The following is a 57,671-nucleotide window of genomic DNA, read 5'->3' on the forward strand; positions in this document are numbered from 1 at the left end:
GTTGCGACGGTTTCTTTGCCGTTGTTTTCTGTTCAAGCTGCGCGGGGTGATTTTTCAGAAATGCGAAGTGCACTGGCGTCAACGCTTCGTCTGGTTCTCTTTATCGCTATTCCGGCTTCAGTAGGATTGATCATTTTTGGAGATCCCATTGTGCGTTTGATTTTTGAACGCCGTGCTTTTACATCGCAAATGACACAAATGGTCAGTTGGGCATTAATCTGGTATGGCGCCGGTCTGGTTGGACATTGTATCGTTGAGGTGGTTTCTCGTGCTTTTTATGCAATGCAGGACACAAAAACACCGGTCATAATCCTCTTTTGTGCGATGGTTTTGAATATGGGGATGAGTATCGGACTGGCATCTGTTTTTCAATCATTCGGCTGGCAGCAACATGGCGGTTTAGCTCTGGCAAATTCCATTGCTACAGCGCTTGAGATGACAGCATTATTATATTTTATGCGGCGTAAGCTCCACGGGTTAGAGGGAAAGAAAATCTGGCATGCAGCTCTGTTGAATATAATCGCCGCTGCCATCATGGGCGGAATCATGAAAATTTGGCTCAATTTCAGCCGAAATCTGCCTTTGATTGTTGTGGTTTTTGCAGGTGTGGTGATCGCAGTTGTTGTTTATGGTTTCATCGGTTGGATAATGAAACTGGAAGAAATTTCGTTGATCAGAAAATTGTTCCGGAGAGGGAAAATTTCGTAAAAATAAAAAAAGCTGAATGAGTTCAACTTTTTTCTCTCTCTTGTTCGACTGGTCATAACAAATTTCAAACAGTTGATCATTATTTCAGCAATTCGAAACATGGATTGCCTTTTCGAATTGCTGTCATTGTTTCTCTGCGGTTTCATGATAGACTTTTTCCGTATTAATTTGCCAGATATTTTCTTTTGAATTGACGTTATTCAGAATATTTTTAACGGCTTCAAAAGCAGTCGCCATGGAATGGTCTGAGTTATTATAGCGGTGCTGCCCGTTTCGTCCGATGCAATATAAATTATCGATCGTATTTAGCCAGGTTATTAATTGATCAATCTCCTGATACGTATCGAAATATGCGGGATATGCTTTTTCCACATGCTCAATATGGGAATCAAGGACATCTTTTTCATCGATGATATCCATCGTTACCAATTCATGAATGGCATTTTGAATGAATTGATCATCCGGCATGGTCCATAATTCGTCCCCTTCCGAGCAAAAATACTCCAGTCCAAGACTGATGTTATTTTCAAAATCCTTGACCAGATAAGGAGACCAGTTGTTAAAAATTTGGATTCTACCCATTTTGACATCCGGTTCCTGAACATAGATCCAGCAATCCGGAATTCTCTGATATGGTGTGGCAATCTTAGTGTGATTCTTCAATCGAATCGCCGACAATTGCAGGCCTACGGTAATAAAATTCCGGTAGGGCAGACCATTCGCAATTCTTCGAATTTGCTGCGGAACTGTACCTTCCATTCCGTTGACCAGGTCCTTTAATGGCATACTGGAGATAAAAAGATCCGCTTCCAACTCCTTTTTCATATTGTTTTCAAGGTATGAAAGGGATTGTATTTTGCCATTGATTAATTTCAGGTTGGTCACTTTACAATTTTTGCAAATTGTTCCACCCATCTCGATAATATCTGCCGCGACCAGTTCCCAGAGCTGTCCTGGTCCCAGTTTTGGATACCAGAATTGTTCAATTAATGAGGTCTCCACTGCCCTTTTAGCTTTTATTGAGTTGGGAAGCAATTTAGAAAGCATGTCCAGAAGGATTTTACTGATGGATAATCCTTTAACTCTTTGTGCACCCCAATCTGCAGAAATTTTAGACGGATGCCTTCCCCACACTTTTTCAGTGTAATTTTCAAAAAACATTGCGTATAGTTTTTTTCCAAACCGGTTGATATAGAAATTTTCCAGAGAGTCTTCCGGGATTTTTTTGATTATGGATGAAAAATAACTGAAACCGGAAAGAATCGTGTTTTTTAAACCCATGTTGATAAAAGTTTGGAGTTTGAGAGATATCGGGTAGTCAAAAAAACGACGCAAATAATAAATACGGGAAATTCGGTTGCGAAAGAGCATGACACGGTCTGTCGATTCCGGATCCGGTCCGCCGTCAAAAAGCGGTTTTTGTGTGTTCGTCAGAATATCGTCTTTGGAAGGTTTCCCTTGAAGCGGCATGCGATCGAGCCACCAATTCATTACGTTCTGGTCTTTGGAAAAGAAGCGATGACCACCCAGATCCATGCGATTTCCGTGATAGCGAACGGTACGGGAAATACCGCCATACTCATCCAGTGCTTCTAAAACAATAACATGATATTTCCCGTTGCTTTGTTTCAGCAATTCAAACGCTGCAGTCAGACCTGCAGGTCCGGCACCAATAACAACAATCGTCGTTTCTTTGTCTTTCAAGATGATCCCTTATCTATTTTGATATTTAATTTCTACATTACGATAAAAATACTGCAAACATCAAATAACAGGATGGTTATTCTGAATGCAGAAACAATTATATGCTTGAAACGGTTTTTTGTTTCAACATATGCTTTCATTAACAATCCGAGAAAACAGATTCCGATGATCAATGTGATCACGATATATCGGAAATCTTGCGTACAGGTGTGTGGATATCGAAAACAAAAAAATAAGAAGGAGAATACTTGTATGCAATAGACAATGTACAAGAAAGGGATCATCAGATTCTTTTCTTTCAGCGTGTCGATCTTTTTCAACATCGCAAAAATTGATCCGAGGATTAACAAGAGGTTAGAGAAAATCAGAATGAAAGCGATTCCTTTTCTTTCAAATTCCCATCCGCCGAAAATGGAAGATTTGATGATTGAAATGGGAATACTGAAATCGGCAAATTGCTTGTTATCAAACCGAACGAAAAGTGATTGAAAATGTGCCGGATCCAATGAAAATAACCTTTGGACGAACGAATAATTGCCGATATATTGCGGGGAAGCTTCGCCCTGATAATAGATCGAATTGATCGGAATGGATAAAACCGTTTGACAACGTATCACCCACCAGCCGGCGGCTAATGAAAAAACTGCGATGAAAATAATGCTGTCGATCAGAAACGACGGGAATTTTTTTTCCAGCAGGCACTTTTTAATAAAGATCAATAAGAGAATTGCAGGAAGAAGCAGGACTCCCGAAGTTTTTGTGACCATTGCCAGACCAGTGAAAAGGGCGGCAAACAGTAAATACTTTTTTGATGAAAATTCGCTCCATCGGATTGCACAATAAAGTCCGGCAAGCGTGAATAATAACAACAATTCATCGTTGTTTAATGAACCTGAAAGGAAGATCAACTGCGGATGAAAACATAGAACGCTAAACGAATAGATGAGACTGCTGTTTTTGATACCCAAAACTCGCAGCAATTTCAGCGAAAGTATTAAGATCAGAATGCCATAAAAAAGGGTTAGAAACTGCAGTTGTTCAAAAGGTTCTGTGGATAGCAATCCTAAAAAAGCGAGGATTTTCAGATAAACTGCCCCCAACAGATGATGCAGCGGAGGGTGAATGAATTGCCATGGGTCGGCTGAATTTGGCAATGCTGAATGGGTGAAGATATTAAGAATGTAGCCCAGATGCCCTTCACTGATGTGGTGCCCGATAACATCATGCTGGTGAACCTGCCATGGAGACGAAAGGACGTATATGGTCCGGACGATCATACCAAGTCCGAAAAGTATACAGATCAGAATGTTTTCATTGGTATGATTTTGCCTGATAAGGATGAAAAGGTTGAAAACAAGCAAGGCAATGCTGACGATTAGAAACACAAAAAAAAACGGGCGTTCTGTTCGATCGAGAAGAAACTGGATACCTGCAATGCAAACGATGCAGAAAAGAATCCTTTTCCAGTTCGTTTTGCAGAATAAATATAGACCTGCCAGCAGACAAAACTTTCGACATAGAAAAATATATGAAAGATAAAACAGAAGCGCGAAAAAGCAAATTCGATAGAAATTGATCTTGAAAGGAATCTCCTGGTTCAGAATGATGCTTTTGATTTGAAGGTAGCTTTCATAGATTGCATTGCCAAAATAGAGCGTAATTTCTTGCCCCGGTTTGTCATTTCGAAACCGGAAAATCGGGTTTCCATCATAGTATGGCAGAATAAATTGCTCTCCAAAATAAAGAACTGCCGGATCGATTTTCTCTTGGGTAATTGTGATGCCAAAAGCTAAATTTTCTTTGGAATTTTCTCCTGTAACAATTCGTATATTCCGAACATCCGCAATATTTGGATTAAAGACCAGACTGTTTTCCTTAATTGCAAAGGCCGTTTTTGTGTTTTTAATAATGCCATCTGTCTCAGACAACGGGCGATTAAGATAGATGACCGTATCGAGAGGGACGTCAATATTTTTTTCATCCGTTGAAATCAACTCAAAGTGGCGAAAGTTGAAGACAAAAATTTCCAGAATGATTGAAACAAGGAAACAGAGAACAATTGCGTTGGCCATCCCGAATTTCTTTTTGTACTTTGGATAAATCGACCGGAAGAATAACAATGTTGATAAGAAAACCGCAATCCACACAGAAAGAAAGGATAGTTTCAGGTTTGTCGAATCAATTTTCCAGGAAAGCAAATCCCAGTCCGGTAGGGAAAGTGTCTGGATAATTTTAAGGAGGATCAAGAAAAGGATGGAAAGGATAACATTTACGATGAACATTCGAAAAAAGTATGTCCAAGGCTGTTTTAAGGCTGCAACACGCAGGTGAAAAAAATATTGAAATGCAGAAAAAAGAATCGCTAATCCGCAGATAATAAAAAGCAGTTTCATTGGACACCTGATTGTTTATTTTTTAAATTGATCAACAGCAATTTCGAATTTGCAACAGTTTCTCAAACAAAGCGATTAATTCGCACTATTTTATCCTTTTGCGTATGGTAAAAACAATCAGCGATTCGAAATTTGGAAACACCTTTTGCAAAAAGAGAGAAAACTTGTTGTTGTGTTATTCTTGCTCGGAGCGCAAGAATAACACAACAACAAATAATTCTTTTCAAATTTTGAATTGCTGTTACAAACTGTTTGAAATATCGATGAATCACATTTAGTTTACTTCATATTCTATCCACAAATCACCGATTCTTCGTTCTCCGAGTCCAAATACCTCTCCATCAGGATTAGCGATTTTAAATCCGATGCGTGTTTTTCCCTGACCCTGAACCGGAAAAGTGATGCTGACTTCAGCTTCTTTCCCGGGTTCAATCCTGGTGTTGAAATCGAACATTTTCTGCGGATTGTTCAGATTGGAATCTGTCCACAGAATTTTATAATTCTCATGGATAGGACAAGTGCCTATATTTTTCAAAACCCATGTTTTTGTCACAATCTGTCCTTTTTGCAGAACAGTTCCGTCAGGAATCGTAATATCCGTAACATATCCGATTTTTTCGATGCAGTCTTTCGGTGAAGTCGGGTAGTTCAAATCAGCAGCAAGTGAAGCTTTCTTTTGGATGGCAGTTACGTTCGGATTGGAAATTTCCGAATCGCTTACTGCACAGCGGAATCCGATTCGATCGGTACTTTCCGGATCTTCGCCTCGCCTGCGGAATACAAAATTACTACTTTCCGGGTCAGTCTCCCATATATTGCCACCTTTGACCGTTCGATTTGTCCCTGAAAGAGGTCCAACCGGATTTCTTGATTCGGCAGCAATAGTCCAGTTTTCCAGGAAAAAGTCGTTGACCCATTCACTGACGTTGTTGCCCATATCGAACAAGCCATAGGGGCTGATATCTTTAATATTTTGACCTGCTGGTTTGAGCTGATCCTGAATGATCAGGTTTTCTGCTGAGGAGAGATCGGGACTTTGATTTCCCCAGGGGTATAATCGGTGGTCTGTTCCACGGGCTGCTTTTTCCCATTCCGCTTCACTTGGAAGTCGTTTTCCTGCCCATTTGCAATAATCATAGGCATTTTGCCAGGAAGCCCCGATGACAGGATAATCCGGATTGATCAGACTCTCTTCCAAAACAACCACTTTCTTACAAGATCCTTCCTGTACACAAGCATCATATTGTTTTTGCGTTACTTCGGTTTGATCGATCCAGAACGCGTCCAGATAAACGTCGTGGAGCGGAAGCAGGTTATTTATGTTATAAAGAAAAGTCTGATTCATTCCCATTTGAAAGTTACCTTCAGGAACATAGACCATAATGGAACTGTCGTGATTCCATTGAACCGCTGAACCAATCAAGTGACTAATTGGAATACTTGTCGAAGTCGGGGTTAACGAAGGCGTCAATGTCGGTTCTGGCGAGCTTGTAGGTGTCCAGGCTGCAATAATTGCCTGATCTGTGGCTTTTTGAGATAAAGATGTCTGGGTTATATGCAACTGATCGAGTGTCTGAAGATAATCGTTTCTTTTTTTTCTGATTTCAGCATTTTTTGAAATGTTAAAAAAAACCAGGAAACTGCCAATAATCATCAGCGCAGCCATAAACAATGGAATGGTTTTCAGCAAAAGCTGTTTTATATTGATTTTCTGTCTGGATTGAGTGGATGAGATCTTTTTAATTTTTCGTGGTGCGGTGTCAAGCAGTTTTTCAAAATTTGCAGGCTGCGGTTCTTCAGGTTTAGGTATGGTAGGCGAAGCGATTGGATGCGTGCCATTTTCGGCTTTTTCCTCTAAAACAGTGTCGATTTCTTTTCGGATATCTAAAAACAGATCAATGCAGCTTTTATACGGCGGGAAAGGATCAATGCACAAACATCTCTTGATGATGGAAATAAGGTTCGATGGGAGTTCATCCGAAAGCTGATCTAATCCCTGTTGATAGTAATCTGCAGTTCGAAGTCGTTTAGGTTCACGATTGGAATCGTCAGGGTCAATCAAAATAATATTGGTGAAAAGCTCTACAAGAATAATACCCGCAGCATAAAGATCATCTGAAAAATCTGCTTTGTGGTCAGGAGCCTTATCCGGCTTTTGATAAAGCGAATTTCTTGAATCAAAATCAGTCGGTAGTGATAAAAAAGAGAGGAGAAGGTTCCCCGCATCACTTAACAGAATATGTGAAGTGTCTAAATTTTCAAAGACGATGTCTTGATCATGCAATGCGGCCAAAACTGCTGTTAATGAATCAGTAAGGATCAATGCCTGATCGAACGGCAGAGGTCTTCCTGCTTCTTTCAATAAAACTGACAATGAAATACCGGAAATAAAATTCTGACGCAGTAATAAACCGTCTTCTGTGATTTCTGGAAGATATAACGGAATTGCATTGGAATGCGAAAATTTTGAAAATTGCGCAGATCGATATTGAATTGTATGGAAGAGTCGGGTATCGACTTGATGTTGATCAATTTGAATTCTTTTAATCAGAAAATCCTGATTATCGGCTGTTGAATGAACTTTCAACAGTTGACCGTTACTATCTTCACCGATTTTTTCTATGAGTTGAAATTTCTGCTGATTCATCGCTTTTTAACCGTTTTCAGTTTCTATGTATGCTGTTATTCGGATCAGGATCATTGGTTTTTTCGGCTGGATTATAAAACGCTTTGATTTGACAAGGGAACCATTTTATTCCAACAATTCGAAATTTGGAAAAGCCTTTTGAGAAAAAAGCGAAAACTTTTTGTACACAACAAAAAATAATCCCTCTCATAATTCGAATCGCTGATTTTATTCACAGCCACTTCGTTTTTGCATAGAATTATAGTTGATTATTGAAACAGTTTTATATCCTTTCGGTTTGTCAGCCATTCGAAATATGGATTGATTTTTCGAATAAAGAAAGAAAATTTGTTGTACTTATGGTTTTACGGCAAGCGCAAAACCATAAGTACAACAATGAATTCTTTTTATATTCCGAATTGCTGGGTTTTTGTCCAGTGAAAAGAAATTTTAGAAGAGAATTTTGTCATTGGTTTTTTTTATGCAAAGTGCTGAAATAACGCAACAACGAAAAAAGCTGCCAATATTTCGAGTTGTTGAATAATCAGGAGAATTGATGCTTTTACTGGAAGATATTCATAAACGATTTGGGGACCGGATCATATTGAAAAATGTCAGTTTCCATATTCAACCAGGAGAACGCGCAGCTATCCTTGGCGGCAATGGAAGCGGAAAGTCAACATTGTTCAAGATCATCATTGGCGAAGAAATGGCGGATCAAGGAAAGATCCGCTTTTTTCCATCCGATTTGAATTGGTTCTATATGCCTCAAAACCGAGACTTGTCTGATTCGGATACGATTGATGATTTTCTGTTAAATCAGCATGAATCGATTGAAACCTTACAAAGGAAACTGGAACTGTTATCGATGAAAATGGAAGAAATGCCAGACAATCCAGATTTGCATATCTCTTATGATGCAGTGTTAATGGAGCTATCCCGTGCATCTACCAGACAAAAAAATCCTGAACCTCTGTTGGATCTCTTTGGATTGAGCCGGTTTAATCTGCAGACTCCGATCCAGTTGCTGAGCGGTGGTCAAAGAACCAGACTATTCTTAGCTGCAGCCTATCAATCACAAGCACGCCTCCTTCTGCTCGATGAGCCTACCAATGATTTGGACGAGCAAATGTTGAGCTGGCTGGAGAAATACTTTTGTTCATTTTCTGGCGCCATATTATACGTTTCTCATGACAGAGCTTTTATCAATCAAACTGCAACGAAAATACTGGAACTGGATGCTATAAACCATACCATTAAAGAATATATGGGAAACTATGAGGATTGGCTGGCAAAGAAAAAGTTCGAAAGGGAATCCGAATTGGCTGCATGGAATCGACAGCAAACAGAAATTTCACAGTTAAAAGATGCTGCGTTACGAATTCGAAGCTCTACAAAAATGCACCGGGGAGGGAAAACCGACAGTGGCGACAAATTAGCTGCAGGTTTTTTCATGAATCGCAGCAGAAAAACCATTAAAAGAGCTGTTCAGATTGAAAATCGGTTGAATCAGTTGATGACTGAAGATAAAAAAGAGAAGCCTGTACAGCGATGGAAGATGAAGATCGATTTTTTGAATCCTGGATATTCCGGGGACATGGTTTTGTCCCTGCAAAACATGTCCGTCGGTTACGATGGAGTACCTTTGATTTCAGACATCAATCTGGATCTGACAAGAGGCCAAACTTGTGTTTTGATTGGTCCCAACGGATGCGGGAAGACAACATTACTCAAGACAATCACGGGTGAGCTACAGCCAATCAGCGGTATCCTTAAACTGGGCGTAAATATGCGCATAGGTAAAATAGCACAGATATTGGACAGATCTCTATTTCAAAGCAATGCGTTAGAGTCGATTCAGAAACTTTCAAAGTTGAATGAGACGGAAGTTCGGAGATTTCTTTCCTATTATCTGTTTTTTGGAGATGATGTCTATATACCTTCTGAAAGATTATCAAATGGGCAATGCGCCCGGTTAGCTCTGGCTTCATTTGCCGTTCAGGGGAAAAATTTCCTGGTCATGGATGAGCCATTAAATCATCTCGATATTGAATCAAGAGAACAATTTGGAGAGGCATTGCTACAATTTCAGGGAACTGTGCTGGCTGTAGTCCATGACCGATATTTTTCAGATCAGGTTGCAGATATTATCTGGGAAATAAAAGATCATAAAATTTTGGTTTCATAAACTGATAATCGTTGAAACGAAACAGACCTTTTTTCGTATATGAGGTGTATCTATTTTGAAAGGAATGTCACATGAATATTGAAACCATCATTTCGAAGATTAAGAATGCACTGGGTGAAGGGGTGGACAAGGTGTCCGATGAAGTTGAAAAAAGTCAGGTTTTCGAAAAATTCGAAGATTCTGATGACAAGGTCGCGAAAATTCTGGATGATGCAGGGAAAGCTTTGACCAGCCTGTTTGATACAATCGCGGACAAAGCTGAGCCGATGATCAAAAAGACGAAAGCAAAGATCTATGAAGGGATCTTTGAGGAGTATCGAAAGGATGGCAGCCCTTATGGAGAAACCCATGAAGGGTTCATGCAATGGGTGGATGAGCATGAGACTGAGATCCGGGAAAAAGTTGATGATGGCATTACCAAAACGCGTGAAACGATTCTTTCCGGTGTGAAAAAGACTCAGGAATATATCAATCGCGAAGTTTCGAAAAAGGAAAAGCCGTCCGATTCAGTTGTTGATGGATCCTCTGTGACTGACCAGAAATCATCCGATAAAGAATAAAATAATTCGGTTCCTCGAATAAAACGAGAGCTTTCATTATTATGAATAATCTGCGGTTTACATCAGAAAGTAAACGGCAGATTTTTTTTTGGATTTCTTGTGACCTGAGTAAATGAAGTAAAACAAGAAAAGGAGGTAAATTCTTTCAAAGATTTAAAGAATATTTTATATTTCCTAAATGTTTTCTCTGGATTATTACAGACCAGATGGTTTATCAAAAAACTGATTCTATGACAGCCATTCGAAATTCAAGCCCATATTTCAAATTGATGATAAAAACACCAAGAAGAATCGTTATAATTGTGCTCAATTAAGATCATTTGATTTATTATAAATTTTTGATAGTTGCGGTATATCCGGCTTTTATTCTCTTCACTGAACGATAACACTGCAAATCCTTACTATTGCAACGGGAAAAAAGTGCAGATTTTCAGTTTCGGAAAAATCGATGTCGATGTAAAATTTACTGGCAACTTTTTCGTTCGCATCAGCAAATCTGCAATTGTTTGAAGAGATTTTTTTATTGTACATTCGAGATGTTCAATTTATGATGTATCATCTGTAATATTTCGGTTTCAGAACTCTTTGGGAGCGATATACAATGACTTGTGTTGCAAAGCGAAGTGATAAGGTTTTCTTTTTCCTATTTCCAATCAGTATTTATATAATTATCAATTTGATTTTAATAAAAATTCATGAACCTTGGCGTGATGAGGCACTTCAATGGCTGATCGCAGAAAAACTTTCGCCAATTGAAATTATCAGCGAAATGAAATATCAGGGACATCCTGCTTTATGGTATTTGTTGATTTTTCCGTTGAATCGGTTGGGCTTTCCATATTATTCTGCCAACTTGCTTAGTTTGGGATTCATGGTGGTTGGTGTATTTATTTTCTTAATGTACTCACCTTTTCCGATTTATGTAAGGATTATTGGCATTTTTAGTCCAATTTTTCTCTACTTTTATCCAGTTATCTCTCGCAGTTATTGTTTGATTCCTTCAATTTTATTTTTGATTGCATCCACATATCCGAATCGACATACAAAGACGTTCATCTATGGTTTGTTGATTGCGTTATTAATTCAAACGCACATTCTGATGTTGGGTATGGCAGTTTTATTAGTGTTATTTTGGATTATTGAATCTATCAGGAATTATTTACAAACACAGAATCGGGAAATGTTTTTTTCCCAATGGAAGGGATTATTCCTTCCATTGTTGAGTTTTATTTTTTTATTAATCCAACTATCTGGCGTTAAATCGAGCAGTTGGTATCATCCTCAAAACAATTCACTCATCAATCTTCTTAATGTGTTATATGTAAAAATAAATGTGATTTTCGATACGATATTTGGTATCGGAAAAAATAATGCCTGGTTTCTTCTTTATTGGTTTGTGGTTTTCCTCGTTATTACAGTTGTGGTTGAAAAGAAAAGAAGCATACCAGTTTCATTATTAATTATTATCGGATCACTGTTTTATCAGTTTTTTGTTTATGCATTTGTTTATGTAGAATCAATTCAGAAAATTATTACCTGTATATTTATACTTCTTTGGGGACTTTGGGTGGAGTGGGATCGAATTCAAGATAGAATTATCCACTGGCTTTATAGTTCTGTAATCATATTCCTGTCCCTGATGATGATGGCAAAATTGAACCCGGATATTGTTCTCGATTATAAGAATTTGTATTCAGATTCAAGAAACATAGCAAATTACATCAATCGAAATGTTCCTGAAGATTCCTTGTTGATAACAAATTCTGATCCTGCAGCGAGTGCATTATTGCCATACTTAGATAAACACACGATCATGAATCCAGTAACTGGCGAAAAATTGTCCTATATTCAATGGAATCAAGATCGATTACGGATCATTAATGATCAGCAATTATCCGAATGGATCAAAACAAATTTTCCTGAAAAGAGGGAGGTTTATCTCATTTTTCTGGATACGATCCGTAACGAAAACCATAACGATGGGATTGAACAATTTATTGGAAGCAATAAGCCGATTTATCAAACAAAAGGAATCACGATTACTGACGAAGCTTACGATCTATATAAAATTGATGTGAATTGGTGAATGCTTTTAGCAAAATTCATTTCATTTAAAAAGTATCGTTGTCATTAAATCATTTACACGCGTTATGGCCGCTGAAATTTTTTGGATTTATCGACTAAGATCGATATCCATCAAAAATTTAACGACAGTAAAAAAAGAATCAAAAACAAGAAACCGGACAATATATTATTTGATCCATACATATGAAGCAACAATACCAATTCTCGATGTGTGATTCGAGAAATGCATGTAGCCGATGAATAATTCACTTCATAAAAAAGAGTAATGTGCTCATTCGCAGCATGTAAAGACAAAGGGCAATATCTATAGAACACTAAGGAAGGTGTTATGGGTGTAAAAACCGAAAAACTTGGAGTTATTTTCACTGTATTGTTTTTCCTCCTTTTTTTTATCGTTGGAATAATGATTTATGATGATTATGGAGTCAGTGTTGATGAGCTGGTTGAACGTAATACCGGGATAGTCACTTTGAAATATATTCTTCATGAAAAATTGAGACTTGAATCCTTGCCTGATGAAATTTTACAGGCTGATGATCTCTTATCGTATAAGGATAAAAATTATGGTGTTGTTTTACAGCTTCCAGTAGTTTTATTTGAATATTTTAATGATTTCCGTTTTGACCTGAGCACAGTTGTAAAAATTCGACATCTTTGGGTTTTTTTGAACTTTTATATCGCGGCTATATTTTTCTATTTGCTAATTTATGAACGATTTCAACATTGGCTCTACTCGCTGATAGCTGTCGCTTTCCTAGTTCTATCCCCCAGAATATTTGGAGAAGCTTTTATAAATATAAAAGATTTGTTGTTCTTATCCTGGTTTATTATTTCATTGTATTTTTTTATTCGTTTTGTTTTTTCTCCTAATATCAAAAATGACATCTTCTTGGGAATTACGATAGCACTATCTTCGAATGCTCGAATTATTGGATTCGTTGTGCTGTTCCTTTTCTGCTTATTTCTTTTGATCAAATTAATTCGAAAAGAGATAACATCGAAACGAGTCTTCTTATTAGTAAGTATTCAATTTTTATTAACAGGATTTCTATGGATCCTTTTTTTGCCGGCATCATGGAATAATCCCATTATTTTTTTGATTGGCGTGATTAAGCTTTTTTCTCATTATGTAATGATCCTATCCGAGTTGTATATGGGAAATTATGTTTTCAGCAATCAATTGCCTTGGCATTATTTATTGGTATGGATAGGAATCTCGACACCAATCTTATATATTTTGTTTTTTCTTTTTGGTCTTACAAATATTATCAATAACGATAAGAAAAAATTTTCAGAAAAATGTTTTATCGATTTTTCCATGATATTCCTTTTTTTGATACCTATCATAATGTCAATAGTATTGCACTCTACTTTGTATAATGGATGGCGGCATTTTTATTTTATTTATATTCCATTTTTATATATCGCTGTTTATGGTTTTGTTTGGATCCAAAACTCGAAAATTCATATTCTAAAGATGCTAATTCGTTTTTCAACTATTTTTTCATTGGCAACGACTCTTGTATGGATGATAATGAATCACCCTTATCAATATGTATATTTTAATATTTTTTCAAGCGGATATGTCTCTAAGAATTTTGAGAAAGACTATTGGCGATTATCATCGAAAGAATGCTTGGAATATATCCTTAATCGGGATGAAAACTTACGGATATCGATAAATGATTATCAATCATATTTAAGGGTTGGAAAATTAGCGTTCCATATGAAAGATAGTGATCGGATAATAACTTCTTCCTACGTATGGCCGGCGAATTATCTCATCGCAAATTATACCAATATAACTGGGAATGAATTGAAATTTCCATTCTATACACCAATCCATCATGTGAAAGTCGATGATATGAAAATTGCTTCTGTCTATCAACGCGATCATCAACAAGATTTATGGGGACAGGAAGTTGTGGAAAAAATAAACACAAATGTCAATTCTCATTTAACAGCCAACATGTTTGATGGTGACTTAAATTCAAACTGGATGACAGGGAAACTTCAGAACAGCTCCGATTATCTGGACATCGAATTCAAATATCCACTGTTGTTAAATGGACTTACAACGTATATCGGCGAGAATGAAAACGAACGGCCATGGTCTTTACAGATTCTTTCATCCGAAGATGGACTCAACTGGGAACCAGTCGAGATTGTCAATCAGAATTTTATCGATTATGAAATAAAAGAAGTGAAAACGAAATATCTGAGGATAAAAAATTCTGAACCCTCAGAAAAATATACGTGGGCTGTTTATGAATTATTGTTTCATGGAACGAAATTGGAAGATGGCTAATTTTTTTTTCACAGTTCGAACCTTTAAAGACTCGAGAGCCTCATTCTTTTCCTGAATTATCATTAGTTTCGATCTGGTTTTTCCGAAATTCTTCGGCAGCTTTCACATAACAGTCCCATAATGCCTGCTTTTCCGGATCCAAATTGATTTTCAAATGAAGCCGTTTTTCTCTGGCATCGACCATTTGTAAAATGGAGATCGCTAATTCTTTAGCAACCTCGATCGGCATAAACAAATAGACTTCGTCAACAGTCTTTTTCTCATCCAGAACAGTACCAAAATTTGATTTCTCGATATTCGGAGCTACGGTTTTTGCATCCAAAATACAAGTCAGATTTTGAATGCTGAATGCGAAATTGTTCATGTAGGCTGATTTGTTATTCATGATTCAACTTTCCTGCGATTGCTGATGCTCACACGTTCCTAAGTTCAGATTTGTACCGCATATTGCGCAGAGACCTTTGCATTCAGGTTTACAGATCGGGCATATCGGAATTTCGATCAACAAATATTCTCTGATTAATGGGAGTATGTCCATCACTCCATTTTCCGGAAGATATAAATCCGCATCGGTATTCTGGCGCAAATGGAAGGCGAATAATTCGTCAAAATTCGATTCGATTTTTTGCGGAAAAGATTCCAAACATCGTACGCATTCCATTTGAGTTTCGGCAGTGATATGAATGGATGCTAAAATTCCTTGCTGAACGCGATTGACTCGAACAAGACAATGCACATCTTCAACTTCAAAATCGTCTTCCAGTTTGAGTGAAGGCGCATCAATATTAAATTCACGATAGGCTCCAACAGCTTCATGAATAAGAAATCCGACATTAATACGAAAAAGATTGTTCCATTTCATGATTCACCTCTTGCAAAGGAGATTATAACGCAATTCATAATCGGAACTTAAATTACCGCAATTCGAAATATGGACAAGTTTTCTCGATTGATTCGAAAGGTTTGTAAATATTTCGAATTGCTGGTTAGTGAATTTATTATTCTGAAAATCTGAAGCGTGTTATAAATATCAGCATGAATGATCATTCGTCAAACATCAGAAGTCAATCCGAAAAAAGAACTGATAAAGCACAAATAATTTTATTATTCCTCATAATTCTGGAAGGTTTTTTTGCTTTATATACCCTGTTTCGTATTCCATCAGAAACGGAGAACGCGATATTTTTTGGCTTTTCGAAAAGCCGATTGCTGTTGATCGTTATAAATATTACGGTTCTTCTGATTCTGATTGGATTATCAATTTCTTTTTTTATCCCAACAATGAAAAAAATCCGGGATGGTGCAAATGCCTGGATCAAGAATCGAAATCTTTCGTTTTCCCTTTTTGTAATTTTTTGGATTGTTTTTTGGGTCGGATTGTGGCTTTTCGTTCTTCGGTTTTCGCCAGCTAATCGCTATGACAGTACCGTCGGTTCCATTGTTGATCGTGTCTGGGGACTTCTTTTGTGGGGTATGCTGAGCAGCTTGCAGATGATGATATTTATCTATGTGAAGAATCAGCAAAATATGAACGGAATTTCATTACTGCAGATAGCGATTTTATTCACACTTTTCTTATTTTCCTATTATGGCTTTGCTTCCTATTATGATCAGGTAGACTGGTCATTAAGGATGAATGGTCTGTTCATGATGGTGTTCATTCCTTCGTCGCTTGCATTGATCTGGTCAGTTGGTTATCGTTTTTACAGATCCTCAAAATGGTCATCCGCCATTAATAAAGTCTTCCTCTGTTTATTGATCGGCTCAGTGGTTTATCTGGTATACCGATCTACCGGGCAATGGATGGGACGATGGAATACCCCTTCAAAAGCCTATTGGGATCTTCTGGCTGAATCGTTTCTGAATGGAAGATTGAATATTATTAATCCTCCAACCACACATGATTTGACTTTATTTCATGGAAAATGGTATGTCCCGAATCCTCCACTGCCCGCGGTGCTGTTAATGCCTTTTGTACATTGGTATGGTGTCGAAGGAATCAACATGACGGTCGTTTCAGCCTTACTGGGAGCATTTAATGCGGTTCTGGTTTTTCTTGTTCTCCAGAGGGCTTCTGATCATTCCATGACAAATTGCAGTTTAAATGCGAATCTTTGGATCACGGCGCTGTTTGCAATAGGGACAAACCATTATTGGTTGTCCACGATTGGGCAGATGTGGTTTGTCAGTCAGTTGGTCACGATCTTATTTGTTGCCTTCGCATGTCTTTCTGTGATTGAAGGGTGGACAGGATGGATCAGTGGTTTCTTGCTGGGATTGGCAATCCTTTCCCGCCCCAACGTGTTTCCGATGGCGATTTTTTTGGCAGGCATTTTTCTGTGGAGAAATGCCGCCTTCCCAAAAGTTCCCTGGAAGAGGTTTCTCCTTTGGGGAGTCAGTGCAGGAATTCCGGTAATTTTTTCAGGCGGATTACTGCTTTTCTACAATTATCTTCGATTTGACGACTGGACCGATTTCGGATATGTGACGATTCATGGCGCTGATTGGATTCTTGAAGCCGTGCAAAAATACGGTATGTTTAATTTCCATTTTTTTGAAAACAATCTGGATGTGATGATTTTTCGGAGACCCAGACTGGATTTTTCCGGGGAACGATTCTTCTTTCAGCCGGGAATTTCCGGCTACAGCATATTGATTATGACACCTCCATTAATATATCTCTTTCGAAGGTTACAGAAAAACTGGTGGATGATCGGTGCATGGTTTTCCATTCTCCTGACTGTCGGATTGTTGCTTTGTTACCATAATACCGGCGCTGAACAGATTGGATATCGCTACTTGATGGATGCAATTTTGCCGATAATGTTAATTATTGGAGTCGGAGCAGGCAAAAAACCAGGCGTTTTCTTTAAGACTTCGACGATACTCGGTGTCTTTGTAAATTTCTTATCAATTTACTGGTGGTATCTTGGAAGAGTGTAATCTTACTGATTGGATTTATTCCATTCGATTATTCAAATTCGACAAATACATATAGATAAGTAATTTATATAGAAAAACTATTTTCTAATTTAAACCAATTTCAAAAATCGTATCCTCGTATGTTAGAAATAAACACGCTAGAAATAGATAGTAATGAAAAGCAACAATCTGATAGAAAATGATCGTTCCAGCGATAAAAAAAATCCGACTGTCATTCGTGTTGTTTTGAATGTTCCAACTAATGACGGTCTTTTTGATTATGAAGTTCCGGAGGAGCTCCAACAAAAAGCGCTGCCTGGCTGTTTGGCTGCAGTCCCTTTTCAAAATGAGTTAATGCAAGGGATTATCTGGAAAGTGGACGTAATACCCGAAACAGCTTCGCTACGAAAGATAATTCAAGTCATCGATGAAATACCGGTTCTGACAAAACCACAGATGATGCTGGCTGAGATTTTATCGGAGCGCTGTCTGGCTCCGCTTTTTGAGTGTGTCAATCTATTGTTGACCGAAAAAATTCGAAAATTATCGCAAACACAATTTACACTCATAAAACAAAATCCGCAGATTCCTGGTGCACAACCCACTTTTCTTTCGGAAGCCAAAAAGAGTACAGTTCGTGATCAAGTACTGGCTGCATTTCCGGATTTAAATGAACCGATTACACCGTTGAAGTTGGATCAGACAGTTGGTAAAAATCGGTGGCGCTATGCAATAAACAACCTGATCTCAGAGGGCTTTGTCAGGAAAGAAACCGTATTCCATATTTCTGATTACAAACCGAAAATGGTTCGTGCTGCAAAAATAATCAGCGATCCAAATGGAAACGAATGGATAAAGCTTTCAAACAGTCCTGAAAGGAATGAAAAAAGAAAAAAAGTTTTGCGTTTGCTTCAGGAACATTCATCAGCAATCCCTCTTCAGAAACTCTACGAAGAAGCTGAAGCAGAACGATCCGACCTTCTTTATTTGGAGAAAAAGGGACTGATTTCACTCATGGAGATTGAGGTTTGGCGTGATTATGAGTCCAACCTCGAAGAAAATTATCCTTCGGAACAAATTTCTCTCAATTCTGAACAGATACATGCCTTGAATATCATTGAAGCCGGACTCCAAAATACAAAAGAAAAGAAGCCGATTCTGTTGCATGGAGTAACCGGTTCCGGGAAAACAGAACTCTATTTACAAGCTGCGGAGAGAACCATCGCAGCAGGAAAGCAAGTATTGGTGCTTGTTCCGGAAATTTCCTTAACTCCTCAAATATTGAACCGTTTTCAAAAAAGATTTCCGGAACGAACAGGGATTTATCATTCTCGTCTGAGCACAGGTGAACGATACGATACCTGGCGTCGCGCTCGCAATGGACAGTTTCAAATCGTCATTGGTCCCAGAAGCGTCCTTTCCATTCCGCTTCAAAATATCGGTTTAATCATCGTAGATGAATGTCATGATGATTCTTATTACCAGACAGAAGGATTACCCTATTTTTCGGCAGTTCAGGCTGCGGCGGATTATGCAAAATTATGTCATGCGCAATTAATTTTAGGGAGCGCAACACCAACAACAGCGCAAATGTATAAAGCCGAGCAAAGCAATTGGAAAATTGTCAAACTTTTCAACCGTGCGACAGGCGTTCAGCAGCCGATTATCCGGTTGGTGGATATGCGGCAAGAGTTAAAAGCGGGAAATCAGTCTGTTTTCAGCAGACAGCTATCGCAAGAACTGGAGACAACACTTTCTCTCAAAAAGCAAAGCATTCTTTTCCTCAATCGGCGCGGATCAGCAAGTTATGTCTTTTGTCATTTTTGCGGTTATGAGTTTCGTTGTCCGAAATGTGAAATTCCGATGACTTCTCATGCACAGAATTCTCAACTGGTCTGTCATTTCTGCGGTTATTCACAGCTTCAACCGGAACGATGTCCCGCTTGCGGTCATGCAGAAATTCGTCATTTTGGAACCGGCGTCGAAGAGATCGAACGGATTCTTACTGTTCAATACCCGGATGCGCGTTTAATTCGAATGGATGCGGAAACGACCACAAGAAAAGGTCAACATGAGCAGATGCTGACCGCTTTTGCCAGACATGAAGCGGATATATTAATTGGCACGCAAATGGTGGCGAAGGGCTTGGACTTTCCCGATGTCCGACTGGTTGGGATGATTCTTGCCGATGTTGGGACAAATTTTCATGACTACCGGGCTGATGAACACGCCTTTCAAATGCTAACGCAAGTCGCAGGCCGTGCCGGACGTGCACAGGAACAAGGTTTGGCAATTTTACAGACATTCCAACCGGCCAGATACTCTATTCGTGCTGTCGTTAAGGGAGATTTTTATGATTTTTATCGTCACGAACTTAAATTTCGTAAGGAAATCGGCTATCCGCCATTTTCGCGCATGATCCGTCTCGAAATTGCTGATCCGGTTTTAGAAAAAGCGGAATCGAGAGCTTTTCAACTGGCTTCCGATCTGAAAAAATGGATCGATTCTGAAGAGCATCACGCAACAAGAATGATTGGTCCGGCGCCCTGTTTTTTCCCTCGAATCAATGGGAAGTATCGCTGGCATGTTATTTTACGTGGTCCTGATCCTTTGCCAATTGTCCAAAAAATCAACACAGAAAAAATCCGAGTGGAAGTAGATCCTCCATCATTATTATGAAAAAACCGTTCTTTTCCTGCAGCGGCAGTAATTTTCACTAATATATCAGCGATTCGAAATATGGAGGGAATTATTTATTGTTGCGTTGTTTTTGCGCGGAGCGCAAAAACAACGCAACAATAAGTTTTCTCGATTGATTCGAAAGGTTGGTTCATATTTCGAATTACTGCTACTATATTGAATCGCTTGTTTGAATGATAAAGTTAATACATATTCGTAATACCAGATTAACCATTCTTTGTTCGTAAGGGAAGGTATGTAATGAAACGAACCATTTTCCTTTTTTTATTGATCCTGACAGTTTTGATCTCACCTGTTTCTGCACAGGAAACAGCGGAAAATTTGGAAACTGATTGGAGGATTCTTTTTCAATCCGATTTTTCTGATCCGAATCAGACTCTTTGGCCAACAGGCTCTGATGTCAGTGATACGACGACGATTGACCGTTCTATTTCCGATTCAACATACCAGTGGAGTATTCAGTCTGCTGGCGGACAATTTTCTTGGTTGAGTTTCCCTGCGGTTGAAAGGACAGCCGGGTATCAAATTGCTTTCTCAGTGTCCATTCAACTGCCGTCTTATACCCCGTATGCTTGCGCAGGATTGATGTTAAACAAGCAGGAGGATTCATTCTATTCCTTTCTTCTCTGTAACGACAGCAGCTATGGATTATTACAGTATCATGAGGGCACATGGGATCAAAAAATACCGTTTTCACCCCTACAATCATATGAACAGGATCAGAGCTCAACTATTCGGGTTGAAATCAGCAATGGCTGGGCTGATTTTTATCTGAACGGATTATTGTTGGATACTTATCCAATGAATGATCAAAATGGAATCAATGGAATCATTGTCCAGCCATTAACTTCTGATGTAACTGCAATTTCTTTTCGTGATATCCGTCTGGAAGAAGCGCCTGCAAAAGCCCAGGAGACTGTTTTTGCAGATAATGTGCCGGATTCGATTTCCAGAATTCTGAAAATGTTGAAAAACAAGGATCGCATTGATGATATTGCCGGTTCGTTCAGTTCCTTTCCGGATCAGGAATTGTCTTTGGCACAAATGGGTTATTCAGAGAAAATGGATCTCGGTATCAGTGGACAAGATTATCTGCTTCAATCTGACATTTCCTGGAAATCGGCTTATGAAAAACCGGATTTTACGAACTCGGGCTGTGGATTCATTTTCCGGAATGAAAACGAATATACTTTTCAGCGCGTTTATCTTAGCCTTGACGGGAATATCTACTTGAGCGCTTTCCGAAATGGCACAGAGATTCCGATCATGACCTACAATTATGGAACGTGGAGTCTGCAAGGTGAAGGAACGCTTACACTGGTTGCTGATCAGGCAAAAATATCCATTTTATACAATGAAAATTTGCTTGGCACAATTCATAATGCTTCCTGGATGGCTGATGGAAGTACCGGATTGGTTGTGCAGTCAGGAACTAATTTCGATTTTGGAACTTCCTGTACCTTTAAGAATAATCAAATGTATGTATTGAATTAGGTGGTTTGATATCATTCGAAATCCAGCGAGGATTTTTCATTTTGGTGTTTTTTTTGCTGAGCACAAAAAGAAATTTACCTCAAATAATCAATTCCAAATTTCGAATCGCAGATTTTTGGCTATTGTCATACAAATATTCATTTATAATAGAATAACGATAGCGAAATGATACATGCGGAGAATTCAATCTTGGTTCAGTGGTTTGTTAATTTTGAAACCAATACAAATTCTCAGTCGTAAATGTATCAAAAATATCTGATGTCCATTTTCAATCGTAAAAGGCGAAAGCCTTTTGGAGGTCCCTATGACAGTATTTTATCGACCGGACACAATCAAGAAGACTCTTAAAATTTTAGGAAACCCTGACCAGAATTGTGTTCCTCTGTATTATCCCCCGAGAGCGAAACATATTTCTCAATGGGAAGGCGATGCCTTGATTGATCTATCCGCATTGGATTTAAACATCATCAATGTTCGAAAATCTGAGATTTTAATCGGTTCGATGGTTTCTTTGGAGACGCTCGCCAAATCTGATGAAATAAAAAGCCGATGGGATGGCGTTTTGTCAGAGGCAGCCAGAATCAGTACGACGATGGCAATGCGCAATTTGTCTTCCATAGGCGGTGTCTTGATGAATCCGTTATTTCCTGCAGAAGTTGTCCTGGTCCTTTTAGCATTGGATGCGCAAGTCGTTCTGCTGCAAAATAACGGGATGGAAACTCGAATTCCTGTGGAAGAATTTTTACTGGATGGTCATCCGATCCTGCAAAAAGGATGCCTGATCAAAGAAGTAAGTATTCCTCTGAATTCTCGTACACATTGTGTATTCAATCGCGTTGCCTGTACGAAAAGTAATGCCAGCATCGTCTCGGTTGTGGTTCGCGGGGACTTAACACGGACGAAAGCACACCATTTGCGAATCGCAGTGTTTGGAGCGAATTCATTTCCTAAACGCTATCATCAGGCAGAGTTGGCGCTTGTAAACGATTTGATCACGATGGAAGGAATCCAACAGTGCTGTACAAAAATATCTGAAGAAACTGCTCCAGTCAGTGATTTCCGAGCTGGAGCTGAATATCGGACGGCAATGGCTGAAGTGCTCATTCGAAGATCACTGATCGCTTTGCGTAAAATCGCTGTTGGATAAGAATATCGGAGGCACGAATGGATATAAATTTTACATTAAATGGGAAAAAGATTACCTGTGAAGCCGAGCCGTCTGACACACTGCTGGATGTTTTGCGCTATCAGGGCTGTTTCAGCGTAAAACGTTCATGTTATACCGGAGAATGCGGCAACTGCGCGATCCTGATGGACGGGAAATTGCTGCCTTCCTGTGTGCTTCCGGCACCGCAGGCTGAGGGTCATCAAATTCTGACAGTCGAAGGGCTCTCCGAAGGACAGGATCTTCATCCGATTCAAAAAGCTTTTGTTGAAACAGGTGCAGTGCAATGCGGTTTTTGTACACCCGGTATGATTCTCGCTACAAAAGCTTTGTTGGATCGCACAAAATATCCTTCATTGGATGATGCAAAGGATGCGTTAGGCGCGATTTTATGTCGTTGTACTGGTTATTACCAACCGCTCGAAGCGGTGATGCGGGCTGCTGCATATTTACGTGGTGAGGCGGTTCCTCCCTATACGCGGCCTGAAGAATCAGTGATCGTGAATCCAAAGGATGCCGACCGTTTCCATTGGGTTGGAAAATCTGTTGACAAGCTGGATGCGCCTAAAATGGCGAAAGGCAAACCGGTTTATGTGGATGATATCGAGTTGCCAGGTATGCTGCATGGCATGCTCATGACCAGCCCTTATGCACATGCACGAATTCGGGATATTGATACATCTGAAGCTGAAGCGCTTCCAGGTGTGCATTGTGTGCTGACCTATAAGAATGTTAAACGCCAAATTTACGCTTCCGGAGGTCAAACTTATCCCAATCCAAAGCCATGGGATCAGGTATGTTTAGATAATAAAGTGCGTTTTGTCGGCGATCGTGTGGCAGCCGTTGCTGCTGACAGTGTTGACCTCTGCATGAAGGCGATCGATTTAATAAAAGTTGACTGGGAAGTACTTCCGGCTGTTTTTGATATGGAAGAAACCATGAAAGATGGCGCTCCTATAATTCATGACGAACCGGATGCGTATGGTGTTGCCGATGCTGCCCATAATAAAGCTTTCGTGATCGATGCCGCCTATGGCAATCTGCAAGATGATTTTGCATCGTCTGATCTGGTCGTCGAGCGTGTATATCACACACAGCAGGTCCAACAAACACCTTTGGAACCGCATATCGTCATCACCTGGCTTGATGAGAACGATCGTCTGGTTGTGCGCACCAGCACACAGGTTCCGTTTCATGTGCGCAGAATCATATCGCCATTAATCGATGTCCCTGTGAAAAATATTCGTGTCATTAAACCTCGGATTGGCGGTGGTTTTGGAGCAAAACAGGAAGTTTTACTGGAAGATTTATGTTCCTTGTTGACGATACGGACAGGCCGTCCCGTCCGGTTTTATTTCAGCCGGAAAGAAGAATTTCAATCCTCCCGTTCACGGCATTCGGACAGAATCCGGTTTAAAGTGGGTGTGATGAAATCTGGCCGCATTAAAGCAATTGAAATGGATATGATCGAGAACACCGGCGCTTATGGTGTGCATGGTTTCACGGTGTGCAATGTGACGGGAACTCGAGGACTTTCTACCTATCGGGCGGACAGTATGCGGTTTCATGCGGATATCGTTTATACGAACTTGCCGGTTCCAGGCGCATTCCGCGGATATGGCGGACCCCAGGGTATCTATGCTGTAGAAAGTATCATGGATGAAGTTGCCGAAAAATTGAATATGGATCCGATTAAATTCCGCATGAAAAATGTCGTTCGACCTGGTGAATCCATCAAAATCATGGATAAACTTGCCGAGTTCGATCCGGTTCCGCAAAAAGTAAATAGTTTTGGATTGGAAGAGTGTATCGAGCAGGGCAAAAAGGCGATCAATTGGGATCGGAAACGACTCAAACGATTTCATATGGATCCTTTGCGTCCCAATATTCGAAGAGGCATAGGCATGGCGATCATGATGCACGGTTCTGGAATTGCCGGAATTGATATGGGCGCAGCTTCTATGAAAATCAATGACGATGGCTCCTTCAATTTACAGATGGGAGCGACAGATTTGGGAACTGGTTCCGATACAATTCTGGCTCAGATTGCTGCGGAAGTCCTTCAAATTCCTGTTAATAAAATTATTGTCTATTCCTCCGATACCGATTTTACGCCATTTGATGTTGGAGCATATGCGTCCAGCACTACGTATATTTCAGGAATGGCAGTAAAAAAATGCGCTGAAAAAATTAAAGAGCAGGTGCTGGAACGCGCATCTGCAATGCTCAAACAGCCAATTGATGTTCTTGTTTTGAGGGACGAAAAAGTCTTTGCGCCGGATGGTTCTTCGGTCACGATGGAAGACATCGCGCTGAATAGTTTGCATCGTACCAACCAGCAGCAAATCGCCGCAACAGCATCTCATTTTTCTCCGGAATGTCCGCCGGTATTTGCGGTGGAATTTGCCGAAGTCGAAGTGGATGTGGAAACAGGGCAGTTGAATGTTGAAAAACTGGTGATGGCTGTCAATCCTGGTACGGTGATAAATCCGGTAACCGCTATCGGACAACTGGAAGGCGGACAGGCAACCGCTTTGGGGTATGCGGTATGTGAGGAAATGTGTTATGACGGAAAAGGCGACATGCTGAATCCAAGATTCGGCGATTATCACATTTTGCAAGCTGATGAAATGCCGGAAATGGTTTCCATTATCATTCCGCAAGGTGAACCAACGGGACCATTTGGTGCCAAAGCATTGGCTGAGATTCCAACGGATGGTGTAGCTCCGGCAGTTGCGAATGCGGTTGCGGATGCGATCGGGGTCAGAATCTCTTCTTTACCGATTGTGCCGGAAAAAGTCTGGAAAGCGCTGCAAGAGAAAAAATAGACAACGGCTACACAATGAACTTGATTGGAGGAGGGGGTTTTTTATGAAACCCCTTCCTCTGATTTATTAATTCTTTAGATTTTTCCTGTAATTTCAAAAAATTAATTAAATAGTAATGCTATTTTGCTTCTTTATAAAATTGTCAAATTCATCCACCTGAGTCTCTCACTTTTTGAAAAAAAATCCAATTTTACGCTCAAATTTGGTAATTTCAGGACACTAATTCGAGATACTCAGGGGTACGCACATGACAAATTGTCATTGCGAGGAAGGCGCCAGCCTGACGAAGCAATCTTTTTTTGTTTGGTACCCTTTACATAATGGGGAAAGGAGATTGCCACGCCTCTACGAGGCTCGCAATGACAGGATACACACAGTCATTGCGAGGAAGGCGCCAGCCTGACGAAGCAATCTTTTTTTGTTTGGTACCCTTTACATAATGGGGAAAGGAGATTGCCACGCCTCTACGAGGCTCGCAATGACAGGATACACACAGTCATTGCGAGGAAGGCGCCCCAGCCTGACGAAGCAATCTCTTTTCGTGTGGCAATCTTTACATAATTGGAGCAGATAGATTCCAGGACACTAATTTGAGAAAAACAGGTTCTATTTTGCTTCTTCATATATCTTGTCAAATTCATCCAGAAATGCGTCAACGATTTCTTTGTTTTGAACAATCAGTATTTGTTCATCATTTTTCGTATCAGCTGAACGCGTGAAGTTATAAGAACCTGCGGATACGACGGATTCATCAAAAATGAAAACTTTTTCATGCATCAGACTGTCGTCTGATCCATCCATGAAAATCGGGACACCTGCCTTCTCCAAATATCTGGCTTCTCCCCCACTGTCTGAAAATGCTTTTTCTCCTTCAAAAATGACTTTAATATCCAATCCGTCGTCGTATCGGTCAATCAAGGCATTGCCGAGATCATTGGACGCGAAGGAGTATGCTAAAACATAGATACTCTTTTTCGATGCCTGGATCAGGGAAAGCAGCGAATTACTGATGTTGTCTTCAGGAGCAAACCGAATTAATATTTTTGTTCCATCTTCTAAAGTTATTGTCGGAGAGGATTTTGTCTTAGGACTGTTTGAGCCAAATTTTTTGCTGATGAACATTTCGTTGAATTCGTTCAGAAAGATAGAATTCATCTCGGAAGAAACTATTCGAAACATGAAATTATTGTCATAAAAGAAGCTTCCTGGGGTCATATTGGCTGATCCGCTGATTGTCAGGTCATAATCAATCACAATGAATTTCGCGTGCATTAATCCATCAGAATTCGATTTCTGAATTTTTATTCCCGATCGAGCCAGGTCTTTCATGACATCGCTGTCGGAATTTTCAGCGTGAATCACAATGCGAACTTCGACACCGCGTTTGAATGCCTGAATCAGTGCCTGAGCTGTTTTCGTGTCTGTAAAGTTGTATGTTGCTACATATATCCGGCTTTCCGCATTTTCAATTTCTTCGAGAATCATACTTTGCAGTGTGTCGTCGCGATGTTGTTCGTAAGGGTTATTAAAAAAAACCTCAATCGAACTTTCTGTTCTGTCGGATATCGCAATAACATGCAGCATATTGTTCCCAAAAAGACTGATCAACACGGCAGCAAATAAACCAATTTTTCGCATGGATGAAATCTTCCTTTTCCGTCATCATTATTGGTATTGAATTGTATCCGAAACCATGATAAATCTCTATGAACCGCAGCACTTCGAAATATTGGAATTAGGCGAACCGAATAAAAATTGTCCAAAAAAATTAAGACTTATACCTTAATAAGTGATGTTATCTATGAAATTATTCAATCACAAGTCAAATGGAAGAGATAAAACTGTCATAGTGGCGAAGCGATCTCCTGGCAAATGCGAGAATAGATTGCATCGAAGGACTGACGCTCTTCTCACAATGACAGATTCATCCATGAGTTATTCATTTTTGTTAAGGATTGGCTTCATCCTCTGCCTGGGAATTACATCGATATAACTGATAAGCGCCACTTTCGGGCGTTTGGAAAAGCTTGCACTGCTCGTGATATATTCCGGATAAGGAATTATCTTTCTCCCCATTCAATTTCGTTCGGATGAGAAAATAGGGCTCACCTGAATGGATTATCTTCTTTCCTTCAGGTCCGAGAAAATCGCAGGAACATTGCATTTGATAACAGTCGCAGAGATGATAAAAATAAAAGTCTGCCGGCCAACGAATTATTACAGGTATGTTTTGTCCGTTGATCTTTTTTACGGAATTGAGAAACGAATCCGAATTGAGTTTTTTTGAAAGGAAATACGGCTGGGCAAGTGAGTTAATTCTTGTAAGATCTGCATTAGGCATCGCCGAATGAATCTTGACGATGCTCAACCCAAATGAAATATTCAATCCGATGAAAAATAAAATTCCTGTAAGGATCATTCCAAGATGGTGCGATGAAAAGAAGTCGAATTTGATATTTGATCTCTTGATTTTTGCTTCCAATTTTTGCATTCGGATATGGATCCACTCGATTTGAAAAAACACTTGAATAATTTCTGAAAGCAGCAGCGCACTGGAAAAAGCGAGTGCCGGTATCAGCGGCAGAAAGTTTCGATTGAATGGAGAATATCTGAGAATTCCGCAGAGGATAAACGGAATAACGATGATAAATAATGAAAGAACAAGCGGATCATGAGCTTTCTGGCTGAACTTTCTGTACCAAAGCAGCAGGATCGAACCGATCATCAGAAAGATGAACAAGAAAACTCTGCCGGAGAAAAAACTGGATAATAATTCAGAAAAATTGTGGATTACTGTCAGGCTGAAACCGCTTTGCGGTGAATAGGTACCCTCGGATAAATACGTATCCAGAAGTTGATCGTAAACTGGAAAATAGAATGCAATTGCGAGGAAGACTCCAAATATTAAAGCAAAACACAAATTCATCTGAGGATGACGAATCAGCGCTCCGAATTTGTATCTTCGAGGAAGTTTCGCATGAAAAATTTTGCGGCAGCTCCACAGAGAATGTAAGAATGTGGCGATCGCCGTTGCTCCGACAAAAAGTCCATTAAACGGAATTGTATAAATTATCAGTGCGGCTGCCAATGCCGCTGCAGGCAGCAGCCAATGACAATCCGGCTTTTCTTGATAGGCGATCATAATATAAATCAAAATACTGATGAATAAAAAACTCGGACTGTATCCGCGTATCTGCGTAGTCCAGGCATAAAATGGAACGGTTGTCGTCAGAATCACACCGGCAAGAACTCCGGCAAAAGAGCTGATCTTTCCAGCAGCCAACATGGTGAAGAGGATAGTAAAAAATGAAAAAGCAACAGGGATACTTCTTGCGATCCAAGGCTGCAATGCAATTTGGCAGAAACTGGAAATTTGAATCATCCTGAAGTAAATCGAGAGTATTAAGTTTAGGAGAATATGATTATTCGGATAGTTGTAAATCGTGGCAGGGAAGAAAGGATTTTTATCAAAACAATAATTCAACAATGTGAAAATCTCATCTGCCCATAGCGGCTGACGGATCATCAATCGAAACAATACGATTGAAAATGGAAGGATAGCCGCAATTCCGACAACGAAAATTTTCTTTTTATTCCATATTTTTCTTAAAATTAATCGAGTGACCTTATAAAAAACAGGGAAATTGATCAGCAAATACAAACTTATCAGGATGAATGAGATGGCAAATAAATAACGGGCGATTCGGCTTCCGATTATCACAGGGTATTCAATATGATATTTTTTTCCTAAGGGATCGCTGTTATCGGTTGAAGAGAAGCAGATTGTACCATCATCCCAAATGACAAAGCTGCCTGCACCTTCTTCACGCACAATCTGTGTCGTATCGGAAAAATTTCTGCGAATTTCAATATCATTCTCAAATAGCGTTATAGGAAGTTTTCCGATTGTAATATCGGAATCTCCAATATTAGCCAGATAAGCATATCCTTGATCATGTCGGATCGATTCAAGATCTCGATTTTGATACAAGATATTGAATTTTCCGGTTCGGTTGAGGAAGAACAAATAGGAGAATACAATACAAACAACACTGATCCATTTCATTAAAGTTTGAATTTTTTTCATCGTTTCTCTCTAATTTGGATTCGTCCCAAACGGTCAAGGTCGTTTTCCGAATTATATCATCAGGGATTTTTCATCAGCGATTTGAAATAGGATCGGGGTCATATATACGTGTTGTTTTTATGTGGAGCGCAAAACCATACGAACAGCAACGATACTTTTCAAATTTCAAATTACTGCAACAGAGAGCTTTTTATTTCTTTCTGGCAATGTATAATGGGTAAAAACGTGTTTCACATGAATAATTCGGGACAAAAATGAAATCATTTTTTCGACGTTTAATTGATAAAATCCGTGGTGAACAAGATCTGGCAGCTCTGGTTCGAAATGGATTGAAAATTGGGAAGAACTTGAATATTCAGAGACGCTGTCTGATCGATCAATCTTTTTGCTGGCTTATTTCTATTGGTGATAATGTGAATATCGGTAACAATGTACATATCATAGCGCATGATGTTTCCACAAAAAGGAGCTTGGGTTTTTCAAAAATCGGTCTGGTAACAATTGGAAATGATACTTTTATCGGGCAAAATTCAACAATTCTTCCTAATGTAAAAATCGGAAAGAATTGTATTATTGGTGCAGGAAGTGTTGTCACAAAAGATATTCCGGATGATACAGTTTATGCCGAAAATCCAGCTCATTTGATCTGCAATGTTCATGCCTACCTGCAGAAAAACCTTGAACTGATGAAAAACCGACCGGTTTATGATTTGAACTGGACACATCAAAAGTCGATTTCAGACGATCAGAAGAAACAAATCATAGAAAGTCTGAAAGATGGAATTGGATTTTTTGAATGATCAATTTCAGGCTTTGTTCCATTTTCTCCCCTTTTTCGATAGGTCATCCAAATTATTAATTTTGCAATTCGAAAAATGAACATATTTATGGAATAGAGGGTGAAAATTTATCGTTGTGATGTTTTTGCGACTCACGCAAAAACATCACAACGATAAAGAATCCTTCCTGTATTTCGAATCGCTGAAATGATATTTTTTGTTTGGTAAAATTATGCATTGAATGTCGATTGGATTGAAAAAAAATCCAAATATATTCAGAGGAAACAACTCTGTTTTCCAAACCTGATTAAAGAGTATAAGGCGGTAAGATGGAAAGTGAAACCATATCTGTTGAGATGTTTAATGAATTTGTGCAGGTTGCTGAATTGGAACTGACACCGGAAGAATCAAAATCAATTCGTGAAAAAATGAATGAACAATTACGAGTAATCCATGAATTGGAATCCATCCCTTTGGATGAACAGTTAACCCCTGTTATTCACGGCAATCCTTATCCACGGGATATTCAGGCACCATTAAGAGAGGATATCTGGAAACCGTTTGAAAATACACAAGGAATTATCGATCAAGCGCCTCGTTCTCAGGACGGGTATATTGTTTCTCCGGATGTTCCGCATCAGAAATTGGGGTAAGTATGACAGAATTAATTGAACTTTCTGCAGTTGAACAGGCTGCATTAATACGCGAAAAGAAAATTTCTTCGGTTGAACTGCTGGAAGCCACACTGGCTCAGGTTGAAAAAGTGGATGGCAGATCCGGATCACTTGAACCATACGTTGAACAGCCGGAGGATTTGGAAAAAGTGCATGCTTTCCTGTTAATTGTTCGAGATCATGCGATGGCGAAGGCAAAAGAGGTGGATCGAAAAATTGCAGCTGGCGAACCAGTCGGAGCGTTAGCCGGTGTTCCATATTCTGCTAAAGATGTCTATTGCACAAAAGGAATTCGAACAACCGCTGCATCCCGAATTCTTGAGGGGTGGAAACCACCGTATAGCTCAACAGTCATCGAAAAGATGGATCAAGCTGATGCAGTACTGTTTGGAAAAGTAAACCTGGATGAATTCACATTTGGCGGCACAACTGAAACGACCGCGTTTAAGCCAACCGTTCGGAATCCATGGGCGCTCGACAGAGTTCCAGGCGGTTCCTCAGGTGGATCTGCGGCAGCAGTATCAGCCTGTGAAGGCGCCATATCCTTAGGGACCGATACCGGCGGATCGATTCGAGAACCAGCCGCATTTACTGGAATTGTCGGTCTCAAACCGACATACGGACGCGTATCACGTTATGGCGTCATTCCATTTGCTTCATCGATGGACACGATGGGTCCATTAACAAGGACGGTTTCCGATTCGGCATTTGTGCTAAAAGAAATTGCAGGCTTTGATCCGCGCGATAATACTACCGTCAGAGTTCCTGTGGACGATTATCTGGCTGATCTTCAAAAAGGCATCAAAGGGCTGAGAATCGGAATATCGCCGGATTACTTAAAGATTACCTATCTGGATGATCAGGGTAACTATGCCTCTGCGCCTGTAGATCCAGAAATTGAGGCGAGTGTCTGGAAAGCTGCCGATCTGTTTCGTGATCTGGGCGCAGAAATTATTGAAGATGTACCAATGTCCAATACGAAGTATTCTGTACCTGCATATTTTGTGATCAGCCGAATTGAAGCGTATTCCAACCTTCAACGATTTGATGGCTTGAAATACGGTCACACAACGCAGCAATCGGTGAAAGATATGTATGACCTTTATTATAAAAGCAGGGGGGAAGGTTTTGGGTATCAGGCAAAACTCCGTTTGCTGACTGGTATGTTTGCGAGTCAGGAAAAATTCTACGAAAAATATTATCGTCGGGCTCAACGGGCTCGTGCCTTGATGCGCAGAGACTTCGATGAGGCTTTTAATCCTCAAGGGAAATACCGGATCGATGCAATTTTGACACCATCCACACCTTCACCGGCATTTCGATTTGGAGACGCCGTTGCATCCGACTCATTATTGATTCAATTTGCAGACCAATTTACAACGCCGATGAATTTTGCCGGAACTCCAGGGATCAGCTTCCCCTGCGGATTAAGCTCAAGTGGATTGCCTATCGGATTGCAGATTACCGGATACGATTATTGTGAATCAAAAATATTGAGAGCTGCTTTTGCATATGAACAGGCAACACTGGATGCAGACTGGCGGAAAATAAAGCCTGTTGTTTTACGATGATGGGGGAATGATCATGACACAAGAATACATTGCAACAATCGGGCTCGAAACTCATATCCAATTGAATACCAATACAAAAGCTTTCTGCAGTTGTAAAGCTGACTCCTGGGGTGATGCTCCAAATACAAATATTTGTCCAATTTGCACGGGTCAACCGGGAGCTCTGCCCAGTACCAATCAAGCCATGGTAGAAAAAGCATTAATGCTTTGCCTTGCGATGAACTCTGATATCAACATGGATTCTTTTTTTGACCGAAAAAATTACTTGTATGCAGACCTTCCGGGTGGATATCAGGTGACCCAGAATGACCGCTCGATAGGACGCGGTGGTTATTTCGATTTTCTGATGGATGACGGCAGAGAAGTGCGCTGTCATATTCATAATTTGCATATGGAAGAAGATGCCGGGAAGACAAAGAATGAAGGCAATATCCGCTTAATTGATATGAATCGCTGCGGTGTCCCGCTGGTCGAGATGGTTACTATGCCGGATCTGCATTCGGCTGATGAAGCTGCCACCTATCTGACACGGCTGCGGCAGTTGCTGCGCTGGTTGGGCATTTCCGAAGCGAATATGGAAAAGGCACATTTACGCTGCGATGCCAACGTTTCCATTGCCCCGAAAGGATCAACCGAACTGGGGAAAAAATGCGAGATCAAGAATATAAATTCCATTGAAGCGGTGCGCATGGCAATCAATTATGAAATTGAACGCCAGATTCGCGAAATCAACGCTGGAAATAAAATCGAACAATGGACCATTGAATGGGACAATGATACGCAGGAATTACGGAAAATGCGCTCTAAAGAGACTGCTGCGGATTATCGTTATTTTCGCGAGCCCAACCTGATGCCAGTTCACATCAGTGAAGAATTCTTAGAATCTATTAAGAACAAAATGCCGGAATTGCCCATTCAAAGAAGGGAACGTTTCATCAGTGAAATGGGACTTCCTTCTTACGACGCAACGGTGCTGACTGCGGATCGTGATACTTCGGATTTCTTTGAAGCTGTTTGCAATATCTATGATGGTGACAACAAACGGGTGTCCAATTGGATGATGAATGAGGTCTTGAGAATTACGAATGAGACAGGCTGCGCGGTATCCGAATTAAAGATTACTGCTCAGGACTTAGCGGACATTATTCATATGGTGGACCAGAAAACGATTAACACAACAACGGGCAAAAATTTAGTCGACATGGTTCAAAGTTCTGGAAAACGTCCGCAACTGCTTGTTGAAGAACATGGACTTGGCCTTGTCAGCGATGATTCTGCAATTCGAGCGATGTGTACGAAGATTGTATCGGATAATCCGAAAGAAGCAGCTTCTTATCGAAACGGAAAAGAATCTTTGATCGGGTGGTTTGTCGGTCAGGTGATGCGCGAGATGAGAGGAAAAGCTGATCCGGAAAAAGCAAAAGCGATTTTATTAGAGCTGCTAAAAGCGGATTAATCTGCAAACACGAAGAGTTAACCGGATTTTTCAGGTGGGTGTCCTGCAATTGGAAACTTAGACTGTTTTTTAAATAAGGGGTGTAACGATATTGTTATCCTGTTTTCGAGCTTCTCGCGAAAACAGGATAACAATAAAAACTCTTCTTCATATTTTAAAATGCGGATGGCTGACAGAGCAAGATTCGTTGTTTATCAGTCCTTGAAGAACTCTTTTAAAAACAATTCCTGATATTCAGAAAAGATTTTTTCAGCAGAAAAGCGCTTCGCTCTTTCCATCAGTTTTTCTTTTGATGGCAATGATTCCGGGTGATCAATTGCAGCAATAATTGCATCGACCATTCCATCCCGATCGCCAGGAGGAATGAGTTGTCCATATGTGCCGTTATCGAGGATTTCTGCCGGCCCGTAGGGGCAATTCATGGATATAACGGGTGTACCGCATGCCAGGGATTCTGCCAGCGTGATATTAAAACCTTCATATTTTGATGTACACACCAATATATCTGCGTTTGAAATATAAGGATACGGGTTTGTTTTGATGCCGGGGAGTTTTACTTCATTTTCAATTCCATAGGCAATCATTTGTTGTTCCAACATCTGACGTTCCGACCCTTCCCCTAAGATCAGCAAGCGTGCTTTTCGCTTTTTAATCAGGGTTTGAAATACATCCATTAAAAATGAAAAATTCTTTTGCTGTTCCAATCTCCCAACCGCAATCAAAACCGGAATGGATTTTTCAGTCAGCCAGGATTCATTAATTTGTTCTTTAGCCAAGAGATGGATATGATCAATATCGATCGGATTGTAGATATTTTGTACTTTATTGGGATTAATTCTGATTGCATCGATGAGATTCTGAGCAGCACCCTCTGAGACCACAACTGTTTTATCTGCAAGCGGATAAAGGAATTTTGATAGAAACACTAGGATGCTTTCTTTCCCCCCATTTTCCAGATTATTGGCTGTAATTGTGTTATGTTCTGTAATAATAATTTTTGAGCAGGTTCCGGAAAAAATCTTTGCGATTATCGTAACAATATTCAGGTGGGTAAGATTGCTGATAAAGACGTCTGGTTTTGATTTTTTGAAATATCGTATGAGAGGGAACAGAGATTGGCTGACATGTTCTTTCTTCAGAGATATGAGGTTCACTCTTGGATCGATGTCAGTGAGAAAAGCGCCTGTTTTTTTTACTAAAACGAGATCTATGGAATAACCGGCGTTGATGAACCATGGCAGTAATGTCAGGATCATTTTCTCAGCGCCGCCTACCCGCATATCGTATGAAAAGAAAGCAATTTTTCTTTGCTTGATCATATTTTTCCGCAATATTTTTGGACGGGACGCAACGATATTTCTCCGGCGAGGTAACTTTTCCTTTGTCCTTTTCGATCTTCGACCAGAAGATTTCCCTGTGGATCCAGCCCGATCAGGGTGCAGACTTCCGGTTCCTGATTGATGGCCGATAGGATGATTTGCTGATTTTTATATGCCAGAAATCGTTCCCAGTTCAGCAAAAATTCGCGCTTAATGACGGTAGGACGCAGCATGATGATTTTTTCAATAATCTCATGAATATGCTGGTTTGCATCCAGGTTTACACATCCGGCTGTCTCCAATGAACCGGCAGGGAAATTCTGGTTTTCAATCGGAGGAATCGCCTCTTTGCGTAGGTTGATACCGATTCCTATAACCATTCCTTCCAAAACCGATCCATTCCAAGCGCTTTCACAGAGAATTCCACAGACCTTTTTCCCGTCAATAAGAATATCGTTCGGCCATTTCATGCAAGGTTCTAATTGATGATTTTGCTGCAACGATTCCGCAACTGCCAAACCCGACAATGGAGAAAAGAGATGAAGAACCGAGCGTTCTGCTTCTGTGGGACGAATGATCAGCGACATGGCGATGCAACTGTTGGGATACGAAATCCATTTACGCTGCATCCGACCGCGGCCTGAAGTCTGTTCCGAAGCTGTGACAAGGCTCAAATCTGCAGCTCCTTCCAATGCCCATTCGAGCGCTGCCCGATTAGTTGAGTCAATTGTCTGATAGCTTCTGATTTCACCCATCGGTAAATCAGAAAATGATATAGAATTCCATTTTTCCGTCATGAACAACGAAAACCTCTATCTTACAGTCATCCGAAATTTGAAAAGGCTTTTTGAAAAAATGTAGACGATTTATGATAGTGACAATATAGCGCGAAGCGCCAAATCATCACCATCATAAATCGTCCTTCTCATATTTCGTAATGTCCTTACTTTATTCATCCATTGTATTTTTAAAACAGTACTGCCATACGGTATCAATGCATGGCAGTGAATTTCCATAAAACCAAAAAAGAATGGTTATTTCTTCGGAGCTTCCATCCCTTTATGAAGGTCGGTACGACCAATTCGATAAATTTTTGTACCGCAGACTGGGCAAGTTCCGAAAACAACAGCGCTGCCGCGTTTATTGAAAGACGGAGTAGCTCCAACGATCTCACGCTTCGCTTTACATTTTACACAATATCCTTCCATCATTTGCCTCCTATTTTTAAAGTTGATTTTTCCGTCATGTGGCTTTCATTCAATCTGAAAAGATTCTCCTCATATTCCACATGGCTTATTTCATAGTATATCAATAGTTTTTCAAATATGCTATATTCGTCAAGACATTCTTCGGTTGGAATACCTGTTTCTTGCTTTAAATCGTTGCTTTTTTTCCCTTTCTGACTGCCTGCTCTATCGTTGCACGTATCATAATCCTGTGATTTGGAAGGAGCGGTTACATAAAAAAAGGCATTTTTTACGAGGAATTCCTCGTAAAAAATGCCTTTAATATAATGAACCTTAAAAAGAATTCTGAAAACTCTATTTCATTGATCAACTAACAATATGACAATAATCACTAAAAATATATTACTGTCATTTTCTGCGTCAAAGAGCGTCTTTCATCTCTATATTTCTGATCATTTCTGCGTTGAAATCTTCATAATTCCGAAGCGCAATATCTGCGTTGATCATTTCATCAACCCTTTTTGTGGTTGCAATGCCGATGCATATCATCCCGGCAGCTTTTGCTGCTTGCATCCCTGCCAGCGAATCTTCGAATACTATACAATGATTCGGTTGTTTATTCAGTGATTGCGCTGCCAGCAAAAAAACGTCCGGAGCTGGTTTTGATGGCAGGTAATCCCCAGAAATAATATTTCCGAAGTATTGGGTTAAACCGAGCGTTTGCAGCTCAATAATGATCGTTTCCAGTTTGCTGGATGATGCAATTGCCATTGGAAAGCCGGAAAGGAAAAACTGAGACAAAATTTTTTCTACGCCTGGTATCGTATGAATGAATTCTTTTCTGTGAAAATTCACATTAACAAGTTTAAAATTCTCCTCGGAAATCGCTAATTTTTCTGATTTTGACAGCGAATCGCCAAATAAATCATCTAAAATGCTGGGAAACGTTGTTCCAAAATATTTCGATTTGTATTCTTCTTCCGAAATGACCCTCGGAAAATGAAATTTCTCGAGAATTTTTTTAAATGCTTCATAGAAACCTTTTGCAGAATCTGTAATCGTTCCATCCAGATCCCATAGGATGGCAGGCTGATTCATGCTTCGGTTTCTCCTTCAGTACTATCATTATCGCGGTCACGCAGATGCGGAAACAAAAGAACTTCCCGAATAGTGCTGCTGTTGGTGAACAACATGGTCAGTCGGTCGATGCCCATGCCAAATCCGCCGCAGGGAGGCATACCGTAACGCATTGCCTGTAAGTAATCTTCATCAATCGGATTGTTTTCATCGTCATCGGATGCATATGCTCTTCCCATTTCCAGGAACCGGAGTTCCTGGTCGATTGGATCGTTCAATTCAGTGAACGCGTTGCATAACTCCATCCCCGCAATGAAACCTTCAAACCGTTCGGTTGTAGTCGGATCATCCGGTTTTCTCTTTGCCAAAGGTGAAATTTCCCATGGGTAATCATAAAGGAAAGTCGGCTGAAGAAAAGTAGGTTCCAGGTATTCACTGACCAGAAAATCGATCAGCTTTCCGCGTGGCATTTCGGGTTTGAACTGCATTCCCTTTTCCTTCATAATCGAGGCGAGCGTATTGCGGTCAGGATAATTAGCGATATCAATGCCTGTTTTTTCAAGAATTCCTTCGCGCATATTGATGCGATTCCATGGTTTTGACAGATCGAATTCGATTCCGTTGTAGGTTAATATTGTTGTGCCAAGCGTTTTCTCAGCGGCAAAACGAATCATCTTTTCGGTGAATTCCATCACCTTCAGATAATCAAAATACGCACAATAGAATTCAAGTTGTGTAAATTCAGGATTGTGTTTGTATGATACGCCTTCATTGCGAAAATCTCTTCCGATCTCATACACTCGATCGAGTCCGCCTACCAACAACCGTTTCAGATATAGTTCGAATGAAATTCTCAGGAATAAGTCTTGATGAAGTTGGTTATGATGGGTGGTAAAAGGTTTCGCTGCAGCCCCACCGTAGATTGGCTGTAAAATCGGGGTTTCGACTTCAAGAAAGTCATTTTGATTCAGGAACTCCCGTAAAGAATTGACTAATTTCGTACGTGTGTAGAAGATTTTTTTTACATCCGGATTGACTACCAGATCTGCATAGCGTTGTCGATAGCGAATTTCTGGATCTGTAAGTCCTGTATAACGGACAGTCTGTCCGTCAACAATCTCTTCTTTTGCGGCAGGCAGTGCAGTGATTGCTTTGGCAAGCATACGGAAATCATCAACTTGCAGGGAGACCTCTCCGGTTTTTGTCCGAATCATTGTTCCATGCGCTTCAATAAAATCCCCTAAATCGAAGAAATCTTTGAATATTTGGAGTTTATCGCCTAATTCATTGACTCGCAGAAAGAGTTGAATTTTTCCGGTACTGTCTTCGATATGTGTAAAGGCCAATTTCCCCATAACCCGGAGTGAACGCATTCTTCCAGCCAATGTAAACACACAAGGATCAGGGCATTCATGTTGCTCGGTCTTTAGAAATTCATCGCATGCTTTTTTGATGGTCGAATTGTTGTTGGCTCGTGTGGGGTAAGATTCAATCCCAAGTTCTTTCAGTTTGCGGATTTTTTCAATCCTGATCTTTTCAAGTTCGTTCAGTTCCATCCAATACCTTTTTCTTGTCTTGTTTTCTCAAAAATCAACGCGTTAATTATAGTGCAATCAAAGAAAACGGTATGACATAGAGCCAGTGAGTCTGCGTTTTGAATTATGGGGAGAATCACTTGATAGATTGGAACGATCGGTTGATTTTTCGAATTGCTGGATGGGGCAATCAGATCGATTCGAAATACGGGATGAATTATTGGTAATTTGGTTTTTTTTCACTTCATGCAAAAAAAGCCAAGTTTTTCTTTCTCTTTTCGAGAGATTTTATCGATTTTGATTAACTGGAAAATTGATCCATAGCAATTCAAAATTTAGGTTGGCTTTGTGAAGAATAACAAAACAAATTTGTTCTCTTTTTGATAAAGCCAATCTAAAATCCGAATTACCTTTTATTTCGGAAAACTTACCGTGTATTTTTTTTACTTTTTTAGAAGTGAATCGGGTTTCAATTTAATGAATATTAATGATCTTAATATTGTAAGATCCGATGGGCGCTGATACTTGAACGATGTCACCTTTTTTATGTCCGATTACAGCTTTTCCTATGGGAGATTCGTTCGAAATTTTATTTTCTTCCGGGTTGGCTTCTGGCGCTCCTACAATGATGTAAGATTCTACAATATCGCTTCCCTCTTCAGAAATTTCAATTTTTGAACCTACTTCAATGATTTCGCTGCTTTCCGATGAATCGACAACACGTGCAACAGCAACCAGGTACTCCAATTCTTTGATTCTTCCTTCCGTGAACGATTGTTCATTTTTAGCGGCCTCATACTCAGCATTTTCGAGCAGATCATCACCACCGCCTTCAATCGCACTGCGGAGTCTTTCGGAAACTTCTGCACGTTTTACGTTACGTAAAAAGTCAAGCTCTGCTACGAGTTTTTCGTATCCTTCGCGTGTGAGAATTGTATTTGCCATCATAAACCTCTGAGCATTTCTCTGTTGCAAGAATTAATAAAAAATACCCTCCTTAAAAAAGGAGAGCAAAGATCGGATGTGTGAGCGTACTGGGGCTCGAACCCAGAACCAATAGCTTAAAAGGCTACTGCTCTACCATTGAGCTATACGCCCGTCTTTAAATTCAACGTGTACATTCTATCACGCAGGGAATGAAGTGTCAATGAAAATCGAAAAAAAACGATGACAAACTGGCTTTTGGGGTAAACGCTTTGAAAGTCAGTCCAATTCGTAGCAGCAATTTTTAAAATTTGAGAGAGATACTTTGTCGTTGTGATGGTTTTACGCAATTGGTACTAACAACAAATTCATATTTTGTATTACTGATTTCGCAGAGAAAAACGGAAAACTTTTCATGAATTCCTGAAGGTTGAAGGAGAGGCAAAATCACGAAAATTAAAAATCAGAAAAATTCTAATAAAAAATTAACAGAAAATGTAATAAAACCAGCTTGACATTTAATCGTCAGACAATATAATTAAAGCATAAATTAAGGAATTCAGCACTTCGCAGCTAGTAGGGGGAAAAAAGCTCAAGTCATTTCCGTCTTCCACGCATAGAAGTATAGGGAAGACACTAATTTACACGATAAAGCCTCTGATTATTTCAGAGGCTTTTATTTTAAAGTATTAACGATAAAAATGCCCTGCATAGAAAACCTTTTTTTGCTGATACAAAAAATTTTTCGTCGGGCTTATGATCTTCCTCGCAATGGCAGATTGTTATGCGAGTCGTACAGGTACGATGACAATCATGGCAAGCGTAGCAAAGCAATTCTCTTTGTCAGGAGATCATCATAACAACCGAATTGGACGGTGGTTATGATGATCGTGATCTAAAATAATCCGAGTTCTTTTCCTGTTGAATGTAATAATTTTAAAGCCTGATAATTTCTCCAATTCCATGCACTTACAGAAAGGTAAATCGGATTTTCGACAGATAGTCCGTGATTTTTTAGACCCTGTGCGGATTTCCAGAAATTGAAAAAAGGAATATCATAATCTCTGGCAACCTGAGCTGTGATTTCATTGATTCTGTGTCCGCCTTCCACGTTATCGGCTTTCGAGGAGAGGATCGGCAAAATGCCGCGGGCAATCAAGTATTCAACAATCTCAGACAAATAATCATAATAAACATCCATCTCAAGAGAAGCAATCCAATTTGTTCCAAGATTGATAAACATGATGGATGGATTGTGTACCCGCAATTCACACGCAAGGGAATTTTCGCCTTTTTCACAAATTTTTGGATCTGCCCAGGCTGTTGTCAATACGGATGCGACACTCATACCATCATGAACGGCAAGACTTTCTATTGCAAAAGCCCCCTGATAATAATCAATCGCTTCCTGCAAATATCGATCTTCATCAGCCAGAAGACCTTCGTACCCCATATCATAAACACCCATAAAAACATTCGGATTTGACTGGCAGTCTCCAATTTTTGAGAAGATATGCGGATTGGTTCCAAATTCATTCACACCTTTTTGGAAGATTCTTTTCGCATTGTCGGTTAATTTTGGAATGACCGGCCAAATCTGCCACTGTTTTGCGAGCGGGCGGATATCAGGTGTTGCGGTGCCTGGTGTGGTGTTTTGTGTTGGTTTCGCAGTAGAAATCATACTTATTGTCGCGTGATTTGCAGCTGCAGTTGGAATGGATGGCGTTCTGGATGGAACTGCCGTATTGGTGATGATATGCGTCTGAGAAGGATATGGCGTTTGTTGCGCCTGTATTGTAGATTGAATTTCTGTAGATACGGCTGCTATTTCTGAAGCGATTTCGACAACCGACGTTGGATCGATCCGGCATGATGTCAGAAAAACGGATAACGTACAGGAGAGCGTAATAATCAGTAATCCTTTTCTTATCATAGAAATAATTTTACATGGAATTCTGTCGATCAACGATTCGAATTAAGGGGAGGATTCTATGTTCGAAATGCCGATGTAAATTTGGAATTGCTGCTCCAATTAAATCCAGCAATTCGAAATATGGAGATACCTTTTGCATAAAGAGAAAAAAATTATTGTTGAGTTGTTTTTTACACTCTGCAAAAAAATAACTCAACAACAAATACTATTTTCCATATTTAGGATCGCTAAGTTGGATCAGATATCGAACGACTTCGACAGGTGGTATGATTACCAGACAGGTTTATTTAAACGTGAGGAAATATGTTTTTAAAGGAACAAAATCGAAAAAAATGGGCCATCCCGATCACGATCGGTTATTTTTTAACATTCGTTTGTTTTGGTTTTGCAGGCAGTGCAGTCGGACCGCTGATTAACCGTCTATCAGAATCTACTTCGGCAAATATATCAGCTCTCAGTTATCTGTTTCTGTTTCGCAGTTTCGGCTTTATTGGATCTTCCTTATTATTGGCTCGTCTGTTTGACCGTTTCCCGGGCAACCGTCTGCTCAGCTTCGGATTGCTGTTTTTAGGTGCAATGCTGGCGTTGCTCGGCAGCTCATCGGTGTTATGGCAGTTATTCCTGATCATGTTCATCCTTGGAATATCCGCGAATTTTGTCAATATGGGCGGAAACACGTTGATTCAATGGCTTCATAAAGACAATGCCGGACCATTCCTTAATCTGGTTCATGTTTTTTATTCGATCGGCTGCATTATTACACCTTTACTAATCGGTTCCTCTCTTAATTCCGGGCAACCTATAGGAAGGACGTTGTTGATACTTGGTTTCGTTGTACTGCCTGTTGCTCTTTTCCTTGTTTTCCTTCCCAGTCCGGAGATTCCTGTTCAGCGCACTGACAAAAACGTCGATCAAGCGCAGTCTCAAACTCATATTTGGCAAGTGACTTTACTGATCGGTTTATTTACGCTATTTATTGTCGGCGTAGAATGCACATACAATAGTTGGTTATCGACGTTTCTTTTTGCAGGCGGTATTATGAAAGAAGCAGATGCTGCATACTTTACATCCATTTTTTGGACAGGCAGTCTGGTCGGAAGAGTTCTCTCAGTTTTTGCATCGATGAAAGTTAAACCAGCGAAGCTGGTCAGTTCATCACTGATTCTTGTGCTGATAAGCAGTCTTGGATTTGTTTTTTTTAGAAAACAGCAAACGATCATTCTGATTGCAACACTCCTGACAGGATTTGCTGTAGGTCCATTATTTCCGAATACGCTTCTGTTATTGAAGGAGAAAGTCATTCTCTCAGGAAAAATGAGCGGTATAGTTTTTGCGTTTTCTGAAACTGGAAGCATGGTAATCCCTTGGACTATCGGTCAACTATTTGATCGCACAGGTTTAAATATTTTCCTGTATGGAATTTTTTCCCAATTGATTATTGCAATCATATTCCTGATCATCATTCAAAAAAGGTTCCCCGGATCACTTGAAAAAATGGGGAATGAAGCGCAGGTATAGATCCGGCAATTTGAAAAATTAGCGAACATTTCGGATCAATTGTGTCGATTTATTGTTGTGTAGTTTTTATGAGGTGCCCAAAAACAACTCGGCAACTAATGATTCTTCCTATATTTCATATCGCTGGAATCTGTTACTTAACCTTGATAAAATTCATCAATATAAGGCTTTTTTCACAATGGTCACTGGGTTTGAAATAGATTTTTTCAGAAATCGGGATTTCATGATCGTTCAAAAGCTGAATCCACAAAGGATCAGTAAAAGTCCGCACAGGCCGGGCAATCGTGATTTCAAAGCCTGATTCTCCATAGGCAGGGAACTGCCCGGATAGTCCTTCGCGAATTTCATTGTTTTCGAAACCGCCAATTTGAATACGAATGCCAATGATCGGATCACCGCGTGAATCGGTAATATTTCCACCCACTCCTGCCCATGTACAGCCTGCGTTTTCATAAATCAGATTGGCATCCATTGTACCTGGCTTGCCGATGATTTCAAACCACATATCCGGTGTTGCTGTGATAGTTGGAAGCGTTTCCGTTGCGGCTTTTAAAGTGCCGATGATTTTTGTTTCTTCTGCATTTAACTGAATTAACGGTGTGCTTGATGGGATTGTTTTTGTCGGAGTTTTTCTCTTAAGCAGTGGCGTCACAGTTGAAGTTACGGTCAGCGTAACTGTCTTTGTCGGTGAAAAGGTTGGTGTAACGGTTGGACTGGGTATGGTTGCGGTTGAAGTGGGTGTCTGACTGCTTGTTGGCGTGAAAAATTGGACGGCTGAAGTCTGTTCAAACCATTGCGTTTTTTCTACATCAGAAAATTTTGAATATGGATGATCCCTTTTTGAGACAAGCCAAACAAAAATAGCAGCTGTAATTAAGCTCAGAATGAGCAATAATAGAATCAGTTGCGACAGGCAGGATTTTGTCTTTCTTTTTTTTTTCAGTCTGATTTTACGTTCGTTCGCATCAGAATCATATCTGGTTTTTTCCATAAATTTTCCGCATTTACGAGAATGTTTCGTTACTCTTTCGAAACAATTATTCAGTTTGCAATTTTTCTTTCGAAGAAATGAAAAACAAAGAACAGATTACGGCAGCTTCATGATTCGAAATACGAGAAGACTTCTTGATTGTTGTATTGTTTTTGTGAGAAGCACAAGATCCAAATAACAACGATGTTTCTCGATTTGCTCACAATAACTTTTACAAATTTCTAATTACTGATAGCCGCATGATCATTTTGAAAATGCTTTTTATTATCAATTTGATGTGTATTTAAAAAATATGAATTTCAGCTTTTTCTCGTTGCTCTTGCAGCCAGGATGTCAGGAATTTGTGTTGAAGAATCTGCATCGATTGTTCATTGATTTTTCTATCCGAGCTGATCTCAGCAGCATACAGAATATGAAATCCATTGTTCGTTTCTATGATGTCTGTGTAGGTTCCAGGCTGAAGAGAAAACAGTGCATCCTCCAATTCAGGATAAACTAAAATTCCTTTTGCAATCCAATCCATGTCACCGCCTGTCAGCGGATCAAATTGTTTTGCCAAATCAATAAAAGGCAAACCCAAATCCAGTTTCTCTTTCGCTTTTTGTGCTGATTCAATATCTGCTGTTAAAATCTGATACGTATGGATTTGTTCGATATTTTGCAGATTTTCAGCAAATATTTTTTCCCTCATCCAGGCTGAGGCAATTTCCCTTTCCATAGCACGGAATAGCCCTTCATCTGAGTAATGATATTGATTTTGCCAGTTTTTCACAACGTTGCTGTCACCGGTCGCTGCAATTACGTCTTGAAGTCTCTGTTCAATTTCTTCATGAGATATTGAAAACCCCGATTCCCTTGCGGCAGAAAGAAAAATTGTTTCATCAATTAATTGATCAATCGCTTCTTTTTTAATGTCTTCCTCAGGCTTTTCTTTCAATCCGATTTCTTCATAAGCCTGCTGCAGATTCATAAAGGTTGAATCAAAATCCTCCTGCCAGATGTATATCTGGTTAACAATGCCGACAGAAGGAGGCGGTGTCGGAGTCCATGTGGCTTGAGGAGTGTCTGTAATCACTGGCGTCATTGTCGCGGTTGGAGTCGATGACGGTTTGGATATGATTTTATTGACAACCGAACAGGAACTAAAGATAAACAGGGTTGTTAATCCAAAAAAAATTCGAAAGGCATGTTTCATAACTCTGTTATTATAATCAGTGTTGATTGTTTTTGGAGAAGGAAATATTGTTCTTGCTTTGGAAACTTTTGACGTGAAAATGAAAAATTTTGGAAGAATTATTCAGCAAAAGCAAGTGAAAATACAACTTTTCGCTCGAACTTGACTCTTTTCGAAAAAAGAATTGCTATTAATGGCTTTTTTAATCTTTGACAGAATGAAGTTTTTTGATACAATAGAAAAACTGAAACATGTATAGATCGATATACAAATTGACAACAATTCGAAATATGGGTAGGATTCTCAGTGGTTATAATGCTTTGCCCTCTTTATTCGTATCGTAAGTCAATATTTCGAATTAATGGTTTCAAAAAATCATGGTGTTTTTTGTGCTACAATATGTAGACACAACTTTCGAATATTTTGTTAAAACAAAATAAAAATTTTAAAAGGAGAAACTTGATGAAAAAGGGAATTCTGTTAGGTTTGTTATGTTTATTAGTTTTTGCTTTTAGTGTTTCCGCAGAAGGCGAACCGTTGAAAATCGGCGTTTATGGTCCTTTATCCGGAGATGCTGCAATGGTCGGACAGACCATGGTTGAAGGTATTAAGCTTGCAACAAAACAGATCAATGAGGCTGGTGGTATTGATGGCCGCATGATTGAATTAGTGATTGAAGATGACGAGCAGTCCCCGAAAGTTGCAGTCTCTGCAGTGAATAAACTGGTATATGATGACAAAGTTATGGCTGTCATTGGAACTGTCAACAGCTCCTGCACATTGGCTTCCATGGAAGTGACATGGGATGCAGAAGTCCCTCATATCACTCCGATTTCCTCCGGCGCATCGATCACAAACGTCGGAAATCCGTGGATTGCACGTATTCAGGCATCTGATCTGTTGCAGGCTGGCGCAATCGCCCGTTATATCGTCGATGATCTCGGCATCAAGAAGATTGCCTGTATGTATCAATCGGATGATTATGGTACTGGCGCAATGGAAGTGATTGTAAAGGTTTTGAAAGACGAGTATGGCATTGAACTGGTCGCTAATGAAGCTTTTGAGCCATCAGCTCTTGATATGACTCCACAGCTTTTAAGCGTACAAAAATCCGGCGCAGAAGCTCTGATTATGTGGAACATGTATCAGCAGGGTGCTTTAATTGCAAAACAGGCTCGCGATCTTGGACTGAAGATTCCTCTGCTGGGCGGCGGCGGCTTAACCAATAAGAAGCTGTATGAACTTGCCGGTGATGCAGCAGTAGGTATTATCAATTCCCAAACCTTCTTTGCTGATAAAACAAAAGCTACACCTTCCGCAGCTGCATTTATTGATGCATTCGAAAAAGAATATGGGAAACTTCCTGATTCCAATAATGCGATGGCATACGATGCTATGATGGTTATGGCAGAAGGTTTAAAATATGCTGCTCCAGAATTTAAGAATACAAAAATTATGGAAGGCATTAAGGCTGTGAAGGATCTTCCTCTGGCAACCGGTACCATTTCCATGTCCCCGAACGGTGACGCAAATCGTGATATTCTGATTATCCGACTGACCGAAGGTGGAAAATACGAATTAGCGAAATAAGAAGAATTACTTCTTCGATTTCACTGATTCCGCACTTTTTCTGTTGATGAATTATTAAGCAATTCGATGAAAAGTGCAAAACGAATCAACAACATTATGAGAGGAAGTGCTTAGCTTCCTCTCATTGCTTTTCAATATTATTGATATAAATTTGTCTTGTATAACCGATTTAAAGGAGCAGGTAGATGAATTTTTTTCTGCAACAACTCATTCAAGGCATCTCAATGGGAGCCCTTTATGGACTGATTGCAATCGGATATGTATTAATTTACAATGCCTGGGGCGTTCTTAACTTCGCACAGGGCGATATGGTAATGATCGGCGCTTTTGCGATTCTGATAGCCCATGTTTATATGGGATTACCATTATTAATTGCTTTCCCGATCGCAATCATTATGTGCTGTATTATTGGTTTTTTGGTTGAAATCTCTGCGTTTCGTCCTTTAATTGACGCAAACAATACACGCAGATTGATCGCCACCATTGGTGTCGGCATTTTCCTGCGCAATTTAGTGCGTGTTATTTTTGGTGCAGATCCTTATCCGTTTCCCAGTATTTTTGGCAATACGGCTGTTAATATCGGGGAGTTGAAAATTATTCCGCAGAATATTTGGAATACGGTGATCGGTTTTGGTCTGGTTATTCTCTTATCCATTTTCCTGAAACAAACCCATATCGGAAAATCTATGCGTGCAACCGCTCAGGATCGGGAAGCTGCACGTTTGATGGGCATCAATGTGAAAAAGAATATGTCCATCACATTCATTATTTCTTCAGCGCTTGGCGGATTTGCCGGAATGCTGATCTGCCCGGTCTTCTTCGTTATCCCGACATTGGGGACACTGATGGGGAATAAAGGGTTTGCCGGAGCATTACTGGGTGGTATCACATCCAATCCGGGATCTATGATTGGCGGTATCTCATTGGGCATTTTGGAATCATTCGGAGCAGGTTATTTCTCATCATCGGTACAGGCCGGTATTGCTTACGCCGTTTTATTCCTGGTTTTGATTTTCCTTCCAGCAGGACTCCTTGGGAAGAAAGAATCACGGAAAGTATAATCCTATGAAAACATTCCATAAACTTTATCGAGTATCTCGAATTTGGATCCTTCTTTTGATTGTATTGACATTGCCTTATTGGATTCCCAACAACTATTATCTGCAAGTGGCTAATTTGGGAATGATTTTTTCGATTCTGACGCTGAGCTTGAATATCCTTGCTGGCTATACCGGATTATTCTCGGTCGGATTTATCGCTTTCTATGGAATCGGAGCTTACACTTCTGCGATAGTTGTCACAAGATTAGGCTGGTCGGTTTGGGTTGGTTTCATCCTTGCCGGTGTTGTATCTTCTCTTTTCAGCTTTTTGCTGGGTTTACCGACGATGCGTTTACGCGGTATGTACTTTGCTGTCGCCACATTGGCGTTTGGCGAAATTATGTACCAGGTATTTCTAAATTGGACCAGTATCACCGGCGGTACAAAGGGAATCAAAGGCGTTCCGTCACCAGAATTTTTCGGAATATCCCTGCGTCCCTATTCAAAATATTTTTATCTGATATTGGCTGTATTGGTGATCGTAATTCTGTTAACACGGAATTTGATTAATTCCCGTACTGGTCGGGCGATGTTGGCAATTCGAGAAAACGATATTGCCGCAGAAGCGATGGGTGTGGATGTTCCCAAATTTAAAATGATTGCATTTCTGATCGCCACCTTCTTTGCGGGTGTTGCAGGCGCTTTATATGGACACGAAGTTCGCTATGTCTCTCCTGAATCTTTCGTCAATGCGGAATCCGCGGCAGTTCTGGCGATGATGGTAGTTGGCGGAATCGGTAGTATTCCAGGTTCCATATTAGGCGGATTTATATTGACGATGCTTCCTGAATATTTACGTTTTCTAGGGAATATTCGTTTGGTCATTTATGGCGCTGCCATTGTTGCGATTATTATCTTTGCACCAAAAGGATTAGGTGGATTAATTGAATGGATTGATGGGTTCTTAAGCGGAACATTGAAGCTGGGAACTCATAAGAAAAGCACAGAAAAAGTGGAGGGAGAAAATGGTCATTCTTGAGACAAAAGGAATTGGAATCCATTTTGGCGGTTTAAAAGCTGTCTCCAATGTCGATTTTTCTGTTGAAGAAGGAAGCATCTCCGCAATCATCGGTCCTAATGGCGCTGGAAAAACGACGCTGTTCAATCTCATTGCCGGTTTTTATACTCCAACAGAAGGGACTGTTTATTTCAAAGGTAAAGATATTACAAAAATGAAGACCTTTGAACGAACCTATATGGGATTGGCCAGAACCTTTCAAAACATCAATTTATTCCGGGAATTATCGGTGATGGATAATGTTCTTTTAGGCTTACATACCAAGACAAAATGTGATCCGATCAGTTCGATGCTTAATTTGCCGAATAAATTAAGGGAAGAGCGAGAATCCAGAAAAAAGGTCATGGAGACACTGGAATTTTTAAATTTGGCACATTATGTCAATGAAAAAGCGGGAAGTCTTGCCTATGGCCTTCAAAAGAATCTGGAAATTGCCCGAGCGATTGTTTCCCATCCAAGCGTTTTGTTGCTGGATGAGCCAGCTTCCGGTCTGAATACCAATGATCTGGATACTTTGTCACAGGGAATCGTCGCAATTCGCAACAGTGGAATTACTGTGGTACTCATCGAGCATAAAATGGATGTCGTCATGTCAATCTCAGATAAAATTGCTGTCTTAAACTTTGGTCAAAAAATTGCGGATGGAAATCCCGGCGAAATTTGCTGTAATCCTGAGGTGATCGATGCCTATCTTGGAAAGGATGAGTAATAACATGCTAAAACTTGAAAATGTTTTTGTCAATTATGCAAATATTCAGGTCCTCCATGGAATTAACATCGAAGTCAAAGCAGGTGAAATTGTAACGATTATCGGAGCAAATGGTGCAGGCAAAAGTACAACCCTGAAAGCGATTTCCGGATTAATCCCAAAGACGCTGAACAGCTCCATTAAATTTCTTGATGAAGATATTACTTCTCTGCAGGCTGAAAAAGTCGTTGAAAGAGGAATATCATTATCACCGGAGGGCCGCCGTATTTTCCCTGATTTGACGGTTACTGAGAACCTTGAGATGGGTGCTTATTTGCGGGCGAAAGATAAAGAAGGCGTAAAAAATGACATGAAAGAAGTCTTCACCATGTTTCCGCGCCTTGAAGAAAGAAAAAAGCAGTCCGGAAAAACACTGTCCGGAGGGGAACAGCAAATGCTGGCAATTGCCCGCGCATTAATGGCAAAGCCAAAATTGTTAATGCTCGATGAGCCTTCAACCGGATTGGCTCCTCTCATTGTGAAGGACATCTTTGAGATTATCAAACAAGTCAACAAAAAAGGAACAACTGTTTTGCTGGTGGAACAGAATGCGAAGATTGCTCTCAGTGTGGCAGATCGCGGGTACGTTCTCAAAAACGGTAATATTGTGATGGAAGATACCGGTAAAAACCTTTTAAAGAATGAGTTGATCAGAGCTGCTTATCTTGGCGAAAGCACTTATAAAGAAAAGAAAGCATAAACTGATATGTATATCGATAGTCAGGTAGTCTCTAACTACGAGATTGATAAAGAATATGGACGTGTATGTCTGGAAGCTCCTGAAATTGCAGCGTCCGCTTTGCCAGGCCAGTTTGTGATGATGAAATATTGGCAAGGTCTGACGCCATTTTTTATGCGGCCGTTCAGTATCAATTCGACGGATAATAAAAACGGGACAATCGAAATTCTCTACAAAGTTGTCGGAGAAGGAACTGCAATTTTAAAGAAACTCCAAAAGGCTGATAAAGTTCAAATCCTTGGACCATTGGGTAATTCATTTCCGCTGAAAGAAAACTTTAAGCGCATTGCTATTATCGGGAGGGGTGTTGGAGCAGCTCCGATGCGATTCCTTGCCGAATATGCTCGGAAGAAAAACGTGGAAGCTCACGTGTTTATCTCAGCTGCCCGTCCGGAATTCTTATTCGATACAACTTATTTTCAAACCATCGAATGCCAGTTTACCGGATCCTGCGACGATCGCCGTTTGGTCACTTCCTATTTTGAGGAAGAATTGACGCATACCCATTTTGATGCTGCTTATGTATGCGGCTCAAAACGGTTAATCGGTGATGTAAAACGCTTAATGGATCAATACGGTTTTGAAGGATATGCTTCTCTTGAAGCACATATGGCTTGTGGAGTCGGCGCCTGTAAAGGTTGTACGATCGTTATCAATGAAGAAGGGACAGAACGTTTTGCACGCGTATGTAAGGAAGGTCCAATATTCCCAGTGCGAAATTTGGTGTATTGAAGATGTATAAAACAGATTTAAGCGTCCAGATTAGCACCTTGCAGATGAAAAATCCTGTGATGCCTGCATCCGGTGCATATGATTACTTTGAAGATAATGCCGATGTTTTTCCCATGTGTACATTGGGCGCTATTATGCTGAAAAGTGTTCATCGTTACCCCAGACCAGGAAATAAACCTCCCAGAATTGCCGAAGTGACCGGTGGCATGCTGAATTCCATCGGAATTCCTTCCATCGGGATTGAAGAATTTTTGAACAAAGGTATGTTGGAACATTATAAAACCCTTAATGTTCCGGTCGTAATCAGCATTTCTGGCGGAAGTCCGGTTGATTATGTGGAAATTTGTAAAATGCTGGAAGGAAATCCTTTCATCGATGCGATTGAATTAAATCTTTCATGTCCGAATGTGGGAACAGGGCTGCAATTAGCATCAGATGAAGTACTTCTTGGCCGCACAGTTCAATCGGTGCGTACCGTCACCAGTTTTCCTCTGATCGCAAAGCTTTCACCCAATGTAACTGATATTCGAAAGACCGCAAAGATTTCTGAAGAATGCGGCGCAGATGCTGTTACGGTGGCAAATACGTATATGGGTATGAAGATCGACATACAGACCAAAAAGCCAGTGCTTGGAAATATTATGGGAGGATTATCCGGTCCTGCTATTAAACCAATTACGCTGCATATGGTTTATCAGGCTTATTCTGTACTGAATATCCCGATCATTGCTTGTGGTGGAATTATGTGCGCATCAGATGCGATAGAATATATCCTGGCAGGTGCGACAGCGGTTCAGGTCGGAGCGGGGAATTTTGTCAATCCGATGCTGATGAAAGAAGTAATAGAGGGAATTGATGATTATTTAGCAAAAAACGGCTGTCAATCGCTTTCTGATATTCGTGGAATCGCAAATTGCAGAAAAAATTGATTTATTATGCCGTTATCTAAATCCATTTTCCCGATCTGCAAAAATCATAAATCATGAAATGAGCAGATCTGGAAAATGGATAAATCGAAAATCAGCTTCTGAATCATTTATTTTTTTTCTGAATTTGCACAATCTTTTTTGTGTAGTTCAATTTGGCTGTAAATTTGAAAGAGTGGATTGGGATCTTAAAATGAGGAAAGGCTTTTTGAAAATAAAAATGAAAAATTGTTGCATGGAGCGCAACAACATAAAAACAAATAATCCATTCCCAATTCTGAACCGCAGAGAGCGAATCGTTAATGAAAAATCAATACGATAATAGGGTATTTTTATTTTTTTCGTTTAAGTCATACGAATACAAAAAAGGAGAAAAGAAATGACAACAACATTATATGGGAAAGACATACTGGATGTCCAATCGCTGACAGATGACGAAGTGCATCTGATCATGGAAACGGCAGCGCGATACGAGCGTGTGATGAAGTCCGGCGGACGGCTGTTGAACATGGACGGAAAAACCTTGGCGACACTGTTTTACGAACCATCGACACGCACACGGCTGTCGTTTGAAACAGCGATGCTGCGATTGGGAGGGACGGTGTTGTCGGTAGCTGATGCGAAGACGTCCAGCTCCTCGAAAAAAGGAGAAACGATCTACGATACGGGGAAAATGATCGAAGGATACGCGGATGTAGCGGTGATACGGCATCCGGAGACGGGATCGGCAGCGGAGCTGGCAGCGGGATCGAGCAAACCGGTGATCAACGGAGGAGATGGAGCGGGACAACATCCGACACAGGCGCTGCTGGATCTGTATACGATCATCAAAGAGAAGGGGAAGACAGAAGGATTGACGGTATGTCTGGCAGGGGATCTGAAAAACGGACGGACAGTACATTCGGGAGCAGCGTTATTAGCACGGATGGGGGTGAAATTTATCTTCACGGCACCGGAAGCGTTGGCGATGCCGGCGAGCATCACCGAAGGATTGAAGAAGAGCGGAGTGGAAGTTGAGATCAATCCGGATCTGGATTCGGCAGTAGCGAAAAGCGACGTGCTGTACATGACGCGGATCCAGAAAGAACGGTTTGAAGATCCGGAAGAATATGAACGGCTGAAGACATCGTATGAAGTGACCAACGAGACGGTAAAGAAAGCGAAAAAAGGGATGATCATCATGCATCCGTTGCCGAGAGTGACAGAGATTGCAGTGGAAGTGGATGCATATGAAGGGGCAGCGTATTTCCGACAGGCAGCGAATGGGGTACCGGTACGGATGGCACTGTTGGCATTAGTGTGCGGCTGTGAGTAAGCGCGAGAAAACCAGAGAAGAGGGAAAAGACGAAACATGGCAAAAAAAGTAGCAGTAGTAGCAATCGGCGGGAACTCATTAATCAAAGACAAAGCGCATCAATCGTGTGAAGATCAGTATCTGGCAGCGAAAGAGACGGCGAAGCACATCGTGGATATGATTGAAGCGGGCTGGGAAGTGGTTGTGGGGCATGGAAACGGACCACAAGTGGGCTTTATCCTGCAGAAAGCGGAACTGGCAGAAAAAGAAGTGAATCTGGCGATGGCGTCATTGGATGTATGCGGAGCACAGAGTCAGGGACAGATCGGATATATGCTGGCGCAGAACTTACAGAATGAGTTGAAACGGCGGAAGATCGAGAAATCAGTGGCGTGTGTCTTAGAACAGACGATTGTGGATAAAGACGACCCGGCATTCAAAAAACCGACGAAGCCGATAGGCGGATTCATGGGGGAAAGTGAAGCGAAAGCGAAAGCGGAAGCAGAAGGCTGGACGGTGGTGGAAGATGCCGGACGGGGATGGAGAAGAGTCGTGGCATCGCCGTTGCCGAAAGAGATCGTAGAGCTGGAAGCGATACGGTCATTGATAGAAGCGGGCGTGGTGACGATATCAATCGGCGGAGGCGGAATTCCGGTAATACGGGATGACAACGGAGATCTGGAAGGAGTGGCAGCAGTAATTGATAAAGATTTCGGGAACAGCCTGCTGGCACGTGAAATCAAAGCGGACCTGCTGCTGATTTCGACGGCAGTGGAAAAAGTGGCGATCAATTATGGGACAGCGGAAGAGAAATGGCTGGATCGGATGACGCTGGCAGAAGCGAAAGCGTACCTGGCGGAAGGAAAGCATTTCAAGAGCGGATCCATGGCGCCGAAGATTCAAGCGTGCATCTGGTTCCTGGAAGCTGGCGGAAAACAAGCTTTGATCACAAATCCAGAAAACATCGGTCGTGCCCTGAAAGGTGAATCCGGTACGTTAATTACCTGCAATTAAGGGACCAGAAATTCGAAATCTGGTAAGTATTTTTTGATTATTGTGAAGTTTTGTGTAAAACGAAAACTTCACAATAACAAATTTTTCCAGATTGATTCGAATAACACTTCCATATTTTAAATAATTGCCAGGGAACCGTGAAATAGCAAATCTGCAAGAATGGAATGATTTTGCCATAGATACTGGAAAAATAATTGATTCTTCCCAGTTTTGAGTAAAAATCTAAACATTTTGATTAAAAACTGAGAATTCATGTCAAAAAAGGAGAGAAAAAATGGAGTGGGACCATATTATAAAAAATGGGACTATTGTAACTTCGAGAGAACAATATAAAGCGAATATATATGTTAAGGATGAAAAAATAGCTGCAATTTCTTCTGTTGAATTGCCGGGTGACGCGCGCGAAATTACCGATGCAAATGGAAAGTATGTGCTTCCGGGTTTTATTGAAACGCATGTTCATTCGCGTGACGGAAGAAAAGGTGCATATTATAAGGAAGATTTCTTCCATTCTTCAATGGCAGGTGTAGTTGGCGGCGTAACGACACTGTTTGAGATGCCAAACTGTAATCCGGCAATTTACAATGTGGAGAATATGAATGATCTTATTTCCTGCATAACTCCAAAAGCACACCTCGATTTTGGTGTTTGGGCTTTATGTTTGGGAAATCTGAATAAGGATCAAATTATTCCTCTTGCTGAAGCCGGTGTAGTCGGTTTTAAATTTTTCTGGGGATATGCCATTGACAGTAAGACATATCAGTTGATTTATAACTATGAAGAAGGAATGAAAGATGTCATTCCGCCGCTTGATGATGGAGAAATCTATAAAATCTTCCGCGAAGTTCAAAAGACCGGCAAACTACTGGGAATTCATGCAGAAAACTTTGCTTTGATTAAAATGTTGACAGCAGAAGTCAAAGCCTCCGGAGATAAGAGCTATGAAGCGATGCTTCGATCCCGCCCGCCAGTCTCTGAATTAACAGTGATTGAAACCGGAATTCTTTTTGCTCAGGCAACAGGAGCTCATCTGCATATTCACCATCTGGCGAGTGGTGATGGCGTTGAATTGATTCGTGATGCCCAGAAGAAAAATATTCATGTTACCGCTGAAACTTGCACGCATTATCTGGAACTGTCAAACGAAGATTATGATCGTGTCGGACCATTGATTAAGGGATATCCTCCTATTCGCTTAAAACGCGATCAAGAACTTTTATGGGATGGATTACGAGATGGTACACTTTCTTATGTTTGTTCAGATCATGCGCCTCATTCCTATGAAGAAAAAATGCAAGATTTATGGACAGCGCCAGCTGGAATGGCAAATATTGAAACGATGGCGCCGGTTATGATCAATGCCGTCAATGAAGGAAAAATCACCCTTAATCAATTGGTTCAGTTTTTGTCAGAGAATCAGGCGAAACAATTTGGTTTCTATCCACAAAAAGGATCTCTTGAGGTTGGAACGGATGCAGATATCGTTGTTGTGGATCTGGATAAAGAATATGTTTTGGACCAGGAAAAACTGCATTCCCGCACAAAACTGACTCCTTTCCATGGCCGAAAAATGAAAGGGCTTCCTGTTCAAACTATTCTGCGTGGCAAGACTGTTGCCAAAGATGGTGAAGTTGTTTCGGAACCATGCGGAAAATTTGTTCGACCGCTCTAATTGGCAGGAATAACCAGTACTTCGAAAAAGGATTCTTTCTTTGTTCCAAAAGTTGATCCGAATTTTGAGTTGGTGATTAATACCGTAAAAGAGAGTATCAAAAATACTCTCTTTTATTTGTGTTCTATATTGAAAGCAAAAGCGCCGCTTTAGTTCATAGCGGCGCTTTTGCAAAGGAAAGATGAAAAAGTTGTGTTGTATGGAAGAAATTTGCTGATATCGATACAACAAGGATAAAGAAATCAGAACTCATATTCGAATTCCATGAAGCAGCTCGTCAGGAGGAGTGAACGCAGTAATTCGAAATATGAAAAGAATTCCTTGTTGTACTTATGGTTTTGCACTTCGCGTAAAACCATAGGTACAACAAATTTTCTTGATTGATTCGAAAAGTTTATCCATATTTCGAACTGCTGGAATGGACGCTGCAATTTGAAATAAGGCGGGGATTTTAGGGAAAAGAGAGTAGACTTGTTGACATATTGTTTTTGCATTGAGCTTAAAAAATATGTCAACAAATAATCATTCTCTTATTTCGAATCGCTGGTTTCGACGCAGCATAGGCGTCTGCGAAAATGTGGTATCAGAAAAGATGATGGTCAATCAAATGTTTTTTTATTCAAATTCTTTTTGAACATCGCTGTTTTGAAATTTCTGAATTTCAATCACATAACCGCCCGGATCCATGAAAAACGCTGATTCAATATAAGTCCCAGAAGCGGGTCCTTTAATCTCTTTCACGTTATTTGCTTTCAGATAGTCATACCATTCATGAACATCATCTACAATAAGTGTCAGCATTGTTGCATTTTCTGATTTTGGACGAAGACTGCCTTTTTTTCCATCCACGACACCAAAAAATGACTTCCCGATCCGATAGATCTTCGCCATTTTTTGATCCTGAACGACTTCAAATTTGAAGATCTTCTCAT

Annotated in this window: 42 protein-coding genes and 1 tRNA gene (2 of these 43 only partly in view); 25 read left to right on the top strand and 18 right to left on the bottom strand. The window is 40.3% G+C overall.

Annotated features, from left to right (window positions below; translation table 11 throughout):
- Positions 1 to 708, top strand: the 3' end of a protein-coding gene (murJ, locus tag ATC1_RS03915) for a murein biosynthesis integral membrane protein MurJ (protein WP_062278566.1). Its footprint begins 876 nt before the window's first position; only the last 708 of its 1,584 coding nucleotides appear in the window; the start codon falls outside the window, past its left edge; it ends in the stop codon at positions 706 to 708.
- A gap of 123 nt (positions 709 to 831) precedes the next feature.
- On the opposite strand, the gene ATC1_RS03920 is transcribed toward murJ, so the two are convergent.
- From ATC1_RS03920 to ATC1_RS03935, 3 genes are all read right to left on the bottom strand, one after another.
- The gene (locus ATC1_RS03920) at positions 832 to 2,412 is read right to left on the bottom strand and encodes an NAD(P)/FAD-dependent oxidoreductase (protein WP_062278568.1); all 1,581 of its coding nucleotides are present in this window, start codon (positions 2,410 to 2,412) and stop codon (positions 832 to 834) included.
- Positions 2,413 to 2,444: 32 nt separating this feature from the next.
- The gene (locus ATC1_RS03925; RefSeq protein ID WP_062278570.1) at positions 2,445 to 4,805 is read right to left on the bottom strand and encodes a phospholipid carrier-dependent glycosyltransferase; all 2,361 of its coding nucleotides are present in this window, start codon (positions 4,803 to 4,805) and stop codon (positions 2,445 to 2,447) included.
- 274 nt (positions 4,806 to 5,079) lie between these two features.
- Complete coding sequence (locus ATC1_RS03935; protein ID WP_062278573.1) at positions 5,080 to 7,452, bottom strand: SUMF1/EgtB/PvdO family nonheme iron enzyme; 2,373 nt, start codon at positions 7,450 to 7,452, stop codon at positions 5,080 to 5,082.
- A 535-nt stretch (positions 7,453 to 7,987) separates the two neighbouring features.
- Here ATC1_RS03935 and abc-f point away from each other — a divergent pair.
- From abc-f to ATC1_RS14890, 4 genes are all read left to right on the top strand, one after another.
- Positions 7,988 to 9,619 (top strand): ribosomal protection-like ABC-F family protein, encoded by a 1,632-nt coding sequence (gene abc-f, locus ATC1_RS03940; protein WP_062278575.1) that lies wholly within the window; start codon positions 7,988 to 7,990, stop codon positions 9,617 to 9,619.
- A gap of 71 nt (positions 9,620 to 9,690) precedes the next feature.
- On the top strand, positions 9,691 to 10,179 hold the full coding sequence (locus ATC1_RS03945; RefSeq protein ID WP_062278577.1) for a hypothetical protein: 489 nt from the start codon (positions 9,691 to 9,693) through the stop codon (positions 10,177 to 10,179).
- Between the two features lie 601 nt (positions 10,180 to 10,780).
- On the top strand, positions 10,781 to 12,265 hold the full coding sequence (locus ATC1_RS03950) for a hypothetical protein (RefSeq protein ID WP_062278579.1): 1,485 nt from the start codon (positions 10,781 to 10,783) through the stop codon (positions 12,263 to 12,265).
- Positions 12,266 to 13,990: 1,725 nt separating this feature from the next.
- Positions 13,991 to 14,572 (top strand): discoidin domain-containing protein, encoded by a 582-nt coding sequence (locus ATC1_RS14890; RefSeq protein WP_172667708.1) that lies wholly within the window; start codon positions 13,991 to 13,993, stop codon positions 14,570 to 14,572.
- A 40-nt stretch (positions 14,573 to 14,612) separates the two neighbouring features.
- Here the strand turns inward: ATC1_RS14890 and ATC1_RS03960 are convergent, their stop codons facing one another.
- A complete protein-coding gene (locus ATC1_RS03960; RefSeq protein ID WP_062278585.1) occupies positions 14,613 to 14,957 on the bottom strand; it encodes a hypothetical protein in 345 nt (114 codons plus the stop codon).
- Positions 14,958 to 14,960: 3 nt separating this feature from the next.
- Positions 14,961 to 15,434, bottom strand: a complete 474-nt coding sequence (locus ATC1_RS03965; RefSeq protein ID WP_062278587.1) for a YceD family protein — start codon at positions 15,432 to 15,434, stop codon at positions 14,961 to 14,963.
- A 350-nt stretch (positions 15,435 to 15,784) separates the two neighbouring features.
- Here ATC1_RS03965 and ATC1_RS03970 point away from each other — a divergent pair, with 350 nt between their 5' ends.
- The 5 genes from ATC1_RS03970 to ATC1_RS03990 all read left to right on the top strand — a co-directional run bounded on the left by ATC1_RS03970 (position 15,785) and on the right by ATC1_RS03990 (position 25,681).
- Entirely contained in the window at positions 15,785 to 17,515 is a 1,731-nt protein-coding gene (locus ATC1_RS03970; protein ID WP_152024218.1) for a hypothetical protein, read from the top strand.
- Positions 17,516 to 17,668: 153 nt separating this feature from the next.
- The gene (priA, locus tag ATC1_RS03975; protein WP_062278590.1) at positions 17,669 to 20,173 is read left to right on the top strand and encodes a replication restart helicase PriA; all 2,505 of its coding nucleotides are present in this window, start codon (positions 17,669 to 17,671) and stop codon (positions 20,171 to 20,173) included.
- 261 nt (positions 20,174 to 20,434) lie between these two features.
- On the top strand, positions 20,435 to 21,688 hold the full coding sequence (locus ATC1_RS03980; protein ID WP_062278592.1) for a hypothetical protein: 1,254 nt from the start codon (positions 20,435 to 20,437) through the stop codon (positions 21,686 to 21,688).
- 304 nt (positions 21,689 to 21,992) lie between these two features.
- Positions 21,993 to 22,835 (top strand): FAD binding domain-containing protein, encoded by an 843-nt coding sequence (locus ATC1_RS03985; RefSeq protein ID WP_062278594.1) that lies wholly within the window; start codon positions 21,993 to 21,995, stop codon positions 22,833 to 22,835.
- Positions 22,836 to 22,852: 17 nt separating this feature from the next.
- Positions 22,853 to 25,681 carry a molybdopterin-dependent oxidoreductase gene (locus tag ATC1_RS03990; protein ID WP_062278595.1) on the top strand — a complete coding sequence of 943 codons (2,829 nt, stop codon included), beginning with the start codon at positions 22,853 to 22,855 and terminating at the stop codon, positions 25,679 to 25,681.
- Positions 25,682 to 26,287: 606 nt separating this feature from the next.
- On the opposite strand, the gene ATC1_RS03995 is transcribed toward ATC1_RS03990, so the two are convergent.
- Both ATC1_RS03995 and ATC1_RS04000 read right to left on the bottom strand, forming a co-directional pair.
- Positions 26,288 to 27,319: a phospholipase D-like domain-containing protein gene (locus ATC1_RS03995; protein ID WP_062278597.1), complete on the bottom strand. Its 1,032-nt coding sequence runs from the start codon at positions 27,317 to 27,319 to the stop codon at positions 26,288 to 26,290.
- A gap of 310 nt (positions 27,320 to 27,629) precedes the next feature.
- A complete protein-coding gene (locus ATC1_RS04000; RefSeq protein ID WP_062278598.1) occupies positions 27,630 to 29,768 on the bottom strand; it encodes a glycosyltransferase family 39 protein in 2,139 nt (712 codons plus the stop codon).
- Between the two features lie 254 nt (positions 29,769 to 30,022).
- On the opposite strand from ATC1_RS04000, the gene ATC1_RS04005 reads away from it, so the two are divergent.
- The 4 genes from ATC1_RS04005 (at position 30,023) to gatB (ending at position 34,248) form a co-directional block, all read left to right on the top strand.
- Positions 30,023 to 30,568, top strand: coding sequence for an acyltransferase (locus ATC1_RS04005; protein ID WP_062278600.1), 546 nt, complete (start codon positions 30,023 to 30,025; stop codon positions 30,566 to 30,568).
- A 308-nt stretch (positions 30,569 to 30,876) separates the two neighbouring features.
- Positions 30,877 to 31,200, top strand: coding sequence for an Asp-tRNA(Asn)/Glu-tRNA(Gln) amidotransferase subunit GatC (locus tag ATC1_RS04010; protein ID WP_062278602.1), 324 nt, complete (start codon positions 30,877 to 30,879; stop codon positions 31,198 to 31,200).
- 2 nt (positions 31,201 to 31,202) lie between these two features.
- Positions 31,203 to 32,792 carry an amidase gene (locus ATC1_RS04015; protein WP_062278604.1) on the top strand — a complete coding sequence of 530 codons (1,590 nt, stop codon included), beginning with the start codon at positions 31,203 to 31,205 and terminating at the stop codon, positions 32,790 to 32,792.
- Between the two features lie 13 nt (positions 32,793 to 32,805).
- On the top strand, positions 32,806 to 34,248 hold the full coding sequence (gene gatB / locus ATC1_RS04020; protein WP_172667709.1) for an Asp-tRNA(Asn)/Glu-tRNA(Gln) amidotransferase subunit GatB: 1,443 nt from the start codon (positions 32,806 to 32,808) through the stop codon (positions 34,246 to 34,248).
- Positions 34,249 to 34,442: 194 nt separating this feature from the next.
- Here the strand turns inward: gatB and ATC1_RS04025 are convergent, their stop codons facing one another.
- From ATC1_RS04025 to ATC1_RS04055, 8 genes are all read right to left on the bottom strand, one after another.
- The gene (locus ATC1_RS04025) at positions 34,443 to 35,567 is read right to left on the bottom strand and encodes a glycosyltransferase (RefSeq protein WP_062278608.1); all 1,125 of its coding nucleotides are present in this window, start codon (positions 35,565 to 35,567) and stop codon (positions 34,443 to 34,445) included.
- Positions 35,564 to 36,364 carry a biotin--[acetyl-CoA-carboxylase] ligase gene (locus tag ATC1_RS04030; RefSeq protein WP_062278609.1) on the bottom strand — a complete coding sequence of 267 codons (801 nt, stop codon included), beginning with the start codon at positions 36,362 to 36,364 and terminating at the stop codon, positions 35,564 to 35,566. Before ATC1_RS04030 ends, ATC1_RS04025 begins: the two co-directional genes overlap by 4 nt.
- A 237-nt stretch (positions 36,365 to 36,601) precedes the next feature.
- The gene (locus ATC1_RS14895) at positions 36,602 to 36,778 is read right to left on the bottom strand and encodes a DUF5679 domain-containing protein (protein ID WP_172667710.1); all 177 of its coding nucleotides are present in this window, start codon (positions 36,776 to 36,778) and stop codon (positions 36,602 to 36,604) included.
- 396 nt (positions 36,779 to 37,174) lie between these two features.
- Positions 37,175 to 37,852: an HAD family hydrolase gene (locus ATC1_RS04035; protein WP_062278611.1), complete on the bottom strand. Its 678-nt coding sequence runs from the start codon at positions 37,850 to 37,852 to the stop codon at positions 37,175 to 37,177.
- Entirely contained in the window at positions 37,849 to 39,387 is a 1,539-nt protein-coding gene (gene lysS, locus ATC1_RS04040; protein WP_062278613.1) for a lysine--tRNA ligase, read from the bottom strand. Before lysS ends, ATC1_RS04035 begins: the two co-directional genes overlap by 4 nt.
- 453 nt (positions 39,388 to 39,840) lie before the next feature.
- Complete coding sequence (greA, locus tag ATC1_RS04045) at positions 39,841 to 40,314, bottom strand: transcription elongation factor GreA (protein WP_062278615.1); 474 nt, start codon at positions 40,312 to 40,314, stop codon at positions 39,841 to 39,843.
- A 78-nt stretch (positions 40,315 to 40,392) separates the two neighbouring features.
- Positions 40,393 to 40,464, bottom strand: a tRNA-Lys gene (locus ATC1_RS04050).
- A gap of 721 nt (positions 40,465 to 41,185) precedes the next feature.
- Positions 41,186 to 42,223: an SGNH/GDSL hydrolase family protein gene (locus ATC1_RS04055; RefSeq protein WP_062278617.1), complete on the bottom strand. Its 1,038-nt coding sequence runs from the start codon at positions 42,221 to 42,223 to the stop codon at positions 41,186 to 41,188.
- A 303-nt stretch (positions 42,224 to 42,526) separates the two neighbouring features.
- Between ATC1_RS04055 and ATC1_RS04065 the strand changes: the two genes are divergently transcribed.
- Positions 42,527 to 43,741 (top strand): MFS transporter, encoded by a 1,215-nt coding sequence (locus tag ATC1_RS04065; RefSeq protein ID WP_062278620.1) that lies wholly within the window; start codon positions 42,527 to 42,529, stop codon positions 43,739 to 43,741.
- A gap of 133 nt (positions 43,742 to 43,874) precedes the next feature.
- On the opposite strand, the gene ATC1_RS04070 is transcribed toward ATC1_RS04065, so the two are convergent.
- Both ATC1_RS04070 and ATC1_RS04075 read right to left on the bottom strand, forming a co-directional pair.
- The gene (locus ATC1_RS04070; protein ID WP_062278622.1) at positions 43,875 to 44,732 is read right to left on the bottom strand and encodes a hypothetical protein; all 858 of its coding nucleotides are present in this window, start codon (positions 44,730 to 44,732) and stop codon (positions 43,875 to 43,877) included.
- A gap of 283 nt (positions 44,733 to 45,015) precedes the next feature.
- Positions 45,016 to 45,927, bottom strand: a complete 912-nt coding sequence (locus ATC1_RS04075) for a peptidylprolyl isomerase (protein WP_062278624.1) — start codon at positions 45,925 to 45,927, stop codon at positions 45,016 to 45,018.
- A 441-nt stretch (positions 45,928 to 46,368) separates the two neighbouring features.
- On the opposite strand from ATC1_RS04075, the gene ATC1_RS04080 reads away from it, so the two are divergent.
- The 10 genes from ATC1_RS04080 to ATC1_RS04135 all read left to right on the top strand — a co-directional run bounded on the left by ATC1_RS04080 (position 46,369) and on the right by ATC1_RS04135 (position 56,739).
- Entirely contained in the window at positions 46,369 to 47,496 is a 1,128-nt protein-coding gene (locus ATC1_RS04080; RefSeq protein WP_062278626.1) for an ABC transporter substrate-binding protein, read from the top strand.
- Positions 47,497 to 47,681: 185 nt separating this feature from the next.
- Positions 47,682 to 48,557, top strand: coding sequence for a branched-chain amino acid ABC transporter permease (locus ATC1_RS04085; RefSeq protein ID WP_062278628.1), 876 nt, complete (start codon positions 47,682 to 47,684; stop codon positions 48,555 to 48,557).
- A gap of 4 nt (positions 48,558 to 48,561) precedes the next feature.
- Complete coding sequence (locus ATC1_RS04090; protein WP_062278630.1) at positions 48,562 to 49,575, top strand: branched-chain amino acid ABC transporter permease; 1,014 nt, start codon at positions 48,562 to 48,564, stop codon at positions 49,573 to 49,575.
- Positions 49,562 to 50,323, top strand: a complete 762-nt coding sequence (locus ATC1_RS04095; protein ID WP_062278632.1) for an ABC transporter ATP-binding protein — start codon at positions 49,562 to 49,564, stop codon at positions 50,321 to 50,323. Before ATC1_RS04090 ends, ATC1_RS04095 begins: the two co-directional genes overlap by 14 nt.
- Before the next feature lie 4 nt (positions 50,324 to 50,327).
- On the top strand, positions 50,328 to 51,062 hold the full coding sequence (locus tag ATC1_RS04100) for an ABC transporter ATP-binding protein (protein ID WP_062278991.1): 735 nt from the start codon (positions 50,328 to 50,330) through the stop codon (positions 51,060 to 51,062).
- Positions 51,063 to 51,068: 6 nt separating this feature from the next.
- Positions 51,069 to 51,833, top strand: coding sequence for a dihydroorotate dehydrogenase electron transfer subunit (locus ATC1_RS04105; protein ID WP_062278634.1), 765 nt, complete (start codon positions 51,069 to 51,071; stop codon positions 51,831 to 51,833).
- A gap of 2 nt (positions 51,834 to 51,835) precedes the next feature.
- Complete coding sequence (locus tag ATC1_RS04110; protein WP_062278636.1) at positions 51,836 to 52,762, top strand: dihydroorotate dehydrogenase; 927 nt, start codon at positions 51,836 to 51,838, stop codon at positions 52,760 to 52,762.
- 376 nt (positions 52,763 to 53,138) lie between these two features.
- Positions 53,139 to 54,074, top strand: a complete 936-nt coding sequence (gene pyrB / locus ATC1_RS04120; protein ID WP_062278639.1) for an aspartate carbamoyltransferase — start codon at positions 53,139 to 53,141, stop codon at positions 54,072 to 54,074.
- Between the two features lie 36 nt (positions 54,075 to 54,110).
- Entirely contained in the window at positions 54,111 to 55,067 is a 957-nt protein-coding gene (arcC, locus tag ATC1_RS04125) for a carbamate kinase (RefSeq protein ID WP_062278641.1), read from the top strand.
- A 274-nt stretch (positions 55,068 to 55,341) separates the two neighbouring features.
- The gene (locus tag ATC1_RS04135; RefSeq protein ID WP_062278645.1) at positions 55,342 to 56,739 is read left to right on the top strand and encodes a dihydroorotase; all 1,398 of its coding nucleotides are present in this window, start codon (positions 55,342 to 55,344) and stop codon (positions 56,737 to 56,739) included.
- Positions 56,740 to 57,354: 615 nt separating this feature from the next.
- On the opposite strand, the gene ATC1_RS04140 is transcribed toward ATC1_RS04135, so the two are convergent.
- A protein-coding gene (locus ATC1_RS04140) for a VOC family protein (protein ID WP_062278647.1) crosses the window boundary here: on the bottom strand, positions 57,355 to 57,671 show its 3' portion. Its footprint extends 64 nt past the window's final position; only the last 317 of its 381 coding nucleotides appear in the window; its start codon lies beyond the right edge, outside the window; it ends in the stop codon at positions 57,355 to 57,357.

Source organism: Flexilinea flocculi, from assembly GCF_001192795.1.
In the GTDB taxonomy this organism is placed as follows: Bacteria; Chloroflexota; Anaerolineae; order Anaerolineales; family Anaerolineaceae; genus Flexilinea; species Flexilinea flocculi.

Coding starts and splice junctions, on each gene's coding strand:
- ATC1_RS03925 (WP_062278570.1), bottom strand. CDS start 4,805: ATGAAACTGCTTTTTATTATCTGCGGATTAGCGATTCTTTTTTCTGCA.
- ATC1_RS03935 (WP_062278573.1), bottom strand. CDS start 7,452: ATGAATCAGCAGAAATTTCAACTCATAGAAAAAATCGGTGAAGATAGT.
- abc-f (WP_062278575.1), top strand. CDS start 7,988: ATGCTTTTACTGGAAGATATTCATAAACGATTTGGGGACCGGATCATA.
- ATC1_RS03945 (WP_062278577.1), top strand. CDS start 9,691: ATGAATATTGAAACCATCATTTCGAAGATTAAGAATGCACTGGGTGAA.
- ATC1_RS03950 (WP_062278579.1), top strand. CDS start 10,781: ATGACTTGTGTTGCAAAGCGAAGTGATAAGGTTTTCTTTTTCCTATTT.
- ATC1_RS14890 (WP_172667708.1), top strand. CDS start 13,991: ATGAAAGATAGTGATCGGATAATAACTTCTTCCTACGTATGGCCGGCG.
- ATC1_RS03960 (WP_062278585.1), bottom strand. CDS start 14,957: ATGAATAACAAATCAGCCTACATGAACAATTTCGCATTCAGCATTCAA.
- ATC1_RS03965 (WP_062278587.1), bottom strand. CDS start 15,434: ATGAAATGGAACAATCTTTTTCGTATTAATGTCGGATTTCTTATTCAT.
- priA (WP_062278590.1), top strand. CDS start 17,669: ATGAAAAGCAACAATCTGATAGAAAATGATCGTTCCAGCGATAAAAAA.
- ATC1_RS03980 (WP_062278592.1), top strand. CDS start 20,435: ATGAAACGAACCATTTTCCTTTTTTTATTGATCCTGACAGTTTTGATC.
- ATC1_RS03985 (WP_062278594.1), top strand. CDS start 21,993: ATGACAGTATTTTATCGACCGGACACAATCAAGAAGACTCTTAAAATT.
- ATC1_RS03990 (WP_062278595.1), top strand. CDS start 22,853: ATGGATATAAATTTTACATTAAATGGGAAAAAGATTACCTGTGAAGCC.
- ATC1_RS03995 (WP_062278597.1), bottom strand. CDS start 27,319: ATGCGAAAAATTGGTTTATTTGCTGCCGTGTTGATCAGTCTTTTTGGG.
- ATC1_RS04000 (WP_062278598.1), bottom strand. CDS start 29,768: ATGAAAAAAATTCAAACTTTAATGAAATGGATCAGTGTTGTTTGTATT.
- ATC1_RS04005 (WP_062278600.1), top strand. CDS start 30,023: ATGAAATCATTTTTTCGACGTTTAATTGATAAAATCCGTGGTGAACAA.
- ATC1_RS04010 (WP_062278602.1), top strand. CDS start 30,877: ATGGAAAGTGAAACCATATCTGTTGAGATGTTTAATGAATTTGTGCAG.
- ATC1_RS04015 (WP_062278604.1), top strand. CDS start 31,203: ATGACAGAATTAATTGAACTTTCTGCAGTTGAACAGGCTGCATTAATA.
- gatB (WP_172667709.1), top strand. CDS start 32,806: ATGACACAAGAATACATTGCAACAATCGGGCTCGAAACTCATATCCAA.
- ATC1_RS04025 (WP_062278608.1), bottom strand. CDS start 35,567: ATGATCAAGCAAAGAAAAATTGCTTTCTTTTCATACGATATGCGGGTA.
- ATC1_RS04030 (WP_062278609.1), bottom strand. CDS start 36,364: ATGACGGAAAAATGGAATTCTATATCATTTTCTGATTTACCGATGGGT.
- ATC1_RS14895 (WP_172667710.1), bottom strand. CDS start 36,778: ATGATGGAAGGATATTGTGTAAAATGTAAAGCGAAGCGTGAGATCGTT.
- ATC1_RS04035 (WP_062278611.1), bottom strand. CDS start 37,852: ATGAATCAGCCTGCCATCCTATGGGATCTGGATGGAACGATTACAGAT.
- lysS (WP_062278613.1), bottom strand. CDS start 39,387: ATGGAACTGAACGAACTTGAAAAGATCAGGATTGAAAAAATCCGCAAA.
- greA (WP_062278615.1), bottom strand. CDS start 40,314: ATGATGGCAAATACAATTCTCACACGCGAAGGATACGAAAAACTCGTA.
- ATC1_RS04055 (WP_062278617.1), bottom strand. CDS start 42,223: ATGATAAGAAAAGGATTACTGATTATTACGCTCTCCTGTACGTTATCC.
- ATC1_RS04065 (WP_062278620.1), top strand. CDS start 42,527: ATGTTTTTAAAGGAACAAAATCGAAAAAAATGGGCCATCCCGATCACG.
- ATC1_RS04070 (WP_062278622.1), bottom strand. CDS start 44,732: ATGGAAAAAACCAGATATGATTCTGATGCGAACGAACGTAAAATCAGA.
- ATC1_RS04075 (WP_062278624.1), bottom strand. CDS start 45,927: ATGAAACATGCCTTTCGAATTTTTTTTGGATTAACAACCCTGTTTATC.
- ATC1_RS04080 (WP_062278626.1), top strand. CDS start 46,369: ATGAAAAAGGGAATTCTGTTAGGTTTGTTATGTTTATTAGTTTTTGCT.
- ATC1_RS04085 (WP_062278628.1), top strand. CDS start 47,682: ATGAATTTTTTTCTGCAACAACTCATTCAAGGCATCTCAATGGGAGCC.
- ATC1_RS04090 (WP_062278630.1), top strand. CDS start 48,562: ATGAAAACATTCCATAAACTTTATCGAGTATCTCGAATTTGGATCCTT.
- ATC1_RS04095 (WP_062278632.1), top strand. CDS start 49,562: ATGGTCATTCTTGAGACAAAAGGAATTGGAATCCATTTTGGCGGTTTA.
- ATC1_RS04100 (WP_062278991.1), top strand. CDS start 50,328: ATGCTAAAACTTGAAAATGTTTTTGTCAATTATGCAAATATTCAGGTC.
- ATC1_RS04105 (WP_062278634.1), top strand. CDS start 51,069: ATGTATATCGATAGTCAGGTAGTCTCTAACTACGAGATTGATAAAGAA.
- ATC1_RS04110 (WP_062278636.1), top strand. CDS start 51,836: ATGTATAAAACAGATTTAAGCGTCCAGATTAGCACCTTGCAGATGAAA.
- pyrB (WP_062278639.1), top strand. CDS start 53,139: ATGACAACAACATTATATGGGAAAGACATACTGGATGTCCAATCGCTG.
- arcC (WP_062278641.1), top strand. CDS start 54,111: ATGGCAAAAAAAGTAGCAGTAGTAGCAATCGGCGGGAACTCATTAATC.
- ATC1_RS04135 (WP_062278645.1), top strand. CDS start 55,342: ATGGAGTGGGACCATATTATAAAAAATGGGACTATTGTAACTTCGAGA.